The sequence below is a fragment of the Microbispora hainanensis genome, assembly GCF_006874475.1.
Taxonomy (GTDB): domain Bacteria; phylum Actinomycetota; class Actinomycetes; order Streptosporangiales; family Streptosporangiaceae; genus Microbispora; species Microbispora hainanensis.
Genome location: NZ_VIRM01000019.1, coordinates 1 through 57,159 on the forward strand (window position 1 = coordinate 1; position 57,159 = coordinate 57,159).

The 57,159-nt window shown below is 70.8% G+C and carries 51 protein-coding genes and 1 pseudogene (1 of these 52 only partly in view); 21 read left to right on the forward strand and 31 right to left on the reverse strand.

Features of this window, described 5'->3' with window-relative positions:
• The first annotated feature begins 770 nt into the window (after positions 1-770).
• A complete protein-coding gene (locus FLX08_RS17150; RefSeq protein WP_167530462.1) occupies positions 771-1,169 on the forward strand; it encodes an HNH endonuclease signature motif containing protein in 399 nt (132 codons plus the stop codon).
• 151 nt (positions 1,170-1,320) lie between these two features.
• Here FLX08_RS17150 and rraA read toward each other — a convergent pair.
• The 5 genes and pseudogenes from rraA to mshB all read right to left on the reverse strand — a co-directional run bounded on the left by rraA (position 1,321) and on the right by mshB (position 4,785).
• Positions 1,321-1,804 (reverse strand): annotated as a pseudogene (gene rraA / locus FLX08_RS17155) (ribonuclease E activity regulator RraA).
• A 29-nt stretch (positions 1,805-1,833) separates the two neighbouring features.
• Entirely contained in the window at positions 1,834-2,682 is an 849-nt protein-coding gene (locus FLX08_RS17160; RefSeq protein ID WP_244312699.1) for an MBL fold metallo-hydrolase, read from the reverse strand.
• Between the two features lie 254 nt (positions 2,683-2,936).
• A complete protein-coding gene (locus FLX08_RS17165) occupies positions 2,937-3,374 on the reverse strand; it encodes a hypothetical protein (RefSeq protein WP_142619876.1) in 438 nt (145 codons plus the stop codon).
• Between the two features lie 48 nt (positions 3,375-3,422).
• Entirely contained in the window at positions 3,423-3,857 is a 435-nt protein-coding gene (locus FLX08_RS17170) for a DUF6113 family protein (protein WP_142619877.1), read from the reverse strand.
• 22 nt (positions 3,858-3,879) lie between these two features.
• Complete coding sequence (mshB, locus tag FLX08_RS17175; protein WP_142619878.1) at positions 3,880-4,785, reverse strand: N-acetyl-1-D-myo-inositol-2-amino-2-deoxy-alpha-D-glucopyranoside deacetylase; 906 nt, start codon at positions 4,783-4,785, stop codon at positions 3,880-3,882.
• Positions 4,786-4,827: 42 nt separating this feature from the next.
• Between mshB and FLX08_RS17180 the strand changes: the two genes are divergently transcribed.
• The gene (locus tag FLX08_RS17180; RefSeq protein WP_142619879.1) at positions 4,828-6,939 is read left to right on the forward strand and encodes a prolyl oligopeptidase family serine peptidase; all 2,112 of its coding nucleotides are present in this window, start codon (positions 4,828-4,830) and stop codon (positions 6,937-6,939) included.
• 5 nt (positions 6,940-6,944) lie between these two features.
• Here the strand turns inward: FLX08_RS17180 and FLX08_RS17185 are convergent, their stop codons facing one another.
• Together FLX08_RS17185 and FLX08_RS17190 are read right to left on the reverse strand one after the other, a co-directional pair.
• Positions 6,945-8,693 carry an ABC transporter ATP-binding protein gene (locus FLX08_RS17185; RefSeq protein WP_142619880.1) on the reverse strand — a complete coding sequence of 583 codons (1,749 nt, stop codon included), beginning with the start codon at positions 8,691-8,693 and terminating at the stop codon, positions 6,945-6,947.
• Between the two features lie 2 nt (positions 8,694-8,695).
• On the reverse strand, positions 8,696-10,399 hold the full coding sequence (locus FLX08_RS17190; RefSeq protein ID WP_142619881.1) for an ABC transporter ATP-binding protein: 1,704 nt from the start codon (positions 10,397-10,399) through the stop codon (positions 8,696-8,698).
• 112 nt (positions 10,400-10,511) lie between these two features.
• On the opposite strand from FLX08_RS17190, the gene FLX08_RS17195 reads away from it, so the two are divergent.
• Positions 10,512-10,745 carry a hypothetical protein gene (locus FLX08_RS17195; protein WP_030507490.1) on the forward strand — a complete coding sequence of 78 codons (234 nt, stop codon included), beginning with the start codon at positions 10,512-10,514 and terminating at the stop codon, positions 10,743-10,745.
• A complete protein-coding gene (locus FLX08_RS17200) occupies positions 10,746-11,303 on the forward strand; it encodes a Clp protease N-terminal domain-containing protein (RefSeq protein WP_142619882.1) in 558 nt (185 codons plus the stop codon).
• A gap of 29 nt (positions 11,304-11,332) precedes the next feature.
• Here FLX08_RS17200 and FLX08_RS17205 read toward each other — a convergent pair whose 3' ends face one another.
• From FLX08_RS17205 to FLX08_RS17225, 5 genes are all read right to left on the reverse strand, one after another.
• Entirely contained in the window at positions 11,333-11,755 is a 423-nt protein-coding gene (locus FLX08_RS17205) for an STAS domain-containing protein (protein ID WP_142619883.1), read from the reverse strand.
• 105 nt (positions 11,756-11,860) lie between these two features.
• Positions 11,861-12,280, reverse strand: a complete 420-nt coding sequence (locus FLX08_RS17210) for an STAS domain-containing protein (RefSeq protein WP_142619884.1) — start codon at positions 12,278-12,280, stop codon at positions 11,861-11,863.
• A 113-nt stretch (positions 12,281-12,393) separates the two neighbouring features.
• A complete protein-coding gene (locus FLX08_RS17215) occupies positions 12,394-13,134 on the reverse strand; it encodes a succinate dehydrogenase/fumarate reductase iron-sulfur subunit (protein WP_142619885.1) in 741 nt (246 codons plus the stop codon).
• Positions 13,131-15,053: a fumarate reductase/succinate dehydrogenase flavoprotein subunit gene (locus FLX08_RS17220; protein ID WP_142619969.1), complete on the reverse strand. Its 1,923-nt coding sequence runs from the start codon at positions 15,051-15,053 to the stop codon at positions 13,131-13,133. Before FLX08_RS17220 ends, FLX08_RS17215 begins: the two co-directional genes overlap by 4 nt.
• 56 nt (positions 15,054-15,109) lie before the next feature.
• A complete protein-coding gene (locus FLX08_RS17225) occupies positions 15,110-15,889 on the reverse strand; it encodes a succinate dehydrogenase cytochrome b subunit (protein WP_244312700.1) in 780 nt (259 codons plus the stop codon).
• A 199-nt stretch (positions 15,890-16,088) separates the two neighbouring features.
• Here FLX08_RS17225 and FLX08_RS17230 point away from each other — a divergent pair, with 199 nt between their 5' ends.
• The 7 genes from FLX08_RS17230 to FLX08_RS17260 all read left to right on the forward strand — a co-directional run bounded on the left by FLX08_RS17230 (position 16,089) and on the right by FLX08_RS17260 (position 23,865).
• Complete coding sequence (locus FLX08_RS17230) at positions 16,089-17,015, forward strand: LysR family transcriptional regulator (RefSeq protein WP_142619886.1); 927 nt, start codon at positions 16,089-16,091, stop codon at positions 17,013-17,015.
• Positions 17,016-17,116: 101 nt separating this feature from the next.
• Positions 17,117-18,268, forward strand: a complete 1,152-nt coding sequence (locus FLX08_RS17235) for a PP2C family protein-serine/threonine phosphatase (protein ID WP_142619887.1) — start codon at positions 17,117-17,119, stop codon at positions 18,266-18,268.
• Positions 18,265-19,836 (forward strand): sensor histidine kinase, encoded by a 1,572-nt coding sequence (locus tag FLX08_RS17240; RefSeq protein WP_142619888.1) that lies wholly within the window; start codon positions 18,265-18,267, stop codon positions 19,834-19,836. The genes FLX08_RS17235 and FLX08_RS17240 overlap by 4 nt, the downstream gene beginning before the upstream one ends.
• A complete protein-coding gene (locus FLX08_RS17245; RefSeq protein ID WP_142619889.1) occupies positions 19,829-20,266 on the forward strand; it encodes a response regulator in 438 nt (145 codons plus the stop codon). The genes FLX08_RS17240 and FLX08_RS17245 overlap by 8 nt, the downstream gene beginning before the upstream one ends.
• Before the next feature lie 147 nt (positions 20,267-20,413).
• Complete coding sequence (locus FLX08_RS17250) at positions 20,414-21,217, forward strand: hypothetical protein (RefSeq protein WP_142619890.1); 804 nt, start codon at positions 20,414-20,416, stop codon at positions 21,215-21,217.
• Positions 21,218-21,226: 9 nt separating this feature from the next.
• Positions 21,227-23,113 (forward strand): fumarate reductase/succinate dehydrogenase flavoprotein subunit, encoded by a 1,887-nt coding sequence (locus FLX08_RS17255; RefSeq protein WP_142619891.1) that lies wholly within the window; start codon positions 21,227-21,229, stop codon positions 23,111-23,113.
• A complete protein-coding gene (locus tag FLX08_RS17260) occupies positions 23,113-23,865 on the forward strand; it encodes a succinate dehydrogenase/fumarate reductase iron-sulfur subunit (protein WP_142619892.1) in 753 nt (250 codons plus the stop codon). Before FLX08_RS17255 ends, FLX08_RS17260 begins: the two co-directional genes overlap by 1 nt.
• Before the next feature lie 156 nt (positions 23,866-24,021).
• Here FLX08_RS17260 and FLX08_RS17265 read toward each other — a convergent pair whose 3' ends face one another.
• From FLX08_RS17265 to FLX08_RS17320, 12 genes are all read right to left on the reverse strand, one after another.
• Complete coding sequence (locus FLX08_RS17265; RefSeq protein ID WP_142619893.1) at positions 24,022-25,011, reverse strand: hypothetical protein; 990 nt, start codon at positions 25,009-25,011, stop codon at positions 24,022-24,024.
• 93 nt (positions 25,012-25,104) lie between these two features.
• On the reverse strand, positions 25,105-25,506 hold the full coding sequence (locus FLX08_RS17270) for a (deoxy)nucleoside triphosphate pyrophosphohydrolase (protein ID WP_142619894.1): 402 nt from the start codon (positions 25,504-25,506) through the stop codon (positions 25,105-25,107).
• A complete protein-coding gene (locus tag FLX08_RS17275; protein ID WP_244312701.1) occupies positions 25,503-26,651 on the reverse strand; it encodes a C40 family peptidase in 1,149 nt (382 codons plus the stop codon). Before FLX08_RS17275 ends, FLX08_RS17270 begins: the two co-directional genes overlap by 4 nt.
• Positions 26,648-27,295 (reverse strand): hypothetical protein, encoded by a 648-nt coding sequence (locus FLX08_RS17280; protein ID WP_142619895.1) that lies wholly within the window; start codon positions 27,293-27,295, stop codon positions 26,648-26,650. Before FLX08_RS17280 ends, FLX08_RS17275 begins: the two co-directional genes overlap by 4 nt.
• Before the next feature lie 19 nt (positions 27,296-27,314).
• Positions 27,315-29,873, reverse strand: coding sequence for a type IV secretion system protein (locus FLX08_RS17285; protein ID WP_244312702.1), 2,559 nt, complete (start codon positions 29,871-29,873; stop codon positions 27,315-27,317).
• A complete protein-coding gene (locus FLX08_RS17290; protein ID WP_142619896.1) occupies positions 29,870-32,347 on the reverse strand; it encodes an ATP-binding protein in 2,478 nt (825 codons plus the stop codon). Before FLX08_RS17290 ends, FLX08_RS17285 begins: the two co-directional genes overlap by 4 nt.
• A 30-nt stretch (positions 32,348-32,377) precedes the next feature.
• Entirely contained in the window at positions 32,378-34,957 is a 2,580-nt protein-coding gene (locus tag FLX08_RS17295; protein ID WP_167530463.1) for a TcpE family conjugal transfer membrane protein, read from the reverse strand.
• A gap of 22 nt (positions 34,958-34,979) precedes the next feature.
• Positions 34,980-35,252, reverse strand: coding sequence for a hypothetical protein (locus FLX08_RS17300; RefSeq protein ID WP_244312715.1), 273 nt, complete (start codon positions 35,250-35,252; stop codon positions 34,980-34,982).
• Between the two features lie 65 nt (positions 35,253-35,317).
• Positions 35,318-36,328: a conjugal transfer protein gene (locus FLX08_RS17305; protein ID WP_142619899.1), complete on the reverse strand. Its 1,011-nt coding sequence runs from the start codon at positions 36,326-36,328 to the stop codon at positions 35,318-35,320.
• A gap of 353 nt (positions 36,329-36,681) precedes the next feature.
• On the reverse strand, positions 36,682-37,464 hold the full coding sequence (locus FLX08_RS17310; protein WP_142619900.1) for an ATP synthase F0 subunit B: 783 nt from the start codon (positions 37,462-37,464) through the stop codon (positions 36,682-36,684).
• Between the two features lie 312 nt (positions 37,465-37,776).
• Positions 37,777-38,700, reverse strand: a complete 924-nt coding sequence (locus FLX08_RS17315) for a hypothetical protein (RefSeq protein WP_142619901.1) — start codon at positions 38,698-38,700, stop codon at positions 37,777-37,779.
• Positions 38,693-39,190 (reverse strand): RNA polymerase sigma factor, encoded by a 498-nt coding sequence (locus FLX08_RS17320; RefSeq protein ID WP_142619902.1) that lies wholly within the window; start codon positions 39,188-39,190, stop codon positions 38,693-38,695. The genes FLX08_RS17315 and FLX08_RS17320 overlap by 8 nt, the downstream gene beginning before the upstream one ends.
• 72 nt (positions 39,191-39,262) lie before the next feature.
• On the opposite strand from FLX08_RS17320, the gene FLX08_RS17325 reads away from it, so the two are divergent.
• The gene (locus FLX08_RS17325; RefSeq protein WP_142619903.1) at positions 39,263-39,739 is read left to right on the forward strand and encodes a GNAT family N-acetyltransferase; all 477 of its coding nucleotides are present in this window, start codon (positions 39,263-39,265) and stop codon (positions 39,737-39,739) included.
• A 388-nt stretch (positions 39,740-40,127) separates the two neighbouring features.
• Complete coding sequence (locus tag FLX08_RS17330) at positions 40,128-42,497, forward strand: RICIN domain-containing protein (RefSeq protein WP_142619904.1); 2,370 nt, start codon at positions 40,128-40,130, stop codon at positions 42,495-42,497.
• A 44-nt stretch (positions 42,498-42,541) separates the two neighbouring features.
• On the opposite strand, the gene ychF is transcribed toward FLX08_RS17330, so the two are convergent.
• Positions 42,542-43,630, reverse strand: a complete 1,089-nt coding sequence (ychF, locus tag FLX08_RS17335; protein ID WP_142619905.1) for a redox-regulated ATPase YchF — start codon at positions 43,628-43,630, stop codon at positions 42,542-42,544.
• Positions 43,631-43,730: 100 nt separating this feature from the next.
• Between ychF and FLX08_RS17340 the strand changes: the two genes are divergently transcribed.
• Both FLX08_RS17340 and FLX08_RS17345 read left to right on the forward strand, forming a co-directional pair.
• Positions 43,731-45,053, forward strand: a complete 1,323-nt coding sequence (locus FLX08_RS17340; protein WP_244312703.1) for a DNA recombination protein RmuC — start codon at positions 43,731-43,733, stop codon at positions 45,051-45,053.
• 10 nt (positions 45,054-45,063) lie between these two features.
• On the forward strand, positions 45,064-45,558 hold the full coding sequence (locus tag FLX08_RS17345) for a DUF6542 domain-containing protein (RefSeq protein WP_142619906.1): 495 nt from the start codon (positions 45,064-45,066) through the stop codon (positions 45,556-45,558).
• Positions 45,559-45,610: 52 nt separating this feature from the next.
• Here FLX08_RS17345 and FLX08_RS17350 read toward each other — a convergent pair whose 3' ends face one another.
• Positions 45,611-46,576 carry a 4-hydroxy-3-methylbut-2-enyl diphosphate reductase gene (locus tag FLX08_RS17350; protein WP_142619907.1) on the reverse strand — a complete coding sequence of 322 codons (966 nt, stop codon included), beginning with the start codon at positions 46,574-46,576 and terminating at the stop codon, positions 45,611-45,613.
• 89 nt (positions 46,577-46,665) lie between these two features.
• On the opposite strand from FLX08_RS17350, the gene FLX08_RS17355 reads away from it, so the two are divergent.
• Together FLX08_RS17355 and xseA are read left to right on the forward strand one after the other, a co-directional pair.
• Positions 46,666-47,805: a DUF8129 domain-containing protein gene (locus FLX08_RS17355; protein ID WP_142619908.1), complete on the forward strand. Its 1,140-nt coding sequence runs from the start codon at positions 46,666-46,668 to the stop codon at positions 47,803-47,805.
• Between the two features lie 127 nt (positions 47,806-47,932).
• Positions 47,933-49,138 carry an exodeoxyribonuclease VII large subunit gene (xseA, locus tag FLX08_RS17360; protein ID WP_142619909.1) on the forward strand — a complete coding sequence of 402 codons (1,206 nt, stop codon included), beginning with the start codon at positions 47,933-47,935 and terminating at the stop codon, positions 49,136-49,138.
• Between the two features lie 21 nt (positions 49,139-49,159).
• On the opposite strand, the gene asnB is transcribed toward xseA, so the two are convergent.
• Entirely contained in the window at positions 49,160-51,001 is a 1,842-nt protein-coding gene (gene asnB, locus FLX08_RS17365; protein ID WP_142619910.1) for an asparagine synthase (glutamine-hydrolyzing), read from the reverse strand.
• A gap of 134 nt (positions 51,002-51,135) precedes the next feature.
• Between asnB and FLX08_RS17370 the strand changes: the two genes are divergently transcribed.
• Positions 51,136-51,411: an exodeoxyribonuclease VII small subunit gene (locus tag FLX08_RS17370; protein ID WP_142619911.1), complete on the forward strand. Its 276-nt coding sequence runs from the start codon at positions 51,136-51,138 to the stop codon at positions 51,409-51,411.
• 13 nt (positions 51,412-51,424) lie between these two features.
• Here the strand turns inward: FLX08_RS17370 and FLX08_RS17375 are convergent, their stop codons facing one another.
• Complete coding sequence (locus tag FLX08_RS17375) at positions 51,425-51,850, reverse strand: FAD-dependent oxidoreductase (RefSeq protein ID WP_244312704.1); 426 nt, start codon at positions 51,848-51,850, stop codon at positions 51,425-51,427.
• 48 nt (positions 51,851-51,898) lie between these two features.
• On the opposite strand from FLX08_RS17375, the gene FLX08_RS41400 reads away from it, so the two are divergent.
• Complete coding sequence (locus FLX08_RS41400) at positions 51,899-52,192, forward strand: hypothetical protein (RefSeq protein WP_208761511.1); 294 nt, start codon at positions 51,899-51,901, stop codon at positions 52,190-52,192.
• On the opposite strand, the gene FLX08_RS17385 is transcribed toward FLX08_RS41400, so the two are convergent.
• Together FLX08_RS17385 and FLX08_RS17390 are read right to left on the reverse strand one after the other, a co-directional pair.
• Positions 52,181-52,741 carry a DUF4245 domain-containing protein gene (locus FLX08_RS17385; protein WP_142619913.1) on the reverse strand — a complete coding sequence of 187 codons (561 nt, stop codon included), beginning with the start codon at positions 52,739-52,741 and terminating at the stop codon, positions 52,181-52,183. The two genes, FLX08_RS41400 and FLX08_RS17385, sit on opposite strands and share 12 nt — an antisense overlap.
• A gap of 46 nt (positions 52,742-52,787) precedes the next feature.
• Positions 52,788-53,381 (reverse strand): TetR/AcrR family transcriptional regulator, encoded by a 594-nt coding sequence (locus tag FLX08_RS17390; RefSeq protein ID WP_142619914.1) that lies wholly within the window; start codon positions 53,379-53,381, stop codon positions 52,788-52,790.
• 147 nt (positions 53,382-53,528) lie between these two features.
• Here FLX08_RS17390 and glpX point away from each other — a divergent pair, with 147 nt between their 5' ends.
• Complete coding sequence (gene glpX / locus FLX08_RS17395) at positions 53,529-54,557, forward strand: class II fructose-bisphosphatase (protein WP_142619915.1); 1,029 nt, start codon at positions 53,529-53,531, stop codon at positions 54,555-54,557.
• Here the strand turns inward: glpX and FLX08_RS17400 are convergent.
• Positions 54,554-55,201: a DUF1707 SHOCT-like domain-containing protein gene (locus FLX08_RS17400; RefSeq protein WP_244312705.1), complete on the reverse strand. Its 648-nt coding sequence runs from the start codon at positions 55,199-55,201 to the stop codon at positions 54,554-54,556. The genes glpX and FLX08_RS17400 overlap by 4 nt on opposite strands.
• 107 nt (positions 55,202-55,308) lie before the next feature.
• Here FLX08_RS17400 and FLX08_RS17405 point away from each other — a divergent pair, with 107 nt between their 5' ends.
• On the forward strand, positions 55,309-57,159 hold the 5' portion of the coding sequence (locus tag FLX08_RS17405; RefSeq protein WP_244312706.1) for a LuxR C-terminal-related transcriptional regulator. It continues 537 nt past the right edge of the window; 1,851 of the gene's 2,388 nt are visible here — the first part of the coding sequence; its start codon is at positions 55,309-55,311; its stop codon lies beyond the right edge, outside the window.

Consider the following 57,159-nt stretch of genomic DNA (forward strand, 5'->3'; position numbering starts at 1 on the left):
CGGCCGAGGCCGAGGCCGACCCCGCCACTGCCCCCGCCACTGCCCCCGCCACTGCCCCTGCCGCCGACTCCGCCATCGACCCTGCCTCTGGCTCTGGCGACGCCGCGACCGGACTTCGCGATGAGGAGTCTCGCGGCTGCGGAGTCGGTGAGCGCGAGGCCCCTAAGCGACGGCCTAGCGAGTGCGCGCCGGACGACACCGCGAGCACCAGTTCCGCCGACTACGACGAGAGCCCGCCCGCCAAGGACGGAGACGGCGACCACGCTGCGGCCCCGTCTGGAGCAACCCACGGCACGCGGCGCGCGTCGGCATGGCCCGCCGACGCTGGCCGGCGTTCGCGCACGGCCCCTTCGGACACGGCGTCTTCGGGCGCACCGCTATCGCAGGTAGCGCCTTCGGATGCAGCGCTTTCGGAGGCGGCACAGCCGGATCCTCCACCCGAGGACGCCTCCCCAGGTCACACCCACGCCGGGCCTCGGCCTGCGGGGGAATGCCGGCATGGCCAGGGCACGTGCCGGTGCGACGGCGAGGCGCGCTGCTCGCGTGCGACGCAGGCACCGGGAACGTCGGGCACACCGGAAGCCGGGCGAGGGACACCGGGAGCGGCGCAAGGAGCATCGCAGGGTGCGTCACCGGGGGCAGCTCCGGGAGCGTCGGCAGGCACGCCGCTCGGGGCTCCGCTGGGGACGTCACTAGGACCAGCGTTGGGGGCGTCGCTGGGGGCGTCACTGGGACCAGCGTTGGGGGCGTCGTTGGGGATGGTGCCGGGATTGTTGCTGGCGACCGGGCAGGTGCTGCCCGTCTCCAGCGTGCACCGCCTCGCCCGCACCTCCACCCTCGTGCGGATCGTGATGAACGCCGACGGGCAGGTCCTCGACATGGGCCGCAAGGTCCGCCTGGCCACTCCGGCGCAGCGGCGGGCGGTGTTCGCCCGGTATGCCACCTGCTGGATCGACGGCTGCCCCCTGCCCGCGACCATGTGCCAGATCGACCACGCCGACAACTGGAGCACCGGCGGCCTGACCGACCTGAAGCTCCTCGGACCGGCCTGCCAGTTCCACAACCGCGACCGCTACCAGCGCCCCGAGCGCTACACCCGCCGCAAAGAAGGCAAAGACCGCTGGGCCTTCACCTACCACCGGATCGGGAGCAGGCGGCTGCGCGAGTGAGGGAGGCACGACGCGCGGACAGGCCCGGGCGACTGCGGGAGTGAGGCGGGAGGCACAGTGGGCACCCCGCAGGCAGGCCCGCGCAACGCGGGCAAGCCGGGCGACGCGCAGACAGGGCCGGGCGGCGGCGCGAGTAGCCGCCCGGGGAAGCTCAGGTGTGGAGGCGGTGGTCGCTGACCAGGATGCCGTCCTCGTCGCTGTAGAGCCATGCACCCGGGGCGAAGGTCACGTCGCCGAAGCTCACGGGGACGTCGACCTCTCCCAGACCGGTCTTGGCGCTCTTGCGCGGATTGGTGCCGAGCGCCTTGATGCCGAGGTCGAGGCCGGCCAGGGCGGCCGTGTCCCGTACAGCGCCGTTGATCACTACGCCCGCCCAGCCGTTCTCCGCCGCGGAGGCGGCGATCATGTCGCCGAGCAGTGCTGTGCGCAGCGATCCGCCGCCGTCGGCCACCAGCACCCGGCCATCAGCGGGTGTCGCGAGCACCTGTTTGACGAGCGCGTTGTCCTCCAGGCAGCGGATTGTGGAGATCCGGCCGGAGAATCGCGCGCGTGAGCCGTACGAGCGGAACTGGGTGACACAACTGCGCAGCGCGTCACCGTGGGCGTCGTAAAAGATCAGCGGTCGCGAAGCTCATGGCGCATTGTTCCCCAGGCAACCGTTCCGTCAGGGCAGCGTACGGCTCTCGCCGACGGCGAGGTCCCACAGGTCGGCGGGATCGAGGCCGCGTGACTCCCATACCGCGCGGGCCTCGCGCACGGGCTCCAGCAGCGGCTCGCCCGACAGCACGAACGTGCCCCAGTGCATGGTGGCCATCCGCCGCGCGCCGACGTCGAGGCAGCCCTGCACGGCCTCGGCGGGATCGACGTGGGAGACCTTCATGAACCAGCGCGGCTCGTAGGCGCCGACCGGCATGAGGGCGAGGTCGATGCCCGGGTAACGCTCGCCGATCTGGGCGAACCGCTCCCCGTACGCCGTGTCGCCGGCGAAGTAGACCCGATGCTCGGGGGAGGTGAGCACCCACCCACCCCACAGGGTGCGGCAGGTGTCCCAGAGGGTACGGCGGCTCCAGTGGTGCGCCGGGACGAAGTCGAAGGTCACGTCGCCGAGGCGGGCCGACTCCCACCAGTCCAGTTCGGTCACGTTGCGGAACCCGCGCCGCCGGAACCAGCCGCCGAGCTTGGCGGGCGCGAAGACGGCCGTGTCCCGTGGGAGGCGGCGGATCGTCGGCGCGTCCAGGTGGTCGTAGTGGTTGTGGCTGATCACGACCGCGTCGATCGTGGGCAGGTCGGACCAGGCGACGCCGGGAGGAGTGAGCCGCTGGCGCACGCCGGGGATCTTGCGGGACCACACCGGGTCGGTCAGCACGGTGAGCCCGCCGATCTGGAGGACGAACGTCGCGTGGCCGACCCAGGTCGCCACGGTCTCGGTCGCGGCGGCGCGGGGCAGGCCGACGCGGTGGACGGGAATCTGGTCGCTGTCACCGATGTCGGGCCGCAGCTGGCCGTGCCACATGACGCTGGTGACCTCGCGGAAGTCCGGAAGAGGGGCGGTCAGCCTGTCGGCGAAACCGGACGGCCACCGGCGGGGCCCGGCCGGGCGAACAACCGGCGCCTTCGGAACGGGAGAAACGGAGATTTCTGGAACCTCAGGGCTTTCCGGATGAATCGTCTGCGACATGGGGAACTCCCTTCCGTTCTCCATGATCCCCGCAGAGCCGAAAGTATTCCTCCTACGACCGGTCGATAACGGCCGACTTCGCTCCGTCCTCAGGAGGAACGGGACCTCCTCCACCGTCTCGTCCACCAGGGATGCACCCGGGGATAACCGCCGTCGTCCAGGCCGGCCATCCGCTCGAAGAGATTCCACGAGGCCGGATGACCGCAGACGGCGTACGAGACGGCCGAGGCGAGCACGTACAGCACGAGCATGGGCAGGCCGACGCAGAACGCGTACTGGGTGGCGTGGCGGGACTCGTGGTCGAGCAGGCAGCCGGTGAGATAGCCCTCGCCATGCTTGGTCAGGACGACGTTGCCCACCGTGAACGCCCCGGCGACGGGGAACGGGATGCGGTAGCCGTGCGCGTAGACGAGGCCCCGCTCTCCCCTGCGGGTGCCGGCTCCGCCGATCCGCGCGATCAGCAGCCCGAGGGGCGTGGAGAGGTTGACGTAATTGATGACCTGCCTGACCCGGTGCGACCGCCGCATGTCCTCAGCATCGGCGACCGGTCCCGCCCGGACAAGCTGCTGGACAAGCTACGGGCGGCCGTACGCCTTCAGCAGCCACGAACCGGTGGAGCGGGTGACGACCACGGCCGCCGCGACGGCGGCGGCGCCGCCGTAGAGGTACCAGTAGCCGGCCGAGTTGCCCGCGATGGCGAGGTCGCCGGCCCGCTGCGGCGTGGCCAGCAGGAACGACGCGAGGAGCCAGCCGATGGCGGGGACGAGCGCGCCCAGCTTGCCGCCCATCAGCCTGCCCATCGCGTACGGCACGGCGAACAGGGCGGCCAGCCAGCCGATCGCGGCGACGGGCACCTCCCCGGCGTACCACGCGTGCTGGAAGCCCCCGACGACACCGAGCACCACACCCAGCAGGAAGAGCACGCCGTACGCCGCACCCGTCACGACCCCGGCCAGCGGGCCGGGGACGTTCTCGGCGGGTTCGACGCCGATATGCGTCTCCTGGGTCATACCGCCCAACTTATCCGATACCTCAGCCGATGCCGGTGAACAGGTCGATCTCGCGGTTGTACGGCTCGCCGAGGCCGCCGACCTCGGGCGGAGCGCCGATGCCGGGCTTGCCGGGGACCCCCGCCCGCAGGATGAAGTGTTCGACCCCGAGGACCTGCTGGCCGACGTTGTTCGACAGCGCGAACCACGGCGCGTCCACGGCGATCTGCGTCGCGTGCGCCCGCATCGCGTCGAGCTTGGCCTCCACGTAGGGCCGGGCGTCGATCTCCGTCGTCACGTGGTCGTCGGCGCACCCCGGCATGTCGTCGATCGACTCCGGCACCCAGAAGTCGATGTCGGCCTCGCGCATGGTCTCGATGGTCCGCCGCAGCACCGATCTCGGCATGGCGGTGAGGTAGAACTTGGCGATCCGCCACGGCTCCCCGCCGGGGAACGCGGGGTCGGCGGCCAGTTCGAAGGCCCGCCAGGAGACGCGGTGCGCCTGGATGTGGTCGGGATGGCCGTAGAAGCCGTTCTCGTCGTAGGTGACGAGGACCTGGGGCCTGACGTCGCGGATCACCTTGACCAGCTCGCCCGCGGCCTCGTCGAGGTCGGCCCGCCAGAAGCAGCCGGGGCGGTCGTTGGTCGCCGCGCCCATCATGCCCGAGTCGCGCCAGCGGCCGGCCCCACCGAGGAACCGGTGATCGGTGACGCCGAGCGCCTTGCACGCGGCGGCCAGCTCGCCGATGCGGTGCTGACCGAGGGTGTCGTCCCTGTCGGCCGCGACGTGCGCGAGCTCCGGGGGGATGACCTCGCCTTCCTCGCCCAGCGTGCAGGTCACGAGCGTCACGTGCGCGCCCTCGGCGGCGTACTTGGCCATGGTCGCGCCGGTGCCGATCGTCTCGTCGTCGGGGTGGGCGTGCACGAGCAGCAAGCGACGGTCAATCATGCCTCCGAGGGTAGTGCCCTCGTACTGGCAGTATGAGGAGCTATGACGGAGAGCTTCCCGCGGTTGCATGCCAGGACCCGGCGGTTCACCCTCGGGGTGCCGCGCAACTTCACGATCTCCCCTGACGGCGGTCGGGTGATCTTCCTCAGGACGAGGTCGGGCACCGATCCGGTGACCTGCCTGTGGGAGCTGGACGTCGCGTCCGGAGCCGAGCGGCTCGTCGTCGATCCCCTCGCCCTCGGCGCCGCCGACGAGGACCTCCCGCCGGAGGAGCGCGCCCGCCGCGAGCGGTCGCGGGAATCGGCGGGCGGCGTGGTGGCGTACGCCACGGACCAGGAGGTACGGCAGGCCGTCTTCGCGCTGTCGGGCGACCTCTACCTCGCCGACCTCGCCTCGGGCGAGGCGCGGCGGCTCCCGGCGGCCGGGCCGGTCATCGACCCCCGGATCGACCCCACCGGCGCGCGGGTCGCGTACGTCACGGGCGGCGCCCTGCACGTGCTGGAGATCAACACTGGCCCTGAAACCGGCCCTGAAACCGACGCCGAAACCGGCCCTGAAACCGACGCTGACACCTCGCTGGCCGAGCCGGAAAACAACCTGATCACCTACGGCCTCGCGGAGTTCATCGCGGCCGAGGAGATGAACCGGATGCGCGGCTACTGGTGGTCGCCCTCCGGCGACCGCCTGCTCGTGGCCCGCGTGGACGAGTCGCCGGTGGCCCTGTGGCACATCGCCGACCCGGCCAACCCCGACCGGCCGCCAGTCCAGCAGCGCTACCCCGCCGCCGGCACGGCCAACGCCGAGGTCACGCTGCACGTCATCGGCCTGGACGGCGCGCGTACGGCGGTGCCGTTCGAGCAGGAGTATCTGGTGACGGCGGTCTGGGACGCGCACGGCCTCGCGATCGTCACGCTCTCGCGGGACCAGCGGACCATGCGCCTGCTGTCGGCCGACCCGGACACGGGCGAGACGACGCTCCTGCGCGAGGACACCGACCCGGCCTGGGTGGACATCGTCCCCGGCGTCCCGGCCCGCCTGTCGGACGGCACGCTCGTGTGGGTGGCCGACTCGGACGGCGGCCACCGCCTCGTGGTCGGCGGCAAGCCGGTCACGCCGCCGTCCCTGCAGGTCCGGGCGGTGCTGGACGTGGACGGCGACACCGTGCTCTTCTCCGCGAGCGGCGAGCCGACCGAGATCCACCTGTGGACCTACACGGCGGGCACGCTCAGCCCGGTGACCACCGAGCCGGGCGTCCACTCCGGCCGCCGGGCGGGCGGCGTGACGCTCGTCGCCCGGCAGAGCCTCGACACCGAGGGCACGACGGTGACCGTGGGGCCAGGATCAGGGGGTGCGGCTTCTATTAGATCTTTGGCCGAGCGCCCGGGCCTGGAGCCGCGCGTGTCGCTCGTCCGGGCGGGCGAGCGGGAGCTGTCCACGGCGGTCCTGCTGCCCTCGTGGCACGTGCCCGGCTCGGGTCCGCTGCCCGTCCTGATGGACCCGTACGGCGGCCCGCACGCCCAGCGGGTGCTGTCGGCCCGGCGGATGTTCCTGGAGTCCCAGTGGTGGGCCGAGCAGGGCTTCGCGGTGATCGTGGCCGAGGGGCGGGGCACGCCGGGACGCGGCCCGGCCTTCGAGCGGGAGATACTGCACGACTTCACGATGTCGCTGCAGGACCAGGTGGACGCCCTCCAGGGCGTGGCGGCCCTGCACCCGGGCGACCTCGACCTGTCGCGAGTGGCTATCCGGGGCTGGTCGTTCGGCGGCTACCTCTCCGCGCTGGCCGTGCTGCGCCGCCCCGATGTGTTCCACGCCGCCGTCGCGGGGGCGCCGGTCACCGACTGGCGGCTGTACGACACCTGCTACACCGAGCGCTACCTCGGCCACCCCGACGAGGGGCACTACGAGAGGTCGTCCCTCCTCGGCGATGCCGAGAAGCTGGAGCGCCCGCTGCTGCTGATCCACGGCCTGGCCGACGACAACGTGGTCGCCGCGCACACGCTGCGGCTGTCGTCGGCCCTGCTCGCGGCCGGCCGCCCGCACACCGTGCTCCCGCTGTCGGGCGTCACCCACATGACGCCGCAGGAGGTCGTCGCGGAGAACCTGCTGCTCCTGCAGCTCGACTTCCTCAGGAAGTCGCTGAGCATCACCGGCTGACGTGACTACCGGGCGGTGCCGTGCCAGCTGTCCCACAGCGCGGCATAGGCGCCGCCCGCCGCCACCAGCTCGTCATGGGACCCCAGCTCGCTGACCCGGCCGTCCTCCACCACGGCCACCCGGTCGGCGTCGTGCGCCGTGTACAGCCGGTGCGCGATGGCGATCACCGTACGGCCGTCGAGCACGGCCGCGAGCGACCGCTCCAGGTGGCGGGCGGCCCGCGGGTCGATCAGCGAGGTGGCCTCGTCCAGCACGAGCGTGTGCGGGTCGGCCAGCACCAGCCGGGCGAGCGCGAGCTGCTGGGCCTGCGCCGGGGAGATCGCCGTGCGGCCGGAGCCGACGGCCGAGTCCAGGCCCTCCGGCAGCGCGGCCACCCACTCCCAGGCGTCCACGGCCTCCAGCGCGCGGCGCATCTCGGCGTCGGAGGCGTCGGGCCTGGCGATCAGGAGGTTGTCGCGCAGCGTGCCCCGGAACACGTGGTGCTCCTGGGTGACCAGGGCGACGTGCCCGCGCAGCTCGGCGAGCGGCAGCTCGGCCAGCGGCACCCCACCGACCGTGACCGACCCGCTCGCCGGCGCGTGCACCCCGGCGATGAGGCGGCCCAGCGTCGACTTGCCCGCCCCCGACGGCCCGACCATGGCCAGGCGCTCCCCTGGGCGTACGTCGAGGTCGATGCCGTGCAGCACGTCGTGGCCCTCGCGGTAGGCGTATCGCACGCCGCTGACCTTCAGCTCCTCCCCCACCGGCCGGGCGTCGCCCGCGACGCGGTCGTCGGGCACGTTGGCCACGCCCAGCAGCCGGGCCATCGAGGCCCCGCCGACCTGGAGCTCGTCCACCCACGACAGCAGCCGGTCGAGCGGGTCGATGAGCTGCTGCACGTAGAGCGTGGCGGTCGTCACCTGGGCCACGGTCACCCAGCCCTCGATGGACAGCAGCCCGCCGATGAGCAGGGTCGCCACGACCGGGACGACGTAGCCGAACTCGACCGCCGGGAACCACACCATGCGCAGGCCCAGGGTGTAGCGCTCGGCGGCGAACGACCGGGCGATGTCCCGGTCCGTACGGGCGCGGCGGCGGGCCTCCAGACCCAGCGCCTCGATCGTGCGCGCGCCCTCGACGGTCTCGGCCAGGCCCTCGGTCATGTCGGCATACGCCGCGTTCTCCCGCAGGTAGCCGTCTCTGGCGCGGTTGAGGTACCACCGGGTGGCGCCCCACAGCAGCGGCACGGCGACCAGCGACGGCACCGCCATCACCGGCCCGACGAGGATCACCGCGCCGACGACGAAGGCGCCGGTCACGACCGCGATCAGGGTCTCGGGCACGGCGTGCCGCACGCTCCGCGACAGCGCGTCCACGTCCCGGGACGTACGCGTGATGAGGTCGCCTGAGCCGGCCCGCTCGACGGTCGAGAGCGGCAGCGCGAGCACCCGGCCGACGAAGTCCTCCCTCAGCTCGGCCAGCACCTTCTCGCCCAGCCGCGACGAGGCGTACACCGCGAACCTGACCAGCACGGCCTGCGCCGCCACGAAGACGGCGATGGCCAGGGCGACGGTGTCCACGTGCAGGTCGGCGCGGCCCTTGGCCAGCCCGTCCACGAGGTCGCCGAGCATGCGGGGCGCGACGAGCCCGGCGATCGCCGCGAGCGCGTGCAGAGCGAGCGCGAGGCCGAGCTCGCGCGGATATTTCAGCGTCAGCCGCCGCGCGTAGGCGCGCACCTGCGCCCGGTCGGCGACCGGCAGGATCTCGCGGGCCATGCTCAGCCTTCCCCTCTGGTGACGGTCGCGCGGTAGCCGGGCGCGCCGTCGAGCAGCTCCCGGTGGGTGCCCTGGGCCCGCACCACGCCGTCCTCGACGTACAGCACGTGGTCGGCCCGGTCGAGCACGAGCGGGCTGGTAGTGCAGACCAGGGTCGTCCGGCCCGCCCGCGCCTTGCCCAGCCGTCCGGCGACGCGTGCCTCCGTGTGCGCGTCGACGGCGCTGGTGGGCTCGACCAGGATCAGGATCTCCGCATCGGCGAGCAGCGCCCGGGTCAGCCGCAGCCGCTGCTGCTGACCGCCGGAGAACTCGCGGCCCGACTCGGCCACGTGCGCGTCCAGGCCCTCGGGCAGCGCCGCCACGATGTCCTCGGCGCACGAGGCGTACAGCGCCTGGCGGACGTCCTCGTCGGTGGCCGTGCCCCGCACGTCGAGCTCGTCGCGCAGCCGTCCGGTGAACAGTCGCGCGCCGTTGTCGGCCACCAGGATGTGCCGCCTGAGCTCGGCGATCGGCAGCTCCGCCAGCGGCGTGCCGCCGAGCGTGACGTCGCCGGGGGCGAACCTGCCCAGGCGGTCGGCGATGGCGATGGCGTCCTCCGGCGTGGCCGCCGCGAGCGCGGTGAGCCGGCCGGGCCGGACCTCGACGCCCGACTCTCCGTCGCGCAGCGTGCCCGGCAGCGCGTGCGGGTCTCCGGAACGGCGGTCGCCGCCGGTGATCTCGGGCTCCAGCGACAGGATGCGGCAGACGCGGCGCGCCGCCACGTGCCCCTTGGTCAGCTTGTCGGCGGCCTCGGTGAGCGTGCGCAGCGGCGCGATCAGGAAGACCGCGTATCCGTAGAACGCGACGAGCTGACCGGGAGTGATGCGGCCCTCCAGCGCGAAGTGCGCGCCGAGCCAGGTCACGCACGCGATCAGCACGCCGGGCAGCAGGACCTGGGCGCCCTCCAGCAGGGACTCCACCGAGGCCACCCGCACGCCCGCCTGCCGTACGCGCTGCGACTCCTCGCGGTAGCGGGCGGCGAAGACCTGCTCGCCGCCGATGCCGCGCAGCACCCGCAGGCCGGCCACGATGTCGGCGGCCCGGGTGGCCAGGTCGCCCTGCAGGTCGCGCTGCGCGTGCTGGCGCCGGTGCAGCGGCTTGAGCAGGGGACCCACCGCGGCCGCCATGAGCGGCACTCCGATCAGCACGACCAGGCCGAGCGGCACCGAGGTGGCGATGAGGATCACGGTCACCGCGACGACGGCGACGGCCGCACCGGTGCCTCGCAGGAGGATGTCCATGGCGTTGCCGATGTGCGCGATGTCGGAGTTGCCCACGCTGACGACCTCGCCCGTCGAGAGGCGTTTCGGCAGCGTCGCCCCGAGCCGGGTCGCCTGCCGTACGGTCACCTGCACGGTGCGGTAGGCGGCCGACAGCCAGGTCACGACGGCGAAGCGGTGGCGCATGACCCCCGCGACCGCCTGGAGCACGCCGAGACCGAGCACCACCGCCGACCACCTGATCAGCGTGTCCGCGTCCCGCTGGGCCATCGCGTCGACCGCCTTGCCCAGGGCCGCCGGCACGAGCGCCTGCCCCAGCCACCACAGCACCGCCAGGCCGACTCCGGCCAGCATCGTAGAGCCCTGGCCGCGGGCCACCCACCACAGGTAGCGCAGCGGCCCGCGGGCGTCTGGAATGCCGGGATCGGCCACAGGAAGAGTGCGCATGGTCGTTCCAGGCTCGCAAACACGCAGGTCGAGGGGCAAACCGTTTTCCCCGCACACACCGGTTCGTCAACCAAGGTTGACATCCGGCCATCTGTCAACCTATGTTGACGACATGAGCGATACGGCACAACTGGCGAGCGACGCCGGCAGCCGCGACCCGGCCGTCGGCCTGCGGGCCGTACGGGCCCTGCGGCTCCTGGTGGAACGGCTCGAAGCGCTGCAGGTGGAGAACGCCCGCAACGCCGGGTGGTCCTGGCAGGACATCGCGCTCCTGCTCGGGGTGTCCCGGCAGGCGGTGCACAAGAAGTACGCGGGCGGGCGAGGACTGCTGAGACGGGAGAAGTAGATGCTGGAAAGGTTCACCAACGACGCCCGGCAGGTCGTCGTACACGCCGAGGAGCAGGCCAGGGAGCTCAGGCACGGGCAGGTGGGCACCGAGCACCTGCTGCTCGGCCTGCTGAGCCGTCCGGAGACGCTGTCGGCCCGGCTCCTCGCGGCCCGCGGGATCACCCACGAGCGGGTGCGGACGGAGGTCGTGCGGATCCTCGGCGACGCCACGGGCGGGGACATCGACGCCGAGGCCCTGGAGTCGATCGGAATCGACCTGTCGGCCGTCCGGGAGAAGATCGAGGAGGTCTTCGGCGTCGGGGCCCTCGACCGGGAGCCGCGCCGCGATCGCCGGGGGGCTCTCCTCAGCGGGCGCCGGGCCCCGTTCAGCCCGCGGGCCAAGAAGACGCTCGAACTCGCGCTGCGCGAGGCCATCGCGCTCAAGAGCAGGGACATCCGCGACGGGCACGTCCTCCTCGGCGTCATCCGCGAGGGCGAGGGCCTGGGCGTACGGATCCTGACCGGCGCCGGGGTCGACCTGTCCGAGCTGCGGACGGAGGTCAGGAGCGCGCTCTGACCTGCTTCAGCCGCGCCATTCAGCCGCTGTCAGCCGTCCAGCGCCGCCACGGCGTCCTCGACGGTCTCGTGGATGGGGAACGCGGCGTGGAGCCCGGTCACCGTGAGAATCCGCAGGAAAACGCCCCGGACTCCGGCGAGCTTCAGGAACCCGCCCGCCTCCACGGCGTGGTCGTGCGTCTCCAGCAGCAGCCTCAGGCCCATGGAGTCGCAGAAGGTCAGCTCGGAGGCGTCCACGACCAGCCGGACGGCGCCCTCGTCCGGCAGCGTGCCGAACGACGTGCCGAACGACGTGCCGGACGACGTGCCGGACGACTCGCCGGACGACTCGTCGAACAACTTGCCGAACACGGTGCGCAGCCGCTCGCCGGAGATCACGTCCAGCTCGCCGGTCAGGGTGACGAGAGTGTGCGTCGCCTCATGGCGCACCGTGACGCCAAGTCTCGTCGTCATCGCCTGCCCTCGTCGCGGAAGACCCTCCTCATGGAGGATCTGCACAGAAGATCTACACAGAAGTTACACCTCCGGCCACCCTCGAAGGCAGGGGGAGGCAGGCGCTCAACGGCCGCCGGCGATCTCGTACAACCCGCCGGTATCGGAGTCAGAGCCTCCGTCCGTCGCCTGGGCGAGCGCCTCCGCGACCGTCGGGTGCTGCTCGAACACGTTGCGCAGGCCGGTGATCGTCAGCACCCGGCGCAGCACGCCCTGCACGCCGCTCAGTATGAACCGGACGTTCAGGGCCTGGCCGCGCTGCAACGCGGAGATCAGCTCGCTGAGCCCGCGCGAATCGCAGAACCCCAGTTCGGCCACGTCGAGCACGATGACGGACGTCCCGGGCGACTTCCAGAGCCCATCCAGCTCGTCATGGAGCAGGTGAACGGTGCCGGCGTCGAGGTCGCCTTCCACCCGCACGACGACGGCCGCGCCGTGGACTGCGGACGCGACCTTCAAGGTGGAACGTGGACCGGTCACGGACATGCTCACTCCCTCGCCTGCGGAGACACGGCAGGCGTGTTACGCCAACACAAAGCACACGTTACCCAGGAGGTGAGGTCATTATGTTCCGGCCGACCGGCCCACGTCCTCTTCCGCTACTTGGAAGCCGCCTTGAGGTAGTCGGCGTTCATCCGGGCGATCGTGTCGAACGGGATGCCCTTCGGGCACACCGCCGTGCACTCGCCGGTGTTGGTGCAGCCGCCGAAGCCCTCGGCGTCCATCTGCTCGACCATCGCCCGGGCGCGCGACTCGCGCTCCGGCTGGCCCTGCGGCAGCAGGCTCAGGTGAGTGATCTTCGCCGCGGTGAACAGCGACGCCGAGCCGTTCGGGCAGGCCGCGACGCAGGCGCCACAGCCGATGCAGGTCGCGGCGTCGAACGCGGCGTCGGCGTCGGCCTTGGGCACCGGGACGGAGTGCGCCTCCGGGGCGGACCCGGTGGGCACGGAGACGAAGCCGCCCGCCTGGATGATCCGGTCGAACGCCGACCTGTCCACGACGAGGTCCTTGACCACCGGGAACGCCGCGGCCCGCCACGGCTCGATCGTGATGGTGTCGCCGTCCTTGAAGTGCCGCATGTGCAGCTGGCAGGTCGTGGTGAGCTTCTGCTCGCCGTGCGCGACGCCGTTGATGACCATGCCGCACATGCCGCAGATGCCCTCGCGGCAGTCGTGGTCGAAGGCGACCGGGTCGTCGCCCTCCAGGATCAGCCGCTCGTTGAGGACGTCGAGCATCTCCAGGAACGACATGTCAGGCGAGACGTCGTCGACCCGGTAGGTCACCATCCGTCCCTTGTCCGACGAGCCGTTCTGCCGCCAGATCTTGAGGGTCAGGTTCACTTGTAGCTCCGCTGGGTCATCTTGACGTACTCGTAGTTCAGCTCTTCCTTGTGCAGGACCGGACCCTCGGGCGTCCACTCCCACGCCGCGACGTAGGCGAAGTTCTCGTCGTCGCGCAGCGCCTCGCCGTCCGCGTCCTGCGACTCGGCCCGGAAGTGACCGCCGCACGACTCCGTGCGGTGCAGCGCGTCGATGCACATGAGCTCGGCGAGCTCGAAGAAGTCGGCCACCCGGCCGGCGCGTTCGAGCGCCTGGTTGAGCCCCTCGGCGTCGCCCGGCACCTTGACGTTGTTCCAGAACTCCTCGCGCAGCTCGGGAATGCGCTCGAGCGCCTTGCGCAGCGACTCCTCGGTGCGCTCCATGCCGCAGTAGTCCCACATGATGCGGCCGAGCTCGCGGTGGAAGGAGTCGGCGGTGCGGTTGCCGTTGACGGACAGCAGCTTGTCGATCTTGTCCTGGACGGCCTTCCTGGCCTCCGCGACGTCGTCCTCCTCGACCGGCCCGAACGAGGTGGCCCCGGCGAGGTAGTCGCCGATCGTCGTCGGCAGCACGAAGTAGCCGTCCGCCAGGCCCTGCATGAGGGCCGAGGCGCCCAGGCGGTTCGCGCCGTGGTCGGAGAAGTTGGCCTCGCCGATCACGAACAGCCCGGGGATCGTGGACTGCAGGTCGTAGTCCACCCACAGCCCGCCCATCGTGTAGTGGACGGCCGGGTAGATGCGCATCGGCACCTCGTACGGGTTCTCGCCCGTGATGCGCTCGTACATCTCGAAGAGGTTGCCGTACTTCTTCTCGACGGCCTCGCGGCCCATCCGCCTGATGGCGTCGGCGAAGTCGAGGTAGACGCCGAGCCCGCCGGGGCCGACGCCGCGGCCCTCGTCGCAGACGTTCTTGGCGGCGCGGCTGGCGATGTCACGCGGCACGAGGTTGCCGAACGCCGGGTAGATGCGCTCCAGGTAGTAGTCGCGCTCGTCCTCGGGGATGTCACCCGGCGCGCGGTTGTCGCCCTTGCGCTTGGGCACCCAGACGCGGCCGTCGTTGCGCAGCGACTCCGACATCAGCGTCAGCTTCGACTGGTGGTCGCCGCTTTGGGGGATGCAGGTCGGGTGGATCTGCGTGTAGCAGGGGTTGCCGAAGTACGCGCCCTTCTTGTGCGCCCGCCAGATCGCCGTGGTGTTGCAGCCCTTGGCGTTGGTGGACAGGTAGAACACGTTGCCGTAGCCGCCGCTGGCGAGCACGACCGCGTCGGCAAGGTGGGTCTCGATCTCACCGGTGACCATGTCGCGGACCACGACGCCCCGGGCCCGGCCGCCGCTGACGATGAGCTCCAGCATCTCGTGGCGGGTGAAGACCTCCACGTTCCCCGCCGCGACCTGCCGCTCCAGGGCCTGGTAGGCGCCGAGCAGGAGCTGCTGGCCCGTCTGGCCCCGGGCGTAGAAGGTGCGCGACACCTGGGTGCCGCCGAACGACCGGGTGTCGAGCAGGCCGCCGTACTCGCGGGCGAACGGCACGCCCTGCGCCACGGCCTGGTCGATGATGTTCACGCTGACCTGGGCGAGGCGATAGACGTTCGACTCGCGGGCGCGGTAGTCGCCGCCCTTCACGGTGTCGTAGAACAGCCGGTAGATGCTGTCGCCGTCGCCGCGGTAGTTCTTGGCGGCGTTGATGCCGCCCTGCGCCGCGATGGAGTGGGCCCGCCGGGGCGAGTCCTGGTAGCAGAACGACTTGACCTTGTAGCCGAGCTCGCCGAGCGTGGCCGCGGCCGAGCCCCCGGCCAGGCCGGTGCCGACGACGATGACGGTCAGCTTGCGCTTGTTGACCGGGTTGACCAGCTTGGCCTGGAAGCGGCGCGTGTCCCAGCGGTCCTCGATGGGACCATCCGGCGCCTTGGTGTCCTGGATGGGCTCGCCCACCCGATACATCCCGGGGAGGCTCACGGTCTCCTCCTCCTGCTGCTGCTGCGCGCGGCGACGGAACTTCACTTGACCACTCCGATCAGAATGCAGACGGGCGCGGAGACGAACCCGATCACCAGCACCGCCGAGACCGCGACTGCGGTCGTCTGCAGCGTGCTGCGGACGCGGGGACGGCGGGTCAGGCCGAGCGTCTGGAACGCGCTCCACAGGCCGTGGCGCAGGTGGAAGCCGACCATCACCATGGCGACCAGGTAGAACAGCGCCACCCACCAGCGGTCGGGCTGGAAGCCGGCGATCATGCGGGCGTACGGCGTGGCGTCGCCGCCCTCGGGGTTCACCGTGCCGAAGGTCATGTCCAGCAGGTGCCAGATCACGAACAGCACGATGATCACGCCGCCATACCGCATGGTGTGCGTGGCATACCCGTTGGCCTGCGACTTCCGCTTGGCCGCGTACTTCACGGGCCGCGCCTTGGCCGCCCGGCGGGCGAGCGACACCGCCGCCCACATGTGCAGCACGACGCAGACCACGAGCACGATCTCGGTGATCGTCAGCACCGTCCGGTTCGGCAGCGCCGGCGAGCCCACGGTGCGCAACCATTCGGCATAGTGGTTGAAGGAGTCGGCACCCAAGAAGATCTTGAGGTTGCCCAGCATGTGGGCGATCAGGAAGAGCACGAGAACGGCGCCCGTGACGGCCATGACGGCCTTCCTGCCGGCCGAGGTGCCGAGCAGGCCACGACGGGCGGGTGTGCGGGGGGAACTATGCGTGGGGACCGGCGCGGTCGCCGAACCGCGATCCGCGGAAGCGGAGTCCACATTGTGGTCAACAGTGGCAGTCACGGCTCCACACGCTAGGTTTGCGCTGTTCAGACGTCCAAGTCATGGCAGGTCTGGTTTCGATAGCCCGGGGCTATGTGCTCTGCCCCACCCCGTTTCCCAGAGTCGAAGGTCCCGGGGATGTGCGACGAAATTCACACCCGGGGGCTACCCGTGGGGGCGCATGAAGCCGACTTTCGCGATAGCCCTAGGCTATTGAGGTGTGCAGCTCCAGCAACTGGCCTATTTCACGGCCGTGGCCGAGACGCGGCACTTCACCCAGGCCGCGGAGCGGATGCGGGTCGCCCAGCCGTCGCTGAGCAAGCAGATCAAGAGCCTGGAGACCGAGCTGGGCGCGCCTCTGTTCAGCCGGGCCCGGGGCAACGTCACGCTCACCGCGGCGGGTGAGGCGCTGCTCCCGCTCGCGCGCCGCATGCTCGCCGACGCCGAGACCGCCCGGCGCGAGGTCGCCGAGCTGGCCGGGCTGCGACGGGGACGGGTGCGCCTCGGCGCGACCCCGTCGCTGTGCGCCGGGCTGCTGGCCGACGTGCTGGCCCGCTTCCACCGCGACTACCCCGGCGTGGAGCTGAAGGTCGAGGAGGGCGGGTCGCGCGACCTCGTCCGCGACCTCGCCCGGGGCCAGCTCGATCTGGCGCTGATCATCCTGCCGCTGCAGAGCAGCGACCCCTCCCTGGTGACCCAGGAGATCCTGAGCGAGAACCTCGTCGTCGCCTCCACCTCGCCCCGGGGGCGCAGGCCGTACATGCGGATCGAGGACCTGCGCGGACGGCCCATGGTCATGTTCCGCCGGGGCTACGACGTGCGCGAGGCGACGCTGGCGGCCTGCCGGCAGGCGGGGTTCGAGCCGCGCTTCGCCGTGGAGGGCGGGGAGATGGACGCGGTGCTGCGGTTCGTCGAGGCGGGGCTGGGCATCGCGGTGGTGCCCTCGATGGTGCTGGAGAACCGGCCGAGGCTGACGGGCACCCCGTTGCTGCCCGGGCTGCGCCGTACGGTCGCCCTCGCGCACCGCAAGGACGTGGAGCCGACCCGGGCCGCGCAGGCCTTCCGCGCCACGCTGTTGTCGTTCCTCGGCGAGGCCGCGCGTGATGGAACCCTTCCTCAGGGAATAGAGGCGCTCGTTGACGTTTGAGCCCTGACCTCCCCGACCTCCCTGACCGAGCGGTTTCCAGACGATAGGTTTGTGCGAACGATGCTGCACGACGATGCTGCCGACGCTGACGAGAGGCGTTCGTGACCCCCCTCTCCCCTGATCTGCCCGATCCGCTCACCCTCCTGCTGATCGAGGACGACGCCGGCGACGCGTTTCTCGTCGAGGAGCTGCTGGCGGGCGCCGAGAGGCCGCCGAAGATCACCTGGGCGCGGACCCTCGCCGAGGGGCGGGCGCGGCTCACCGACGACGTGCAGTGCGTGCTCGTCGACCTCTCCCTTCCCGACGCGTCGGGGCTGGAGGCGCTGCAGCAGGTCCTCGCCATGGCCACGGACACGGCGGTGCTCGTCCTCACCGGGCTCGGGGACGCGCACGTCGGCATCGAGGCGGTCGCCGCCGGGGCACAGGACTTCCTCGTCAAGCAGGACGTGGACGCCCGGCTGCTCATCCGCGCCATCCGCTACGCGATCGAGCGCAAGCGCGCCGACCTCGCCATGCGCGAGCTTCTGCAGGAACGCATCGTCAGCAAGGAGAACTCCCGGCTCGAACGCGGCCTGCTGCCCGTCCCCCTGCTCGACCCCGCGCTCCTGCACCACCAGGCCCGATATCTTCCCGGGCGTGCGGGCGGGCTGCTGGCGGGCGACTTCTGGGACACGGTGCAGACGCCCGACGGCGCGGTGCACGTGCTGATCGGCGACGTGTGCGGGCACGGGCCCGACGAGGCCGCCCTCGGCACGGCGCTGCGCATCGCCTGGCGCACGCTCGTGCTGGCCGGGCAGACCGGCAACGACGTGCTGCGCACGCTCGACACGCTGCTGCGGCACGAGCGCAAGTCGCCGGAGATCTTCACCACGATGTGCACCGCGGCCATCGCCCCCGACCTGACCACCGCCCGCCTGCACGTGATCGGGCACCCGCCGCCGCTGCTGCTGCGCGACGGCGAGCTCGGCGTGGTCACCGAGACGCCGTCGGGCCCGCCGCTCGGGATCTTCCCGGGCATCGAGTGGACGTCCATCGACGTCACGCTGGGCGACCGGTGGTCGCTGCTGCTCTACACCGACGGCCTGATCGAGGCCACGGTCGGCGAGAACCGGGACCTGCTCGGCACCGAGGGGCTCGCCAACCTGATCCGCGCCCAGGCGGGGATCGACCTCGACCGCATCATCGCCAGCCTCGACGGCGCCATGCACGACGACGTCGCGGCCGTCCTCGTGTCGCGGGGTGACGGCGAGTGAGCTCCCCGGCCCCGCTGCCTCCGCTCACGCCGTACGCCCGGGGCTCGCGCCTGCCCGTCGGCCGATGGTTCGTGCTCGCCGGAGCCGGCGTCCTGGCCGTCTTCGTGGTCGCGATCGCCGCCATCCTGCTCGCGCTGTCCACGACCCACGAGGCCCGGGAGACCCTGGTCGACGCGGTGGACCCCGCCGCCCTGCAGACGCTGCGCGTCGCCCGCGCGGTGCAGGCCCAGGAGGGCGCGATCCGCGGATACGGGCTCACCGGCGAGCAGCAGTATCTCGACGCCTACCGCCAGGGGGTCGCCGAGGAGCGCGCGGCGACCGGCGAGATCGCCAGGCTCGCCCCCCGATTGCCCGAGGGATACGGCGTGCGCCGCCAGATCCGCGCGATCGACGACGCCACGACCGCCTGGCGGCGCGACTACGCCGAGCCCGTGGTCACGCGGACCCTCAAAAGCGGCCCCGGCTCGCTCACCGACCTGGCCAGGAACAACCTCCAGCGCTTCTCCGCGGTCAGGAGCGCGCTCGACACACAGCAGGCCCTGCTCGGGCGGCTGCACGACGTCGCCAGAGACCGGCTCTATTCCGGCTGGAACACCATCTATATCGCGGTCGCGGCGCTGGCCGGCGCGATGGTGCTGGCGATCGTGTTCTGCGCGCTGATCGTGCGCCGCGCCGTCACGGGCCCGATCGCGCGGCTGACCCGGCAGGTCCGGGCGGTGGCGGCGGGCGACTTCGACCACGAGCTCGGGGTCGAGCGCCCGGCCGAGCTGTGGGAGCTGTCGGGCCACGTCGACGGCATGCGCCGCCGGATCATGACCGAGTGGCGGTCGGCCGCCGAGGCCCGCCGGCAGCTCGCCGAGCAGGCCGAGGAGCTCAGGCGCTCCAACCGCGAGCTGGAGCAGTTCGCCTACGTCGCCAGCCACGACCTGCAGGAGCCGCTGCGCAAGGTGGCGAGCTTCACCCAGATGCTGGAGCAGCGCTACGCCGACCGGCTCGACGACCGCGCCCGGCAGTACATCGCCTTCGCCGTCGACGGCGCGCGCCGCATGCAGCTGCTGATCAACGACCTGCTCGACTTCTCGCGCGTGGGGCGGGTCGGCGGCGAACGTGCGGAGATGGACGCCGGCGACGCGCTGGCCGGCGCCCTGCGCAACCTCGACGCCCGGCTGTCGGAGACCGGCGCGACGGTCACCCACGACGACCTGCCCACGGTCGTCGGCAACCGCACGCTGCTGACCCAGCTGTTCCAGAACCTCGTCAGCAACGCGCTCAAGTTCCGCTCCGAGGAGCCTCCCCGCGTCCACGTCGGCGTACGGCGGGACGGCGACATGTGGGAGTTCGGCTGCTCGGACAACGGAATCGGCGTCGAGCCGAAATACGCCGACCGCATTTTCCTGATCTTCCAGCGGCTGCACCCGAGGGACGTCTATCCCGGGACGGGCATCGGACTGGCCCTGTGCCGAAAAATCGTCGAATATCATGGCGGCCGGATCTGGCTGGACACGAACGAGGGCGCCGGAGCCACGTTCCGCTGGACCCTGCCGGCCATAGGAGATCCCGATGACTGAATTCCGCCCGATCGAGGTTCTCCTGGTCGAGGACGACCCGGGCGACGTCCTGCTCTGCCAGGAGGCGTTCTCCTACAACAAGGTCGGCAACAACCTCCACGTGGTCAACGACGGCGAGCAGGCGCTGGCCTTCCTGCGCGGCGAGGGGCCGTACGGCTCGGCGCCCCGGCCCGACCTCGTGCTGCTCGACCTCAACCTGCCCCGCGTGAACGGCTTCGAGGTGCTGGAGGAGGTCAAGAAGGACCCCTCGTTGCGCACCATCCCCGTTGTGATCCTCACCACATCGGAGGCCGAGCAGGATATTCTGCGGGGATACAACCTGCACGCCAACGCGTACATCACCAAACCGGTGGATTTCGACCAGTTCACCCGGGTAGTACGGCAGATCGATGAATTCTTCGTGACCGTGGTCAAGCTGCCGGGGAAGTGACCGAGATCACATGGAGGAGGAGTGACGCTCCTCACACTTCATGATGTGCTCGTCGTAATGTGTGCCCCACCAAATACGCGCACGGCCTGAGCAGTACGGCGCGGTCGCTCCGGCGTGCGCGGAGTCAGTGAGGGTGGAAGGTCTCCGATGACCCAGACAACGGCCGAGAGCGCGACAAGGAAACAACGCGCGCAGATCAGGGTGCGCACTCTTCGCACCGACCGATGGTGGCTGGCTCCGGCGCTCACGTTCGCCGGGCTCTTCTTGTTCTTGATTTATGGCTTCTGGGCGATGTTCGACCTGAGCGTGCTGGCCGGGCCGTACATCGCCCCCTTCTCGTCGCCCTGTCTGGCGGCGGCGACATGCCCCGAAGGGGCCCGATTGTTCGGGTTCGCCCCGTTCGGCGACTGGTACACCCTGCCGCCGGGACTGCTGATCCTCGCCTTCCCCGGCGGGTTCCGGCTCACCTGCTACTACTACCGCAAGTCGTACTACCGCTCCTGGTGGCTCTCGCCGCCGGCCTGCGCCGTGGCCGAGCCGCACCGCAAGTACACCGGCGAGACGCGCCTGCCGCTGATCCTGCAGAACAGCCACCGCTACTTCTTCTACGTGGCCGTGGTCATCGGTCTGATCCTGACGTACGACGCGGTGCTGTCGTTCCGCGACGAGAACGGCAACTGGGGACACATCGGCCTCGGCTCGATCATCCTCGTGGTGAACGCCATCCTGGTCCTTTGCTACACGTTCGGCTGCCACTCGTGCCGGCACATCACCGCCGGGCGCCTGAACCACTTCTCGAAGCACCCGCTGCGCTACAAGATGTGGACCCTGATCTCCAAGCTCAACGCCAGGCACCAGCAGTTCGCCTGGGCGTCCATGGCCTCGATCGTGATCGCCGACCTGTACGTCCGGCTCATGGCCAAGGGCGTCATCAACTTCCCGTTCGCATAAGGATTTCAAGTGGAGCGTCACGAATACGACGTCGTCGTCATCGGAGCCGGTGGAGCGGGCCTCCGCGCGGCGATCGAGGCGCGGCAGCAGGGCAAGCGGACGGCGATCGTCTGCAAGTCGTTGTTCGGCAAGGCCCACACGGTCATGGCCGAGGGCGGCGCCGCGGCCGCGATGGGCAACGTCAACCCGAACGACAACTGGATGGTGCACTTCCGCGACACCATGCGCGGAGGCAAGTTCCTCAACAACTGGCGCATGGCGGAGCTGCACGCCAAGGAGGCCCCGGACCGCGTCTGGGAGCTGGAGGCCTGGGGCGCGCTGTTCGACCGCACCAAAGACGGCAAGATCAGCCAGCGCAACTTCGGCGGCCACGAATACCCGCGCCTCGCCCACGTCGGCGACCGCACCGGCCTGGAGCTGATCCGCACCCTCCAGCAGCGCGTCGTCGCCCTGCAGCAGGAGGACGAGAAGCTGCACGGCGACCCCGAGGCGTACATCAAGGTCTTCGCCGAGTGCACGATCACCCGGCTGCTGAAGGACGGGGACTCCATCTCCGGGGCCTTCGGCTACTGGCGTGAGACGGGCGACTTCATCGTCTTCGACGCCCCCGCCGTGGTGCTGGCCACCGGCGGCATCGGCAAGTCGTACGTCGTCACGTCGAACTCCTGGGAGTACACCGGTGACGGTCACGCGCTGGCCCTGCTCGCCGGCGCGAAGCTCATCAACATGGAGTTCATCCAGTTCCACCCGACGGGCATGGTCTGGCCCCCGTCGGTGCGCGGCATCCTGGTGACCGAGTCGGTGCGCGGCGACGGCGGCGTCCTGCGCAACTCCGAGGGCCGCCGCTTCATGTTCGACTACATCCCGGACGTGTTCAAGGACAAGTACGCCACGACCGAGGAGGAGGCGGACCGCTGGTATGACGACCAGGCCAACAACCGGCGTCCGCCGGAGCTGCTGCCCCGTGACGAGGTGGCCAGGGCGATCAACGCCGAGGTGAAGGCCGGACGCGGGTCACCGCAGGGCGGCGTGTTCCTCGACGTGTCCACCCGCCTGCCCGCCGCCGAGATCATCCGGCGGCTGCCGTCGATGCACCACCAGTTCAAGGAGCTGGCGGACGTCGACATCACCAAGGAGCCCATGCAGGTCGGCCCGACCTGCCACTACATCATGGGCGGCGTCGAGGTGGACGCCGACACCGGCGCGGCGTCGGTCCCCGGCCTGTTCGCGGCCGGCGAGGTCTCCGGCGGCATGCACGGCTCCAACCGGCTCGGCGGCAACTCGCTGTCCGACCTGCTGGTGTTCGGCCGCCGGGCCGGCGCGGGAGCCGCGGCGTACGTGGACGGGCTGGCCAAGCGGCCGGCCGTGACCGGGATCGAGGAGGCCAAGGCCGAGGCCCTGGCCCCGCTCGAGCGGACCGGCGGAGAGAACCCGTACGAGGTCCACCACGAACTGCAGCGCACGATGAACGACCTGGTCGGCATCATCCGCAAGTCGGAGGAGATCAGCGAGGCCCTCCAGGTCATCGAGAAGCTCAAGGAGCGGGCCAAGAACACCGCCTCCTCGGGCAGCCGGATCTACAACCCCGGCTGGCACCTCGCGATCGACCTGCGCAACATGCTGCTGGTCAGCGAGTGCGTGGCGAAGGCCGCGCTGCTGCGGGAGGAGAGCCGCGGCGGTCACACCCGCGACGACCACCCCGGCATGTCGGCCGAGTGGCGGCGCAAGCTGCTGGTCTGCTCCGTGAAGCCGGACGGCACGTCCATCACGGTCGAGGAGAAGGTCCAGCCGTCCATGCGGGGCGACCTCATCAGCCTGTTCGATCGCTCCGAGCTGGAGAAGTACCTCACCGAGGAAGAGCTGGCGGAATACGACGCCGCGGTCAAGGAGTCGTGATGGGATACAAGGCGAAGTTCCGCATCTGGCGTGGTGAGGGCGGCGAGGGCCGCCTGGAGGACTTCACGGTCGAGGTGAACGAGGGCGAGGTCGTCCTCGACGTCATCCACCGGCTCCAGGCCACGCAGGCCCCCGACCTCGCGGTCCGCTGGAACTGCAAGGCCGGCAAGTGCGGGTCGTGCTCCATGGAGATCAACGGCAAGCCGCGGCTGGGCTGCATGACCCGGATGTCCACCTTCGAGGAGAGCGAGACCATCACGGTCACGCCGATGCGGACGTTCCCGGTCATCAAGGACCTGGTCTGCGACGTGTCGTTCAACTACCAGAAAGCCCGCGAGATCCCGTCGTTCACGCCGCCCGCCGACGTGAAGCCGGGCGAGTATCGCATGCAGCAGGTCGACGTCGAGCGCTCGCAGGAGTTCCGCAAGTGCATCGAGTGCTTCATGTGCCAGAACGTCTGCCACGTGATCCGCGACCATGAGGAGAACAAGGCGAACTTCGCCGGCCCGCGCTACCTCATGCGGATCGCCGAGCTCGACATGCACCCGTACGACGTGGCGGACCGCAAGGAGTCGGCGCAGGACGAGCACGGCCTGGGCTACTGCAACATCACCAAGTGTTGCACCGAGGTCTGCCCCGAGCACATCAAGATCACGGACAACGCGCTGATCCCGATGAAGGAGCGCGTGGTCGACCGGAAGTACGACCCGCTGGTCTGGCTGGGCTCGAAGATCTTCAAGCGGCAGCGCTGAGATCCTGCAAGAAAGGCGCCGATCGGTCCGCCCGATCGGCGCCTTTCTGTTTTGGTCAGCCCTGTTTGGTCGGCCCTGTTTGGTCGGCGCTGTTTTGGTCGGCGTTGTTTTGGTCGGCGTTGTTCGGTCAGCGCTGTTTTGGTCGGCGCTGTTCGGTCAGCGCTGGTTGTTCGGATCCTCGCCCTCGCCGACCGCCTGACTCCAGGGGTCGGGCTGTGCCTGCTGCTGGGCCTGCATGTGGGCCTGCTGCTGCGCCTGCATCTGGGCGGGGTCGGCCACCGGATATCCGTACGGCTGGGGGTAGCCGTACTGCACCGGGTAGCCGTAGGGCTGCTGCGGATAGCCCACGGTGTAGGGCTGGACGGGCACGAAGCCCACCATCGGGGCGTAACCGGGGGTGGCCGCCGCCGGGTAGGCGACTGCCGCCGCCTCGGAAGCCGGCGTCCGTGCCGCGGCCGGGCCTCCCCGCCGTACGGCGGCGGCGTGCGCCATCCTGCGCAGCCGGCCCTCGAAGATCAGCCAGGCGATCAGCGCGATGCCCACGAGCACCCCGGCGGGGATGGCGAGCCGGTGGGCCAGCGTGGGCTTGTCATACTCGGGCGTCGCGTTGCGGATCTCGATCGGCACCGTCTGGGGATCGGGCTGCTCGAACGACACCCCGCCCGGGGTGGGGCTCTGCTGCGCCGTGTCCGGCGTCGGCTCGGCCGACGCGGGGGGCAGGCTGACCTCCCCGTTCTGCTCCGGCGTGGGGCTGGGATTCGTGAGAGGGTTGTCGGTCAGCGTCGGGATCGACTGCGTGGCGTTCTGCCCGGTGTTCTGCTCGGTCGTGGACGCGGGGGGAGCGGTCGTCGTCGTGACCGGCTTGGGCGACTTGCTCTTGCTCGGCGACGGCGTCGGCGTGATAGTGACGGTCTTGGTAACCACGGGCTCGGCCGTGGAGCTCCCGCTGGGCGAGGACCCGATCGGCGGCGTCTGGGTGACGGTCACCGTGACGACGGCGCACTGGGGGTCCGTGGTGGGATCACACGGCTCCACCGGCTCGGCGTTGGCGCCGATCATCGGGCCCACGGCCAGAACCGCCAGCGTGGCGATGGCCACGGACGCGGCAGCCGACGACGCGGCTCTCAGGTACACGCGTCCGATCACCGCTCGCCTCCTGTCGGCCCTGCTATGAGGTCAGAACCGATTGTAGATTGGTAAAAGCAGGAGCAAAGCCCGATCTTGCGAACGATTCGGCGACTATCCGCCGTGTTTCGGCAGCAGTTTCTCGATCGCGGCGACGACCGGCAGATCCGCGGGAAGCCAGGGGACGTCGTAGAGCTCGTGCGGCTCCAGCCAGCGCAGCGCGAGGTGTTCCAGCGGGCGGGGCTCACCCGTGACGACGGTGGCGAGCCACACGCGCATCACCCAGTCGCCGTGCAGGGGCCAGTCGCCGCCCACGCGGCGTCCGAGGGCGACCTGGACCCCGAGCTCCTCGGCGCACTCGCGCACCAGCGCCGCGTGCTCGTCCTCCCCCGGGTCGACCTTGCCGCCGGGAAACTCCCAGCCGCCGCGCAGCGCGGGCGGCGCGGACCGCTGGGCGGCCAGGAGGCGGCCGCCCTCGACGATCGCGGCTCCGACGACGAGACGCGGGCCCGTCATGTCTGGGCCCGCTTGAGCTGCTCGGTGACGGTCTCGTTCGCCAGCGGCCGGGTGAACCCGACGATGTTGGGCCGGTCGCGGTACGTCGAGACCTTGATGGGCCCGCACAGCGTGCACCGCGCCTCGATCATCTTGCCGGGCGACACGACCATGCCGACATGCCCGGGATTGTCCTCAGAGGTGCCGGGACCGGCGTTGAAGAAGACGAGGTCGCCGGGCTGCTCCTCGCCCGCCTCGATCTTCACGCCGAAGGGCCACTGGCCGAAGGTCGTGCGGGGAATGGTCAGACCCGCGTTGCGGTAGGCCATGTAGATGATCCCCGAGCAGTCGAAGGCGTCCGGTCCCGTGCCGCCCCACCGGTACGGCTTGCCCCGCTGCGCGAGAGCGTACTCGAGGATCTTGCGGACGACGTCGTCGGGGGCGCTGTCGACGAAGCCGGAGTCGCAGGCCGGGTCGGCGTCGGGCGGCAGGCCGATCTCCCCGGTCGCCGCGTAGCGCTTGGCGATCTCCAGCACCTGGTCGACGTACCAGGTGGCCCGGTTGTAGACGAAGATCGCCCTCCTGAGGTCGTCGGGCGCGCCGTTGCGCTTGAGCATCTTGGCCGCGCCGAGGATGGCATCCGCCGGGTCGTAGACGTCGCCGTAGCCGTCGCCGTCGCCGTCGGAGGCGTAGCCGTTGATCCCCGGCTCGATCTTCATCCTCGGCTGGCCGCCCCAGGTGCTGATGAGGAACTGCATCGGCCCCGCGGCCCCCGCGTAGTTGGTGCCGCTGCGCACCCCCGGCAACGTCGAGCGGCCGTGGTTCGTCTCCCGCTTGCCGATGGCGGCCAGGACGTTCCACTGCACGCCGATCTGCTTGCCGAACTTCTTGTAGAGCTCCAGGTAGTCGGCCGGGATGTCGCCCTGGGCGGTCTGCGAGACGTCGGCGGCGGCGCCCTCCCCCGTGGCCGCCTGCGCGCAGTTCTCCGCCGCGCCGCCGCCGAAGAGGATCGACGGGCTGGGGGTCATCAGGATGATCGAGCCGAACAACGTGGCCGGGACGATCACGATGAGGGCCACGGCGATCGTCCGCCAGTCCCGCCCCGCCGACGCGAGCCTGCGTACGACGCGCGTCGAGGCGGGAGTCATGCGCGGCGGAGCGGTCACGGCGTGCTGTCCCCGTCCTGACCGGCGTCGGCCAGTTGCAGGTCGTAAACCCGCCAGTCGGTCCCCGCCTTGATCACGGTCACGGCGAAGCGCTCGGGCACGTCCTTCTGGCCGTTCTTGTCCGTCACGTGACGGACCGAGTCGACGACGAACACCACCTGGTCGGCCGTCATGTCGCGGATCGTCGTCACCTTCGCCGATCCCTTGGAGTTCACCTGGTCGGTCTTGTTCTGCTCCACCACGGCGGGGTCGGTGACGGTCCTAGTGAGCTGGCCGCCGAACTCGTCGGTCGCGAACCGCTTCAGCCGGTCGGCCCGCGCCGCCGGCTCCTCTCCGGGAGAGAAGGTGCCGTACGCCTCGGTGAAGCGGCGCGCCAGGTCGGCCGCCGCGCCGATCTCCTCCTTCGACAGCGGCAGGTACGCGTACACGTCGAAGGCGCCGGGGGTCGTGGCCACCGGGCTGGGCTCGCGGGCCGCGGCCGTCGCCCGCGAGGTGACGACGACCGACTGCTCCCTCGTCTGCTCGTCACCAGAGGAGGAGTCGGACGGCCCGCTCATCGTGAGGTAGACGCCGACGGCGGCGAGCACCACGACGGCCGCCGCGAAGGCGAGGCCCTTCCCCCGATCACTGTTTCGGCTTCTCATGACAGCGCGGAGGTTCCCGTCAGTCGCCGGAGTCGCGGTCGGCGGGCTTGGCCCAGAACGGGGCGGGCGCGTCGCCGTCGCGGCGCGTGCTCTCTCCCCTGCTCGGCAGCCAGAGCGGGGGCGGCTCGGCCGAACGGGGACGGCTGGACGACCCGCCGAAGATGCCACCCGACGAACCACCGGACGAACCCGAGTCGCGCGGGGCGGGCCGGGCCCGGCCGCCGTCGCTGCGGCGGGACGACCCGCCGAAGATGCCGCCCGAAGAACCGCCGGACGAACCACCCGACGAACCGCCGGACGAACCACCCGACGACCGGTTCGAGGACCTGCCAGACGAACCGCGCGAACCACCGCCGAAGAACCCGCCCGAGCCGCCGCCGGACGACCGGGTGGACGACGGCCGGGAGGCCCAGCCGCCACCGGACCTGCCGCCGAACCAGCCGCCACCGGACCCACCGGACGACCCGCCGCTCGATCCGCCGCTCAGGCGGCCGCGGGACGGTGCGGGCTGTGCTGTGGATGACCCAGTGGATGACCCAGTGGATGACGCTGCGGACGGAGCGGGCGCGGGGGACACGCCGGTGATCCGCTGCGGCGGGCTTCCCGCCGACGCCGCAGACACAGCCTGGGCCGCCTGTGCCGCCTGTGCCGCAGGGCGCGGGCCTGACGGCATGGACGCCCGTACGGCCCCGGCGGGGCGCACCCCCGACAGGTTGAGCGGCGGGGCCGTTCCCGGACGCGAGGCGGTGACCCCTGCCTTGCGGCGGCCGGCCCCCTGCGCGTCGGTGTCGAGCGGCGCGGGTTGCGCCCCCGCACGCGCTCCCGCCTGGGCGGGGACGTTGCCCGCCCCCTCCTCGCCGCGTACGCGGCCCTGCGCCACGCCCGTCGCGGCGGCCGCCGCCGTGCCCGCACCGGTCGCCATCGCGACCGCGCCCATGACCGGCTCGGCCTTGCGCAGCCCCCATCGGGCCGCCCGGGCCGCCGCGACCGGCGGCAGCGCGTTGGCCGCCCGCGAGAGGGTCGGCGCGGTCGCGGCCTCGCCGAGCATCCGGGTGGTGATCGTGTGCCCGTCCATGGAGGCGAACAGGTGCTGGAACGGCCGTCTGTAGAAGAAGACCGCGATCGTCAGCAGCGCCATGAACAGGATCTGCATGCCCCAGGGCAGGCTGGTCGAGATGATCAGCGCGTAGCCGTACACGAGGACGCCCAGCACCAGGGCCAGCACCGCCTGACGCAGCAGGGTGCCGACCAGCATCTCCACCCAGCGCATGGCGATGATGCGGCCGGAGCCCGGATGCACGCCGATCAACAGGAAGACCGGCCCGAGCATCAGCAACAACAGGAAGCCGACCTTCAGCACGAGCAGCGACACCGCGACGAGGAAGATGAGCAGACCGGCGACCATCGCCGCGATGAACGCGCCGATCGCGATGCCCAGGCGGCTGGTCCAGTCCTTGCCCTGGAACAGGAAGTACGCCGGGGTGCTCTGCATGGGCTTGGCGACCTCCTCCTCGAACCGCTGCTGGTGCGAGTCGGAGGCCGGCGTCTGGTCGGCGGCCTGCTCGGCGGCGTCGATCGCCTGGAGGTTGAGCAGCTTGGCGCCCAGGCCCTTCACGAGACCGGAGTCGGGGTCGGCCGTGCCGAACTCGCCCATCAGCCACGGCTTGCAGACCAGGACCGACCACAGCGCGTCGGCGTTCTGCTCGACGCCGGGCGTGCCCTGGCGGCCGTAGCCGCCCGCCGTCGGGGCGCTCGGCACCTCGCCCGGCGCGGTCTCCTTCATCGGCAGGCACGACGCGCCGCCCGCCCCGGGCAGCCCGGAGAACGCCGAGTTAACGATCTCGCCGGTCTTGTCCGTCACGGTCTTCCCGAGGCTGGTGAAGTCGCCCGGGCGGCTGAAGAACCAGATGGCGACCGTGACCGCGAGCACCATCCAGATGACGCCCTCGGTGGTCGTCGTAGCGCGCTTGCGGATCAGGCCGTACCACGCCAGCCAGATCGCGCCGAGGATGACGATCGGCCGCAGGTAGGGCCAGTACATCGCGTTGGCGAGGTTGGTGACGATCTCGTCGGCGACGTCCTTGATGGGCTGCAGCGGGCCCTCGGTCGCCGCCGCCTGGTAGGTGCTGATCGTCAGCCGGTCGACGGCCTTGGCCCACGAGAAGACCGTGTTGGCCCACGCGTTGCCGAGCACGGCCGTGACGTCGGAGCACCCGAGGTCGTAGGTGTGCCAGAACTGGCCGGCCATGCCGTAGCGCTCGTAGTTGGTCTGCGGCTCCTTCGGCGCCTGCCCGGTGTTCTGGCCAGAGTTCTGGCCGGCGTTCTGACCGGCCGCCGCGTCGTCGGTCGCCGGCGGCTGGACCAGCCCGTCGACGCCGCCGCCCACGATCTCCGGGGCGAGGGCGGGCGACAGGTCACAGGGCCCGACCGCGCTCGCCGTACCGGCGGGAAAAATCAGCGGAAGCGTCACGAACGCCGCGAAGGCGACGAAAAGCAGGGCCAGGGTCCGGCGGACCCGCCTGCCGCGTCTGCCGCCCTCCCGGGTGCGACCCCTGGGACCGTTCCTGCGCACGCTCACGATCGCACCTCCTGCGCGACCCCCGACCGACCGGAGCCCCCGTCAAGAAGATCATGCACGTTCTCGTTGGGTTTGTCGTGTGTCGGATTGGTGTCAAGCCAGCGCAGCAGCTCTTCCGAGATAAGGTCCACCCCGATACGGCCGGCCCGGCCGTCCAGATCCCGGAAGACGCACTCCCCGTTGCCCAGGGAGCGCAGCACCGCCTTGTGCTCCTCCGACGGGTCGACGCCCAGGAGCTCCATCACGTGCTCGACCTCCACGCGTTCCGTCGAACGGAACGCGAAGACCGACGACAGACAGTTGGTCACCTGCTCGTTGAGCAGGTCACCGGCGTTCTGCGAGACCAGGACGAGCGCCGTGTTGCGTGAGCGGCCCATCCGGGAGACCTCCGGCACGAGCTTGGCGCCCTCGGGAGTGGACGTGATCGCCCACGCCTCGTCGAGGAAGATCGCCTTCGGCGTGCGCCGGTCGAGCCCGTTCATCAGCCGGCGCGCGAACTGCGACACCAGATAGAGCAGCGCGACCGACAGCCGCTGCTCGTAGGAGTAGTCGTCCCTTACCGTCATCGCGTCGGGCAGCGTGAGGCCGCCGAGCGTGAACACGGTCGTCCAGCCCTCGGTGTCGATCTGCTCGCCGCCCGAGGCGTCGAAGCACAGCCGGGCCAGGTGCATCTCCGACATCGACCGCAGCACGGCGCCGAGGTTCTTCGACGCCGGGTCGGTGGAGTGCTCCAGGTGGTCCACGACCTTGCCCAGCGAGGGGTCGGGCTCGTTGGAGACCGCGGCGACCGCCTGGATCATGGCGGACTCGCGCTCCTCCGACATCCTCGGCAGCAGCAGCCGCAGGGTCTCGGTCGCCATCGTCTTCTTCGTCGCGATGTCGTCGCCGAACGAGAACGGGTCGAGCAGGCCCGGCGCGGCCGACCCCAGCGGAATGACCCTGGCCTTGCGGCCCCGGCCGCGCAGCAGCCGTACGAGCGACTCGGCGTCGCCCTTGGGGTCGATGACCGCGATCGTGACGCCGCGCAGCGCCATCTGGTAGATCAGCAGCAGCGCGAGCGTGGTCTTGCCGCCGCCCGGCTCACCGGTGATCGCGATGGCGGTCGGGCGGTTGCGCGCCGCCGCGACGAGCGGGTCGAAGTGCACGATGCTGCGCGCCCGTCCCAGCGTCTCCCCGACGTACGGCCCGATCCAGCCGGCGTTCGACTCGTCCACCCGGTCGCCGAGCTCGACGGTCGCGGTGGCCATGCCGCCCGCGATCGTGCGCAGCGGCTGCCGCTGGGCGTACGCGTTGACCCGCAGCCGCTCGCCGGGAAGGGCCTCGCAGAACAGCGAGAACTGGTCGCCGGTGGAGTTGACGACGTCGATGCCGATGTCGCGGTAGTGCTCCACGACGGCCTCGACCCGCTGGACGCACATCTCCTCGGTCGGCGCGCTGACGCTCAGCCGGTGCCAGCCGTACACGAACGGCAGTCGTTCCTTGGTGATGCCGTGCTCCAGCATGCGGGCGGCGTCGATCTGCTCGGCCAGCGCGAGCGGCGCCTCCGCGCCCGCCTCGCGGATGTGGATGTCCATGTCGCGGGCGTGGGCCAGCTTGCGCGCCACGTCCTTGCTCGCCCTGACCGGGGGGATCAGCCGCATCCGGCTGGAGACCTCCACCGGGAACGGCAACTGGTCGGCGAAGTGCAGCCACGGCTCGCCGTCGGGGAACGGCATGAGGTCGGGGAACCGGGCGAACGACAGGTGCGCGGTGTAGGAGTCTCCGGCCGGCTGCTCGATCCGCAGCAGCGACCTGCCGTTGTGGATCTGCCCCTCGACCAGCGACTCGATCTCGCCCTTGCCCCACCTGCGGCGCGGCGTGGCCGAGGGGGACGGCTCGCCGAGGCCGCCCGCCGCCGCGTGCTGGAACAGCCAGGCGATCTCCGTGGAGGTGGCGTGGCGGGCGTAGAGCGCGCTGGAGGCCAAGGCCCGGCCGAGCCGCTCGGCGGCCTCGGTCCACCGGGTGATCTCCTTGTCCGGCACGTGGTCGTCCTCGATGCCGAGCGCCTTCTCGCTGCGCTGGTAGAAGCCGAAGAGCTGGGCCAGCACGCCGGTGCCGAGCTGCGCGCCGCGCGGCCCGAGCCGTACGCCGAGGTAGACCTCCTTGCTCCAGAAGTCCTTGGCCCAGACGTGGCGGTACATCTCCTCCAGGTACTCCCGCCAGCCCGGGCCCTCGTCCGAGGTCGAGTTGAGCGCCATCGCCCACTCCGCCGCCGGGTAGGCCCGGTGCGCGATCCGCAGGTGCACCTCGGCGTCGGACATCCTGATCGCGGCCAGCGCGATCGTGATGTTGGTGGCCAGCGCCTCGCGCTCCTCGGGGGTGAGGAACTCGTAGCTCACCGTCGGCAGCCGGAAGTAGGCCCAGGCCGCCGAGTCGGTGAGAAGAACCCGGTCGTCGAAGTAACGCACCGCGAGGCGACTGCGCGCCCTGCTCATCGACCTCTCACCAGCTTCCTCGCTCGCCCCTCATCTGGCCACCTCCTGCTTGGCCTGGACAGCCGCCAGGCCGCTCACGATCACACCCGCAAGCGCAACGTACGCCCTGCGGCCGCCCATTCGGAGGTGATTGACGTCGACCGGTCCCGGCCGCCCGGGAGCCAGTTCGTCCTCCCACGGCACCCGGACGATCGCCCGGCAGCGGCCGCTGGCCACCGCCTCGGCCTGCTCCACGTCGGGGAGGCTGCGGCGGCTCACGCCGTTGATCACCATCACGGCGCGTCGCCGCAGGTCGGAGCAGCCGTGCCCGTCGAGCCACTCGTAGGTCATCGCCACCGCCTCGGAGGCGTCCTCGCTCGCGGGGGCGACCAGCACGAGCTGGTCGGCGTACGGCAGGAGCCGGGCCGCCAGCGCGGCCGCGGGGTCGATCACGGTAAGCCGGTAGTGCCGGTCGAGCGCGGCGAGCGTCCTGCGCCAGTCGGCCAGGAACGCGCGTTCGGCCAGGCGCTGCGTGACCCGGTCGTCGGTGTCCGCCCCGACGACCTCCAGTCCCGATTCACAGCGCGTCGTGTACGCCCGCATGCCGAGGTAGCCGTTCACCTCTTCCGAGCTCTCGATGAGCGAGCTCAGCGTCTCGGGTGACTCTGCGGCGATCCTCGTGGTGAGCGTGTCCTCTCCGGTGTTCGCGTCGAGCGCGAGCACACGGTCATCGCGATAGCGGGCCAGTGTGTGGCCCAGCATTAACGCCGTGGTCGTCTGCCCGGCGCCGCCCGTGCAGCCGAGCACCATGATCCGCCTGCTCGTGGTGAGCGGGATGCGGGTCCTGGCCTCGTCGACCTCCATGCCGTCCGTACGGCTGCCGCCCACGACGACCTGCGCCAGGCGCCGCCAGCCGCCGGAGGTGTCACGGCCGACGACGGCCTCGACGCGGCGCAGCCGCGGCGGCTCCTCGTGCGCCGGCCTGCCGGGGGTGGGCGTCCCGGGGGTGGGCAGCGACGGCCGGGCGGGCCCGGCCGGGCCCGCGGCGCGCGGACCCACGGGCACGGCCCGGATCGACACTCCCGCCGAACCCGCAGTGCCTACAGCGCCCACAGGGCCCACAGCGCCCGCAACGCCCTCGTACGGCCTGGACCCCGTGTGGTGGGCCGCCTCCCGCGCGGGCGTGTCCTGCGTCTCCGGTCGGGAAGCAGTGGAGGCGTCGGAGACGCCGGCCGCCGGCTCCAGGGGCTCAGTGGGCTCCATGGGCACTCGGGACGCCGCGGCCGCGGGGGGCGCCACCTCCGAGGCCGCGTGGACCACGGGCGCCTCGCTCGCCGGCTCGCCGGCTGCATCGGCTGCATCTGCTGGCACCCGGGGCGGCCGCACGAGCCGCGGCGGACGGCCCTTCCGATGCTGGGCAAGGGCCTCGGCGTCGTGCACGCGCGCGTCGCGTGGACGCTCCTCGTGCACGGGCTCCACCGCGACCGGCTCGGACTCGGGCGCGGGCTCCGGCTCCGGCTCTGGTTCGGGCTTCGGCTCGGTGAAGGGGGCCGCACCGGACGGCCGTACCGCACGGGGCTCGGGACCCTGTTCGGGGCGTTCGGGGCGTTCGGAGCGGGGCTCGAGATGGGGCTCGGGGCGGGGCTCGGCCGAGGCGGCGAGCCTGCGCAGGCGGCGCAGCGTCTCGGTGCCGATGGGCGGGGCGGCAGGCGCCTCCGCCTCCGGTGCCTCAGTGGGCACGGCGGGCGCGGCGGCGGCCGGGAGCGCCTGCTCCACCGGTCCCTGCACAGCGCCCTGCACAGCGCCCTGCACAGCGCCCTGCACGGAGTCCTGCACAGCGCCCGGCACACGGCCCGGCACACGGCCCGGCTCGTGGCTCTCTTCGCGGCTCTCGGGAAGCTCCTGGGGCTCGCGTTCCCGCTCCGGCTCCGCCGGCGGCAGGGGCGGGGGCACGGACGACATAGGCGGCGCGGGCGGCTCCGTGAGGTAGACGACGCGATCACCGGCGGCAGCGGCCCGGGAGGCGGCACCGCTTCGGGGCAGGAGGGCGGGAGGTGCGTCCGCGACCGGCGCGGCGGCGGCAGCCGCGGCCGCCACGGCCGGGCGTACGACACGTGACGGATCCACCTGATGCGCGCCCACTCGTGCGGCGGCCCCCAAGGCCGGCCGTACGCCGCTCCTGGAGACCTTCGGGACGGGCACCTTGACCGAGACCGCGCGGCGCGCCTTGCGCTCCGCCCTGCCCTGCTCCATCGCGACCGGCGGCGTGGTCCGCCAGACACGTGCCGTCAGCGCGACCTCGTCCGGCTCGTCGAACGGGGCCATACGGCACCACGTGCGGGGCTCGCTCATGTAGCGGAGCTGCGACTGGAGCAGCTCGGTGAGGCGCTTGCTCTCGATGACGGGACGGGTGGACAGCCAGGTGAGCACACCCGGAGGAACGAGGTAGATGACGTGCCAGGGGGCCGCGAACGGCAGTCCGATCAGGTAGAGGAAGACCGACCACGGCACGGAGACACCCACGAACACACCGATCCAGACGACCGGAAGCGGCATCGGCAGCCGTAGGTCGTACAGCTTGTACAGCCGCTTCTCAATACGCCAGATATTGGTATATGTGGGCAGATCCACCCCGAACCTCCTCTCCGCCCGATCACTTGATGCCAAGTGCGCCCGCGATCGCCTTCGCCGTCACCTCGATGATGTTGGGAACGTAGAAGATCACGCCGATCGCGATCGCCAGGATGATGAACTGGACGAACCTGGTGATCTCTCGGGTGAAGAGGAAGAAGATCGCCACGACGGAGACGACCGCGAGGAAGAGCGGAGCGAAGAACCTCCGGAGGAAGTCGGCGAGACCTTCGGTGTTGATGCCCGCCGTCGGCGCCGGTGACGGCGCGGCGAGATCAAGGAAGTGGTCCGCGATGGTCTTCAGTATCAACTCTCGCCCTCCCGGGGGGATGGATCAGCGATGTCTTTGCCGGGCATGCGCTACCCCACGGACCGGTTCGCACCCTGGATGTCCCTGACGAACCACTTGCCGCCCTGCTTTTCGATGGTCAGCTGATAGGCCTGTTCGAGACCGGCCGGCTGTGCCGCCGGGTCCTGCGACGGGCTCGCCACCGCCGCCGACTGTCCTGACGCGACCGCCCACACGACCACGGCCGTGACCTTCCTGCTGTCGGAACCGCCCGGCGGGACCAGCACGTCCTTCAGCTCGGCGAGGGTGAACTCGCCGTTGAACCCGTTGACGGTCACCCCGCTCGCCACGTAGCGCTGGAGGTCGACCTGGTTGCCCGCGGCGTACGCCTTGAAGAAGCCTTCGAGCTGGGGACGCAGTTCGGCCTCGGTGGCGGAGTCGCGGTCGGGGTCCGGGAGCTGCGGCAGGCCCGCCGGGCCGGGCGCGGGCAGCAGAGCGGGCTGGGCCGAGACCACGAACCGGCCGTTGTCGTAGTAGACCGGCACGGACAGCAGACCGCGGGTGCCCCCCGTCTGGTAGGTCACGGTCACCCGCGCGTTGTGCTCGTCGATCACGTCGATGCCGGTGAACTGGAAGGCCCCCGCCGACATGCGTCCGTAGCCGTTCCAGCCGAACTGCTCGTCGGCGCCCTCCGGCAGGAACGACCTCAGCCGTTCCGCGCGCTGCTGGGGATTGGCCGCGTCGTAGTTGAGGTAGACCGCCGCGAACTGGTTGGCGAAGGCCGCCGCCTGCGTCGCCGGGAATCCGGACGTGGCCGAGCCGGTGGGGGCCACGCCGGCCGAATCGTCCTGCGTCAGCCGTTCGAACGGAGCGCGCACGCCGTTGACCACGATCACGATGATCAGCGCCCAGAGGATGACCCGCCCGGTCCAGACGAGCCAGCGGCCTCCACCACCGCTCCAGCCTCTGCGACGGGGGACCGTGCCGTGCGCCGCGCTCGCCGCCTCGAAACCTTCCAGTGGGTACGGGTCAGGGTCGCCAGCGATCCGCGGATCCTGCTGGACGTCTGACCTGCGAGCCATCACGCCTCCGCTCGCGCCGATCCCTCCGGCTGGCGCGGTTTCCTCTTGCTCTCGATCCGGTTAACCGCATTGAAGTATTCACCCTAGCGGCCTCGCCAATTCTTCCAGGTAAGCCACGCCCATGGTGCAAGCATCGCCGCGACCGAGCAAACCAGGTCTACATCCCTGGAGAGACGCCCCACACCTATCCACTCCGCGGAAAAGCACGTTACGCCTGGCCAGCGGGGACATCGATTACCTAACCGCCACCTATTGCTGTCTTCGCAGCTCGCAGGCATAACGAAACCGTCCATACGCGCCACGACGGCCCCGCCCGAGCGGGACCGTCGTGCCTCTGAGCTACGCCCGCACCCTCACTGGCACGCCTCAGAGGAGGACGCGGAGGACGACTGCGACTCGGTCGACGCCGGCGGGATGGCCGCAGGCGGAACGCTCTCCGGATTCGAGATCTCGGGCGGGACGTTCTCCGGCGTAATGCCCATGGCGCTGCCCGGCGCGCTCTCCGGGGCGCTCCCTGGGACGCTCTCAGGGGCGCTCTCCGGCAGCGAGGAGGTCTGCGACTCGCTCGCGGACGACTGCGCCGGTGATTGGGCCGGTGATTGGGCCGGTGATTGGGCCTGAGATTCGGCCTGAGACTCGGCCAGCGATTGGGCCTGCTCCGACAACTGCTGCTGGGCGCGCTGGGACATCTCCTCGATGCGCTGCTGCGCGCACGCCGCCTCCTGCATGATCCGCTGCTTGGCGCTGCTCGCCTCGTCCCTGATGCTCTGGCGGGCCTCCTCCGCCATCTCCTCCATCGATGCCGCGCTCATGCCCGGCAGCGCCTGGCTCCGCAGGCTCGCACCGCTGTACCAGCCGGCGGACCACTGCGCCGGGAGCTCCGCGACCGTCATCATCGGCATGCCGAGCTGCATCGTCTCGGGCATGGACTCGGACATCAGCATCGGCTCGCCGACGCTGGTGGTGTACGACGTCGCCCGCATCGATCCGCCGGGCTCGCTCGCCTGCGGCGCCCACGCCGACCACGGGGCGCCCGTCGCCGCGGAGGCGGCGCCGCCGAGCAGCGCGACTCCGGCGGCCGCGAGCGTCGAGACGAAAATCGCCGCGAGAGCCGGCTGTCTGGATTTCCGATGCATGGTCCCCTCCTTGGGTCCGATCGGGCCTCGCCAGGTCAGGCCGCCTGGGCTTTTCCCGGTGCCCGAAATCGGCCGGCATCCCCTTCCGCTGTGCCGGATTACGGCAGCGAAGAGATTTGTCACGAAAAGGGATTCAAACGGCGACTACGCGCCAAACGGCCTCATCTCGATGCTTCAACGAAGCTCACGAATGCGTCTAGGGCAGTTGGCCCAAGCGTTTCCGCTGGCCATGGAGGATCTGACCAGAGGGAGAGGTGTGGCAGGTGATGACGCTCACCACCATGACCACCCCTTTTGCCCGACCCGGCCGTCTCAAGGCCGTTCGAGATCGTAGGCCACATCCGCCACGCGAACCGTCCGGACCAGCGGATCCTCGATGATCTTCCGCAGCTCGCCGATCGTCACCGACGAGTCCACGTAGGCGTAGGCCAGGCCGTCGTCCGCGGCCTTGCGCAGCCGCGCCAGGCTGAGATCGAAGTCGTGCAGGTTGCCGTCGTCGTAGTCCTTGAGGATGCCGGCCCAGCGCCGGAAGTTCGCGAGGTCGGACCTGAGCGGTTCATCGTCCTCTCCCGGCATCGGGACCCGGTCCCATGTCGTCGTCCCTCCCCAGGTGATGGGGATCGACCCGGGTCGCCGCTCGAAAACCACCTTGTCGGCGTACGACTTGTACCTCCGGGTGAAGGCGGCCAGCTCATCGATGGTGAGCGGCGTGACGAACTCGACAACCGCCAGCGCGTTGAGCCCCTCGGGGAGCCTGGCCAGGACCTTGCGGCTGTCCTCCTTGGGCTGGTTGCCCGTCCCCACGTTCATCAGCGCGAGGTTCAGCGTGGTGCCGGCGCTCGCGCCGAGCGGCAGCCTGCCCACATGGCCGAAGAAGTCCTGGGTGACCACGTGCTCGGCGCCGCCGTATCCCTCGGCGAAACCTCCGACGGCCCGCATGGGCCTCGCGGCCACGGTGAACGACATCGACAGCGGCGTGGTGGCACCCCAGTTGCGGACCTCGATGTCGTAGCTCGGGTTGTAGATCTTGAAGGCGGTGCCCAGCACGTCGGTCATGCGCTGCTCCCTGTCGCCGCGCCGCTGGATCAGGCCGGAGCCCACCGTCGCCGCCAGGACGAGGACGAGCAGTGCCGCCAGCACGGTGATCGCAGTGCGGGCGATACCCCGCCGTACGGCCCGGCGGGCCGCGCTGGGATCGAAGTCGGGCATGGGCGGCAGCAGAGCGTCGTCAGTCATGAGGGCCTCCGTAAAGATCGGCGAAGGCCGCCCTGGCACGCCACACGGCCGTCTTGACGGCGGCGTGCTTCCTGCCGGTCATCGCGGCCACCTCGACCAGCGAGAAGCCCTCGAAATAGACCAGGGTGAGCAGCCTGCGGTGCTCCTCGGCCAGCCGGTCCAGGACGTCGCGTACGGCCAGCGACTCGACGTGCAGCGGAGGCACGCCGAGCTCGTCGGGGTGGGGCAGGTCCAGCTCGCGGCGGTGACGCCGCACGTGGTCGACGAGAACGTTGCGAGCGATGACGAGCAGCCATGCCGCCGGGTTCCCGCCGCGCCAGCCGAGCAGGGCCCTGGTCGCCTTGACGAACGTCTCCTGGGCCAGGTCCTCGGCGAGGTGGGGATCGCGGGTGCGGCGCAACAGGAACCCGCACACGAGCGCCCAGTGCTCGCGGTACAGCTCCTCGATGATGATGCCCCCCGCGTCTTCGTGTCTGTCACAACAGACCAGACGCGATCGGGCGGGGAATGGTCACCCGCAAAATCTCTTGCCGTCCGCCGGGCCGGCAGGAAGGGTGCGGAGGTGGCCCTATCGCAGCAGGAGCACCCGGTGCGGCAGGCGAGGCCGTCCGACGCCGCTGTCGTCGCCGAGTTGCTGGACGCCTTCAACCGCGAGTTCGACACGCCGACACCGGGCACGGACGTGCTCACGGAACGCCTCCGCCGGCTGCTCGCCGGAGATGACCTCGTCGCCCTTCTCACCGGCGAACCGGCCGTCGGCGTCGCGGTTCTGACCTTCCGGCCCGACGTCTGGCATGACGGCCCGTCCGTCGTCCTCGACGAGCTGTACGTGCGGCCCGGCATGCGCGGGCAGCGGTTCGGACACGCCCTGCTGGAGGAGGCGTGCCGCCTCTCACGGGATCGCGGCGCGGAGATCCTCGCGATCAACGTCGACGGTGAGGACACCGACGCGCGCCGCTTCTACGAGGCGCACGGCTTCGCCCACATCGAGCCCGGAGCGGCCGAGCCGATGTTCTCCTACTACCGCGACCTCGCCTGAGCACGGTCTGAGCGCACGTCTGACCACGTCTGACCACGTCTGAGCACGTCTGAGCAGCACAAACATTCTATGGCTCGCGTTCCAACATTCTCTGCCATAACCGAGCGCGACCGAACGTACGCGCACGCCTGAAACGTTCATCGCGGGCGACGGCCGTCAGCCGCGTTTCCGCTGCACGCCAGTTCAGCCAGATTCACACGCCAACTTTCCCGCCTGACCGCGCCTTGACATGCCCCAACCGCTCTGACAATTTCAAACGGCTTCCAACAGAAAGCGATCCGGCAGGGTCGGTGGACCGCCCGTCACCCATCCCCCACACGGACAGCCCCGGAGGTCCGGCATGCGCAAACGTCGACCAGTCGGCGACAGGAAATGGATCCGCATCATCATGGCGGCGGTCACAGCGGCCGTGACCGGCGCCGGCGCGGTGGTGATGACCGCGCCGGCGGCCGAGGCGGCCACGACGACCATCACGCTGAACGGCGGCTCGACGGGTCGCACGTTCGACGGGGTGGGGGCGATCAGCGGCGGCGGCGGCAACTCGCGGCTGCTCATCGACTACCCGGAGACGCAGCGCTCCCAGATCCTGGACTACCTGTTCAAGCCCGGGTACGGCGCGGCGGTGCAGTTGCTGAAACTGGAGATCGGCGGTGACGCCAACTCCACCGACGGCTCCGAACCCAGCATCGAGCACACCCGCGGTGACATCAACTGCAACGTCGGCTACGAGTTCTGGCTGGGCGAGCAGGCGGTGGCGCGCAACCCGAACATCAAGCTGATCGCGCTGCCGTGGACCGCGCCCGGCTGGATCGGCGGCGGGAACTTCTGGTCCCAGGACATGATCGACTACGACATCTCCTGGCTCAACTGCGCCAAGCAGCACGGCCTGACGATCAGCTACATCGGCGGATGGAACGAGCGCGGGCACAACAAGACCTGGTACAAGAACCTCCGGTCGGCCCTCGACTCCAACGGCTACGGCAACGTGCAGATCGTCGGCGACGACAGCTTCGGCCTGTCCACCGCGGACGACATGCTGAGCGACCCCGCGTTCAAGGCCGCGGTCGGCGTGGTCGGGGCGCACTACCTGTGCGGCTACCTGAGCGACGCCACCTCGTGTCCGTCCAGCGCGAACGCCGTGGCCACCGGCAAGCCGATCTGGAACAGCGAGTTCGGGTCGCAGGACTACATCAGCGGCTCGGCCCCCTACATCCGCAGCATCACGCGGGGATACCTCGACGGCCAGATGACGGGCTTCGTCAACTGGCCGCTGGTGGCCGCGCTCTATCCGAACCTGCCCTTCAACACCACCGCCCTGGCGGTCGCCAACTCGCCGTGGTCGGGCTCCTATCAGGTGGGCCGCAGTCTGTGGGCGAACGCCCAGGTCGCCCAGTTCACCCAGCCGGGCTGGCGCTTCCTCACCGGCTCCGCGAGCGGATACCTCGGCGGGAACCGGAGCAACGGCAGCTACATCTCCCTGAAGTCCACGAACAACACCGACTACTCGACCATCTACGAGACCAGCACGTCGACGACCACGCAGACCGTGAACGTCAACGTGACAGGCGGGCTGAGCACCGGGACCGTGCACGTGTGGTCCACCGACCTCGGGTCGAACAACCCCGCCGACTGGTTCGTCAGGCAGCCGGACATCGTCCCCAGCAACGGCTCCTACTCGCTCACCATGCAGCCGAACCGGATCTACTCGGTGACCACGACCACCGGCCAGGGCAAGGGCACGGCGACCGGACCGGCGAGCGCGCCGCTGGCGCTGCCGTACTCCGACGACTTCGACGCCTACGCCTCCCGCACCGAGGCCAGGTACTTCTCCGACATGCAGGGATCCTTCGAGGTCCGGCCCTGCGCCGGCGGCCGGGCCGGTCAGTGCCTGCAGCAGGTGACACCTATGCGGCCGATCGAATGGCAGGACGACAGTGACGCCTTCGGCCTGGTCGGAGACCCGTCCTGGAGCAACTACAAGGTCAGCGTGGACGTCAACTTCCAGCAGGCCGGCACCATCACGCTGCTCGGGCGGGCGAACACGCAGTCACGCCCGCAGAGCCACCAGGCGGCCTACCAGTTGCGGCTGAACAGCTCCGGCGCCTGGTCGATCGCCAAGAGCACCACGTCCGGCACGGTGAGCACCCTCGCCTCGGGCTCCCGGAGCTCGCTCGGGACCAACACCTGGCACACGATCTCGCTCGGCTTCTCGGGCAACCAGATCAGCGCCGCCCTCGACGGCGCCGCGCTCGGCTCGGTGACGGACAACTCCTACTTCAGCGGACAGGTCGGGCTCGGAGTGGTCGGATACCAGACCGACATGTTCGACAACCTCTCCGTCACCGAGACCAGCGGCGGAAACGGCAACACCGGCGTCGGTCCCATCAGGGGCCAGGCCTCCGGCCGCTGCGTCGACGTCCCCAACCAGTCCCAGGCCAACGGCACCCAGGTCGCGCTCTGGGACTGCAACAGCGGCGCCAACCAGACCTGGACCCTCACGCCGTCCAAGCAGCTGATGGTCTACGGCACCAAGTGCCTGGACGCCTACGGACAGGGCACGGCGGACGGGACCCGGGTCGACATCTACGACTGCAACGGCGGCACCAACCAGCAGTGGACGCTCAACTCCGACGGCACGATCGTCGGAGTCGGCTCGAACAAGTGCCTGGACGCCTACGGCGGCGGCACCGCCAACGGCACGCAGCTGGTGATCTGGACGTGCAACGGCGGCGGGAACCAGAAGTGGTCCCGCAGCTGAGCCGGCGGTGACACCGGCCGGCGAGCACGGCGGACGGCGCCGGTTCAGACGTTGAAGCGGAACTCCACCACGTCGCCGTCGCGCATCACGTAGTCCTTGCCCTCGATGCGGGCCTTGCCCGCGGCCCGGGCCGCGGGCATCGAGCCGGCCTCCACCAGGTCGTCGAACGAGATGACCTCGGCCTTGATGAAACCGCGCTGGAAGTCGGTGTGGATGACTCCGGCGGCCTCGGGGGCGGTCGCGCCCTTGCGGATCGTCCAGGCCCTGGCCTCCTTGGGCCCGGCCGTCAGGTACGTCTGCAGGCCGAGCGTCTCGAAGCCGACCCGGGCGAGCTGGGCGAGGCCCGACTCCTCCTGGCCGACGGACTGCAGCAGCTCCAGCGCCTCGTCGTCGGGCAGCTCCACGAGCTCGGACTCGATCTTGGCGTCGAGGAACACGGCCTCCGCCGGCGCCACGAGCGCCGAGAGCTTGGCCCGCAGGTCGGTGTCGGTCAGCTCGTCGGCGTCGAGGTTGAACACGTACAGGAACGGCTTGGCCGTGAGGAGGTGGAGCTCGCGCAGGTCGGCGAGGTCGATCCCGGCCGCCTTGCCCCCGGCGTACAGGGTCGTGCCGGTGTCGAGCAGCTTCGCCGCGGCCTCGGCGGCCTCCAGGAGGACCTTGCGGTCCTTGTTGTTGCGCGCCTCCTTCTGCAGGCGGGGCAGCGCCTTCTCGATCGTCTGCAGGTCGGCGAGGATCAGCTCGGTATTGATCGTCTCGATGTCGCGCTCCGGCGCCACGTCGCCGTCCACATGGGTGACGTCGGGGTCGGAGAAGACGCGGATGACCTGGCAGATCGCGTCGGTCTCGCGGATGTTGGCAAGGAACTGGTTGCCCCTGCCCTGGCCCTCCGACGCGCCCTTCACCAGGCCCGCGATGTCGACGAACTCGACCTTGGCCGGGAGGATGCGCGCGGAGCCGTAGATCTCCGCCAGCTTGCCCAGACGGGAGTCCGGCACGCCGACGATGCCCACGTTCGGCTCGATCGTGGCGAACGGGTAGTTGGCCGCGAGGGCGTTCCCGCTCTTGGTCAGGGCGTTGAAAAGCGTGGACTTGCCGACGTTGGGCAGGCCGACGATGCCGATGCTCAGGCTCACGTACCACGAGTTTAGGGGCCTCGGGGGGTGCGGCTGACATCGACGGCCTCGTGGTCCTGCTCGACCCGCCCGCAGGCGCGCCTCCCTGTTTGGGACGCCAATGCCTGAAATCATCCAGACCGTGGATGTCGTGGCGCTCGCACTGGGACTGGTGATCGGCGTGGTGGTCGGCGCGGCCCTGGCCGGGATGCGGGCCGCGGGCCGGACCGCCCAGGCGGCCGCCAGGGTGGCCGAGGCCGAGGCGCGGACGCGGGCGGCCGAGGACAAGGTGGCCTACATGGAGAACCAGCTCACCGAGCGGTTCCAGGCCCTCTCCGCCCACGCTCTCGACGTGGCCAACCTGCGTTTCCTCGAACTCGCGGAGAACCGGCTCAACACCACCAGGGCCGAGGCGGCCGGGGACCTCGACCAGCGCAGGCAGGCGGTCGAGAACCTCGTCGCGCCGCTGCGGGAGACGCTCGCCAAGGTGGAGAGCCAGCTCAGGGAGAGCGAGTCGGGCTCGCGCGCCGCCCGCGCCGAGCTGAGCAAGCAGATGGAGTTCGTACGGGAGAGCTCCGATCGGCTCAAGGCCCAGACGGACGCGCTGGTGCGGGCGCTCCAGCGGCCGGAGGCCCGGGGGCGGTGGGGAGAGCTGCAGTTGCGCCGGGTCGCGGAGATCGCCGGAATGGCCCGCTTCTGCGATTTCGACGAGCAGGTGAGCGCCGTCACCCGTGACGGTGTGGTCCGGCCCGACATGGTCGTACGGCTCAGCGGTGGCAAGAACATCGTCGTGGACGCGAAGGTCTCGCTCGCGGCCTACCTGGAGGCGGCCGAGGCCGCCGACCCCGCGTTCGCCTCGGCCCGGCTGGACGCCCACGCGCGGCACGTACGCGAGCACGTGGACCGGTTAGCCGCCAAGTCCTACTGGCAGGCGTTCAACCCGTCGCCCGAGTTCGTGGTCCTGTTCATCCCCGGCGAGGCGTTCCTCGCGCCCGCTCTGGAGCGCGACCCGGGGCTGCTGGAGTATGCGATGCGCAGGCGCGTCCACATCGCCACTCCCACGACGCTCGTCACGATGCTCCGCACCGCGCAGTACGCCTGGCAGCAGACGGCCGTCAGCGAGAACGCCAAGGCCGTCTTCGATTTGGGCAAGGAACTGTACGAGCGGCTCGGCGGCCTCGGACGGCACGTGGACAACCTCGGCAAGGCGCTCACGCGAGCGGTCACCGCGTACAACCAGACGGTCGGCTCGCTGGAGAGCAGGGTCCTGGTCAGCGCGCGGAGGATGAACGACCTCGGTCTCGTGGACTACGCGCTCGACGCCCCGTCGGCGGTCGAGGAGGTCCCCCGGCCGGTCGCCATCCCCGAACTCGAAGGTGAAGAGCGGGTAAGCCCCCCTCCCCCGCATCGTCAGAACGGTAAATTGACGCGAGACTTGTCGTAAGGGGGGCCCGATGACAGGCACCGGTCGAGCGGGGCTGCGGCTGACCGCTCGGGGGGCGATCGTCATGCTCTTCGTGATCACTTTGGTGGGCATGCCGTTCCTGCCCGGACCCGTGTTCGTGGCCGGGTGCCTGGCGGCGGTCCTGTTGGTGCGTCCCCGCGACCTGCTGCCGCTGGTGGTGACGCCTCCGCTGGTCTTCTTCGCCGCGGCGCTGCTGGTGGAGCTCGTGCGGGCGCTCGGCTCCGCTTCGACGCTCCCGACGTTCGGGCTCGGGATGTTCACCGCGCTGTCGTCCGGCGCGCCGTGGCTGTTCCTCGGGTCCGCGCTGGCCCTGGGCGTCGCGTGGGTGCGGGGCCTGCCCGCCAATCTGCGCGAGTTGCGTGGCGCGCCCGAACCCGAGCCGGCACCGGCCTCCCGCTCACGCCGTGGCCGGGCTCGTACGTTCGACCCGGAGCCGGAGGGTTACTTCGAGCCCCGGGTGTACGGCCGGGCCGCCGACGAGTGAACCGGGTTTTGTGACTCGAGTTTTGCGAACCGGGTTTTGCGAACCGGGCCGATCAGACGGCGCGGAGATCCTTGCGCAGCTCGTGGGGCAGGGCGAACCGCATGCTCTCCTGCACCGACTCGACCTCCTCGACGTCGGTGAAGCCGTGGTCGGCCAGCTTGGCGAGCACGCCCCGCAGGAGGTCCTCCGGGACGGAGGCGCCGCTGGTCAGGCCGACCGTGCGCACGCCCTCCAGCCACTCGTCCCGTACGAACGAGGCGTCGTCGACGAGGTAGGACGCGGCGGCGCCGTAGTCCTTGGCGACCTCGACCAGCCGCTTCGAGTTGGAGGAGTTGGCCGAGCCGACGACGATGACCAGGTCGGACTCGGCGGCGATCTGCTTGACCGCGGCCTGCCTGTTGGAGGTGGCATAGCAGATGTCGTCGCTCGGCGGGTCGATGAGGTTGGGGAACCGCGTCCGCAGCCGCGCGACCGTCTCGGTGGTCTCGTCCACGGACAGGGTCGTCTGAGAGAGCCAGACCACCTTCTCCGGGTCCCGTACGGACACGCCCTCGACGCCGTCGAGCCCGTCCACGAGCTGGATGTGCTCGGGCGCCTCGCCGGCGGTGCCCTCGACCTCCTCGTGCCCCTCGTGCCCGATGAGCAGGATGTCGTAGTCCTTGGCCGCGAACCTCTTGGCCTCGTTGTGCACCTTGGTCACCAGAGGGCACGTCGCGTCGATGGTACGCAGACTGCGGCTCGCGGCCTCCTCGTGCACGGCGGGTGCGACACCGTGGGCGGAGAAGACGACGATGGCACCCTCGGGGACCTCCTCGGTCTCCTCCACGAAGACGGCGCCGCGCTCCTCCAGCGTCTTCACGACGTGGGTGTTGTGCACGATCTGCTTGCGTACGTAGATGGGCGCGCCATACTGCTCCAGCGCCCGCTCGACCGCCTGCACCGCTCGGTCGACACCCGCGCAGTAACCGCGGGGCTTGGCGACCAGGACACGACGGGTCGCTGAGGTCTGCACGTCCATGTTCCTATGCTATGTGGAACGCGAGCCACCTCTTGACCCTGGTCTTGCAAGACTGGGTGTACCAGATACGCATCTCCCCGGGAGCCGAAATGTCCGTCCTTAGAGCAATAACGACCGTTCTTCAGACCGCTCTGAACGGGGTCGGACAGGCGTTGCTGGCCGGCGACAAGATCAAGTCCAGTATCAAGGAGCGCTTCGCCGGTGGCGAGGCGCAGGACGGCGAGCGCCGCGAGACCGCCGAGACGCCGCGGGCCGAGGAGGGCACCGAGCAGGCCCCAGAGCAGGCCGCCGGGGAACGGCCCGCGCGCCGGGATCCCGTCATCTTCGCGCCCCGCCCGAGCAAGGCCGAGAAGACCGAGAAGGTTGAGGAGGCCGAGAAGGCCGAGGCCGGCAAGACCGACGCGGTGACGACCGAGGCACCGGTGGCACCTGCCGCTGAGAGCGCCCCCGCCGAGGCACCCACTGCGGCATCCACTGCGACAGAGGCGGCGTCTACCGAGGCGCCGGTCGCGGAGAGGGCCCCTGCCGAGGCGCCCGCCGCCGCTGAGGCGGCGCCCGCCGAGCCGCAGGCCGCCGAGACCGTCGAGCCGGAGCCCGTCGCGGCCGAGCCGGAGCCCGAGGCCGCCGCCCCTGCCGCCCCTGCCGCCCCTGCCGCGCCTGCCGCGGCGAAGAAGCCGCGCACCCGCCGGAAGCCCGCCGCCGAAACCGCGGAAACCCCCGCAACCGCCGCGACCGCTGAGGCCTCCGCGACGGCCGCGACCCAGGAGGAGGCCGCGCCCGCCGCCCCCGCCGCGCCGAAGAAGCCGCGCGCCCGCCGCAAGGCCACTGCCGAAACCCCCGAAGCCGCCGCGAGCAGCGCTGAGAGCGGCACCACGAGCACTGAGAGCGCCGAGAGCACCGAGAGCGCGGCCGCCGCGCCGAAGGCCACCAGGACGCGCAAGAAGCCCGCCACCACGGCGGCCGAGCCGGCTGAGCAGCCCACTGCACAGCCCACAGCGCAGCCCGTCAAGCAGCCCGAGGAGCAGCCTGCGGCGGAGACGGCCACCGAGGCGGCGGAGCCGATGCCGGGCTACGCGAACCTCTCCGTGGCGTCGCTCCGGGCGCGGATGCGCGGCAAGTCGGCCGAGCAGCTGCACGCGCTGCTGGACTACGAGCAGGCGCACCTGAACCGCCCCGAAGTGGTCCGGATGTTCCAGAACCGGCTGTCCAAGCTCCAGTCCGAGTCCTGATCCCGGGCCGCGCCCGCCCGGCCGTACGCCGGGCGGGCGGATGAGGCGTCCTCCGCCTGGTCGCCTGTGGATTGTCGGCGGGTGCCGCTAGCCTGCAGGTGCGAGCCGGTCCAGGCGAGGAGGGCACTTGAGCGCGAAGACGTCCCCTGAGGCGCCACTGCCGATCAGGTCGGTGCTGCAGATGGTCGCCCAGTGGATCGGCAAGCTGGGCACCGTCTGGGTCGAAGGGCAGATCACCGAGCTGACCGCCCGGGGCGGCACCGTCTTCCTGACACTGCGCGATCCCGTGGCCAACGTCTCGGCGCGGATCACCTGCGCCCGGGGCGTCTACGAGGCCAGCGTGCCGCGTCCCGTCGACGGCGCGCGCGTCGTGATGCACGTCAAGCCGGACTTCTGGGTCAACAAGGGCTCGTTCGCGTTCACGGCCCTGGAGATCCGCCCGGTCGGCATCGGCGAGCTGCTGGCCCGGCTCGAACGGCTCCGCCAGGTGCTGGCGGGCGAGGGCCTGTTCAACGTCGACAGGAAGAGGCGGCTGCCGTTCCTGCCGGGCACCGTCGGGCTCGTCTGTGGGCGCGACTCGGCGGCCGAGCGCGACGTCTTGGAGAACGCCCGCCGCCGCTGGCCCGCCGTGCGGTTCAAGGTGGAGCAGGTCGCCGTCCAGGGGTCGTACGCCGTGGGCGAGGTGACCGAGGCACTACGCAGGCTCGACGCCGACCGCGAGGTCGACGTGATCATCATCGCCAGGGGCGGCGGCTCTCTGGAAGACCTGCTGCCGTTCTCCGACGAGTCGCTGGTGCGGGCCGTGGCGGCCTGCCGTACGCCGGTGGTGAGCGCGATCGGCCACGAGCAGGACAGCCCCCTGCTCGATCTGGTCGCCGACGTGCGCGCCTCGACTCCGACGGACGCGGCCAAGAAGGTCGTGCCCGACGTGGGCGAACAGCTCACGCTCGTCCATCAGCTCAGAGACCGGGGCCGCCGGGTGCTGCGGGGCTGGGTCGAGCGCGAGATGTCCTGGCTCGAGTCCGTGCGCTCCCGGCCGTCGCTCGCCGATCCCGTCCGTGAGCTCGACCGGCGGGCCGAGCAGGTCGACGCGCTGCGCGAGCGGTCACGGCGCTGCCTTTCCTCGTCCCTGGACCGCTCGGCCGACTCGCTGGAACATCTCAGGGCCCGGTTGGTGGCCCTGTCCCCCGCCGCCACGCTGGAGCGGGGTTACGCCATCGCGCAGCGTCCTTCCGGAGAGGTCGTCCGCCTGGCCGGGGACGTGAAGCCGGGTGACGAGCTCACGATCCGCTTCTCGGACGACCGGGTGACGGTGACCGCCCAGGACGCGTAGCCGGGAGCCCCAAGGCGGCGGTCAGATCATGAGACGCACGTTGTACGCCTCAAGCCAGGAGTTGATCTGCAGGATGCCCTCCAGCGACGTCCGGGCGCCCTGCAGGCTGACCTCGCCCACGGGCTGGTCGAGGATCCTGCGCACCTTCGCCGCGTCCACCAGGCTCCCGATGGCCGGGTCGCCCTCGAGCACGCGGGCCACCTCGGCACGCAGCGCGCGCTCGTACGCCGGGTCCTGTGTGGAGGGGTAGGGCACCTTGCGGCGCTCGAGCACCGAGCGGGGCAGCACGTCGGCCGTCGCGGCGCGCAGCAGGCTCTTCTCGCGCCCGTCGAAGGTCTTCATCGACCAGGGGGCGTTGAAGACGTACTCGACCAGGCGGTGGTCGCAGAACGGCACCCGGACCTCCAGGCCGACGGCCATGCTCATGCGGTCCTTGCGGTCGAGCAGGATCTGCACGAACCGGGTCAGGTGCAGGTAGCTGACCTCGCGCATCCGCTTCTGCAGCCCGGTCTCCCCCGGCACCCGGGGCACCTCGGCCAGCGCCCGCTGGTAGCTGTCGGCGCGGTAGGCGGGCAGGTCGAGCTTGCGCAGCAGGTCCTCGTTCAGGAACTCTCCCCGGGTGGACAGCCCTGTCGGGCCCTGCATGGCGAGCCACGGGAAGGTGCCGGAGTTGACCGCCTCGGGATCGTGGAACCACCGGTAGCCGCCGAACACCTCGTCGGCGGACTCCCCCGACAGCGCCACCGTCGAGTGCTTCCTGATCGCCTTGAAGAGCAGGTAGAGCGAGGTGTCCATGTCGCCGATGCCGAGCGGGAGGTCCCGTGCCCGCAGGACGGCCGCGCGTACGGCGGGATCCATGAGATCGGCCGAGTCGAGCACGATGTCGGTGTGATCGGAGCCGACGTGCCGCACGACGTCGTGGACGTACGGGGTGTCCGGGGTGTCGCGCATGTCGTCGGCCTGGAAGTTCTCGCTGTAGCCGGCGAAGTCGACGGAGAACGACCGCACCGCGCCCCGGCCGGCCAGCGCGCGGGCCGCGAGCGCGGTGACCGCGCTGGAGTCGAGCCCGCCGGACAGCAGCGTGCACAGCGGGACGTCGGAGATGAGCTGCCGTTCGATGACGTCGTCGAGCAGCTCCCGCACGGTCCTGATGGTCGTCTGCAGGTCGTCGGTGTGCTCGCGACCTTCCAGCCGCCAGTAGCGGCGCTTGCTCAGGCCCTCGCGGCGCACCTTCACCACGTGGCCGGGCCGCACCTCGTACATCCCGCGGAAGACGGCGCACTCGGGCGTCTTGACGAAGGACAGGATCTCGCGCAGGCCGTCGGCGTCGACCACCCGCTCGGCGAGCGGGTTGGCCAGGATGGCCTTGGGCTCGGAGCCGAACAGCACGCCGTTCGGCGTCGGGTAGTAGTACAGGGGCTTGATCCCCATGCGGTCGCGCACGAGCAGCAGTTCATCGCGGCGGACGTCCCAGATGGCGAAGGCGTACATGCCGTTGAGCCGGGAGACGAAGTCCTCGCCCCATTCGAGGTACGCCTCCAGGACGACCTCGGTGTCGCTCTGGGTCCGGAAGCGGTGCCCGCGCTGGGTGAGCTCGGCGCGCAGTTCCCTGAAGTTGTAGACCTCGCCGCTGTAGGTGAGCGCGGCCACGACCTCACCGCCGGCGTCGGCGGTCATGGGCTGGCGCCCGCCCTCGATGTCGATGATGGCCAGTCGCCGGTGGCCGAACGCGGCGTGCGGAGCGAACCACATCCCTTCGGCGTCGGGCCCCCGGCACGCCATCGTGTCCGTCATGGCCTGCACGGTCTCCCGCTCGCGACGAAGGTCGCGCCCGTAGTCCACCCAGCCGCTGATTCCACACATGAGGATGACCCCCCGATCATCGCCCCCGAAGATGGTTAGTACCTCTAAGTAACGGACAATGTCTATGATTTATGCCCAAAACGGACAGACCTAAGAGGCCGCGGAGTGTCGGTGTCGGCCTCTAAGGTGGGGACGTGGCTGAGGACAAGCAGACCCCGCCGGACAAGCAGACCGCGCCGGAGAAGGCGACCCCGTCGTACGAGCAGGCCCGCGAGGAGCTGACCGAGGTGGTGCGCCGCCTGGAGACCGGCGGGCTCACGCTGGAGCAGTCGATCGAGCTGTGGGAGCGGGGAGAGCGGCTGGCGGCGATCTGCGAGGAGTGGCTGCAGGGCGCCCGCGCCAAGCTGGCCGCCGCGATGGCCCAGCGCCAGGAGCCCCAGCCGAACGGCCCCGGGGAGGCTCCCTTCTGACCCCGGCAGGCGGCTAGGCCTGCCAGAGGGCGGCGAGCTGCCGGGTGGCCGGCCGGGACGGCACGGCGCGCAGCAGCGTGTCGCGTAGCCAACCGGCGACGCCGGTCTGGGAGGTCAGCCGCGACTGCCGGGCCGCCGCCAGCATCATGCGATTGGCTCGGGGCCTGCGCTCGGCGTCGTAGCGCAGGAGCCGCCGGTCGACATCGGCCGGCTCGGCCCCGGCCAGATGGCGGATCAGCGCGGCGGCGTCCTCGAACGCCTGGCTGGCGCCCTGGCCGAGGTCGGGCGACATGGCGTGCGCGGCGTCGCCGAGAAGCGCGATCCTGCCCATCGCGAACGAGGGCAGGGGCTCGGCCAGGCGGGCGATCGGATCGACGTGGATGCCGGCGGGCGGGGTCGCCTCGATCAGTGCCGTGACGAGAGGGTGCCAGTCGGCCATCAGAGACAGCATCTGCCGGCGTGCCTCGACCGCGTCCGGCGGTGGGCCGTGCAGGACGGAGTCGGTGAACGAGTAGAGGCGGTCCGCGCCGACGTCAAGCGGCCCGGCACGCTGGCCGACCTGCTGACGGAGTCGTTGCTCACGGCGGCGACCACGCTGCGCACCCGCTATCTGGCGATCTTCGAACTGCAGCTGGAGTCCGCGCGCCGACCGGCGCTCGCGGCGGCTCTCGCGCGCCTACAGGACACGGCGGTGCTGATCACCGCCGGGCACCATGACGAACTCGGCCTCGACATTCCGCTGGAGAAGATCCCCGCCATGATCGAGCGCTCAGCCCGATGACGGCACCGATGACGGCACTGGGGAGGGCTTGGGCTGCGGGGCGAGGGTGCGGGCGAGGGCGGTCAGCTCCTCCCAGTCGGCCGTCCCCGTGACGACCACCGCGTGATCGGGGAAGACCCGGACCAGCGTCCGCTGGTTCTTGTCCTGGCGGAACCGCTCCTCCCAGGTCGCACCGTCGATCTGCCGGCTCCCGCCGGGCTTGTCGGTGCCGGCCATGCGGTTCACGAAGTCCGCGGACGGCCTCTCGTCGCTCTGGGCGAGCATGGCGTGCTGCCGCTTGGCGGTCGCGAACCCCAGCCGCCACGTCACGACGCCGTTCTTCTCGGTCAGCGACGTGCTGTTGGGCACCCAGTTGGGCGGCACCTGACCAGGGGCGACGACCTCGTACGACGCCGCGCGCGCCGCGTTGACCCGGTCGATCGAGAAGTCCACCCGGGGGATGTGCTCGGTGCGGCTCTGCGGCGTGACGAGCAGGAACGCTCCGACCGCGGCGAGGCAGACGAGGAGCGCGAACGCGTAGCCGTAGATGCCCTGGGTGAATCGTCCCACGTAAGGCGAGACTAGTCGGTGGGGTGAGCGGTGGCCGTATCGGCCGTCAGGGGTGCCGAATTTCGCCGATGATGCGAAGAGCGTCCTCGGCGATCCTCCGGGCGTGTTCCGGGTCTTCGGACAGGGTGACCTCCTGCACGACGGCCGCCAGGGCGCCGGTGACGACGACGACCAGGGCGTCCTCGTGCTCGAACAGCGCGGCGGTGCGCCTGGCCCACTGCCGGAGGCGGTCGCGCATGATGACCTCGAACCCGGGCGGCGCGTCGCCGCGGAGGAAGAGCGCGGCGAGATCGCGCTCGGCGAGGCAGCCCTCCAGGTAGGCCCGCGCGGCGGCGAGGAACTGGGGCATGGGGTCGGTCTCCCCGGCCGCCCGCGCCTCCTGCACGGCCTGCCGGGTGCGCTGGGTCTGCCGCTTCTGGAACTCCTCGAACAGCGTCAGGTAGAGGTCGGCCTTGCCGGAGAAGTGGTGATAGAGGCTGCCGACGCTGGCGCCTGCCCTGGCCACGACGTCGGTGACGCCCGCCTCGGCGAAGCCGCTCGTGATGAACGTCTCCTTCGCGGCGTCCAGGAGAGCTACCCGGGTCGCCGCGCCGCGCTCCGACGTGCGCATCGTCACTGGTCGTTCGGTGTCGCCGCTCATGCGGCGACGATATCCCCGACCCGTCCGTTCCGGTGGGCCGCGCCCGCAAATGGCCTCCTACCTGCCCCAACAGGTTCAGACCAATCGGACAAAGAACCGCTTCCCGAACTACGATCGCTGGAACGGCACCTACCTAAAAGGGGACCAATGGCTGATCACGTACCGGCCGCTCTCGCGACGGGGGAACGCGCACCCGACCGCAACCTGGCCCTGGAACTGGTCAGGGTGACCGAGGCCGCGGCCATGGCCGCCGCGCGCTGGGTGGGACGCGGCGACAAGAACGGAGCGGACGCCGCCGCGGTGAACGCCATGCGCCAGCTGATCAACACCGTCTCGATGAAGGGCGTCGTCGTGATCGGGGAGGGCGAGAAGGACAACGCCCCGATGCTGTTCAACGGCGAGGAGGTCGGCGACGGGACCGGCCCCGAGTGCGACGTCGCCGTGGACCCGATCGACGGCACCCGGCTGTGCGCGCTCGGCATGAACAACGCGATCTCCGTGATCGCGGTCAGCGAGCGCGGCTCCATGTACGACCCGTCGGCGGTCTTCTACATGGAGAAGCTCGTCACGGGCCCGCAGGCGGCCGAGCACGTGGACATCAACGCCCCGGTGGCCGACAACATCCGGGCCGTGGCCCGGGCCAAGGGCGCCAAGCCGTCCGACGTCACCGTGGTGATCCTCGACCGGCCCCGGCACGAGCGGATCGTCAAGGAGATCAGGGAGACCGGCGCCCGGATCCGCTTCATCACCGACGGCGACGTGGCCGGCGCGATCATGGCGGCGCGCAACGGCACCGGCGTCGACCTGATGCTCGGCATCGGCGGCACACCCGAGGGCATCATCGCGGCCTGCGCGCTCAAGTGCATGGGCGGCGTCATCCAGGGCAAGCTGTGGCCGCGCGACGAGGAGGAGCGTCTCAAGGCCCTCGACGCCGGGCTCGACCTCGACCAGGTGCTCACCACGGACGACCTCGTACGCTCCGACGACGTGTTCTTCGCCGCGACCGGCATCACGGACGGCGAGCTGATGCACGGCGTGCGGTTCCAGGGCGGCGCGGCGGTGACCCACTCCCTCGTCATGCGGGCACGGTCGGGCACGATCCGCAAGATCGAAAGCGAGCACCAGCTCTGGAAGCTCGGCGCCTACAGCGCCATCAACTTCGACACCGCCGTCTAACGACCGAACAGGCGGCGGCGGGGGCGCTTCGGCGAGCGGGCGACGACCCTGCCGCCGAAGACGAACCCGGCGAGCTCGATCACGGGCGCGTCCGGCGCGAAGTCGGTCGCGCCCGGCGGGAGCCGCACCTCGTTCCTGAGCGACCGGACGCGGGCGTCCGGGGCGGTCACGATCCGCACGCCCTCGGGGACCGTCAGGTTGACCGTGCCGGCCATGACGGCGAGCTGCACCACCACGTGCCGCGACTGGAGCAGCGCCTCGCACAGGTCCATCGTGACCGTGCCGCCGAGGGACGTCACCGGCACCTGGGAGGGCACGACCCACCGGCCGCCGCGGGTCTCCGTACGGAAGAAGGCGGTGACCGGGCGGCTGTCCATCCGGAACGGCTGGCTCTCGGGCGGCAGCAGGTCGACGGTCAGCTCGGCCAGCTCGCCCAGAGTCCGCGCGGCCCAGACACGCTCGATCCGTTCCTCGTGCTCCAGCGGCGTGAGCCGCCCGTCGGTAACGGCGTCCGAGAGCACCTCGACGATCCGCTCCCGGTCGGCGTCGGAGGCCCGCAGCAGGGAGGGGTCGGGCGTGTCCGGAGTGCGCTGCGAGAGGAAGGCGGAGATCCACTTCGCGGCTGAGGACTCGCTGCTGCTCACACCATCGAGAGTAAGCGGTCCGCGAAGGACGGTCACCATGCGACGCGACGCCGGGCGTCGCCCCCGGGAATTGACCGGGGACTTCGCGGCCGCTTAGCGTGAGGAGAGTGGTCGCGGGGGCGGTGACACGGCAGGTCGGCAACCTTCCGGCCGACCTGACGAGTTTCGTCGGCCGAAGGCGTGAGCTGGCCGAGATCAGGCGCCTGCTTTCCGTCTCACGCCTGGTGACCCTCACGGGCGTGGGCGGTGTGGGCAAGACCCGGCTGGCCCTGCGGGCCGCCGCCGAGCAGCGCCGCGCGTTCGACAGCGTCTGGCTGGTGGACCTCAGCACCGTCACCGATCCCGCGCTCGTGGCCGAGACGGTGGCGGCGACCATGGGCATACGGGACGAGTCGGCGGGCTGCCCGATGGACGCGCTGGAGCGGGTGCTCTCCTCGCAGCGGACCCTGCTCGTGCTGGACAACTGCGAACACCTGCGTGACGCCTGCGCCGTGCTCGCCGACCGGCTCCTGCGCGCGGCCCCCGAGCTGCGCATCCTCGCGACGAGCAGGCAGTCGCTCGGCATCATCGGCGAGCACCGGATGAAGATCTCGCCGCTGCCCGTCCCGGAGCCGGGCCGGCCGCTCAACCGCAGATCACTGGAGCTGTACGACGGGATCAGCCTGCTGACGGAACGGGCGGCGGCGGTCCAGCCCGGCTTCGCCGTCACCGAGGACAACCAGGCGGCCGTCGCCGAGCTGTGCCGCCAGCTCGACGGCATCCCCCTGGCCATCGAGCTCGCCGCCGTACGGCTGCGGGCCCTGTCGGTGAACGCGCTCGTCGAGCGCCTGCGCGACCGCTATCGTCTGCTCACCCGAGGCAGCAGTACGGCGGTGCCGCGTCAGCAGACCCTGCACGCGCTGGTCGACTGGAGCTTCCAGCTGCTGGCCCCGGCGGAGCGGACACTGTGGAGCCGCCTGTCGATCTTCCCCTCCCACTTCGACCTGGACGCCGTCGAGGCGGTGTGCACCGGCGGCGGCATCGAACGCGACGACGTGCTCGACCTGCTCGACGCGCTGCTGGACAAGTCGCTGCTCCTGCGCGAGGAGTACGAGGGCACGGTGCGCTACCGCATGCTCGACACCCTGCGCGAGTTCGGCCGCATGCGGCTCAGCGGGCCCGCGGAGCGCCGGGCGCTCCAGCGGCGGCACCGGGACCACTATTTCCTGCTGGCGCAGCAGGCGGCCGCCGAGTGGTTCGGCCCCGACCAGTCCTCCTGGCTCAGGCGGCTGAACCTGGAGCAGGCGAACATGCGCGCGGCGATGGACTTCTGCCTGCAGGAGCCCTGCGAGGCGGAGACCGGGCTGCGGATGGCGCTCTTCCTGGCCGAGCCCTGCTGGATGGGCAACGCGCACTACAACGAGGGCCGCCACTGGCTCGACCGCATGCTGCGGGCGGCGCCCGAGCCCACCGCCCTGCGGGCGCTGGCGCTGTGCGCCGAAGCGAAACTGGTGCTCACCCAGGGCGACACCGAGGAGGGCAGGCGCCTGCTGGCCGAGTGCAGCGCGCTCGCCGAACGTCTGGACGACCCGGAGGTGCGCGCTCAGACCTGCCTTGTCGCCGGGCTGGCGGAGCACTTGGCCGGCGACTACGCGAAGGCGGTGCCGCTGCTGGAACAGGCCGCGGCGCGGGAGGAAGCCGTCGGCAACCTGATCGGCCTGCTGATCGCCCTGATCACGCTGGCTGCGGGTGTCGGCTACCTCGGCGACCGGACCCGCGCCACGGAGCTGTTCGAGCGTGCCCTCGCCCTGACCGAGGCCCACGGCGAGCGCTCCGGCCGGGCCTGGGTGTTCACGATCTTCGCCATCCACCTGTGGCAGTGCGGGGACAACGCCCGCGCGCTGGAGATGGCGCGCGAGGGTCTCCTGCTCGGCCGCGACCTGGGCGACCGGACCAACATCGCCACGAGCCTCGGGGTC

What these genes read in the sequence shown, in the direction of transcription:
- FLX08_RS17160 (WP_244312699.1), bottom strand. Translation starts at nt 2,682, where the DNA reads ATGTGGCACGGCCAGCTGCGGCCCGACATCGGTGACAGCGACCAGATT.
- FLX08_RS17165 (WP_142619876.1), bottom strand. Translation starts at nt 3,374, where the DNA reads ATGCGGCGGTCGCACCGGGTCAGGCAGGTCATCAATTACGTCAACCTC.
- FLX08_RS17170 (WP_142619877.1), bottom strand. Translation starts at nt 3,857, where the DNA reads ATGACCCAGGAGACGCATATCGGCGTCGAACCCGCCGAGAACGTCCCC.
- mshB (WP_142619878.1), bottom strand. Translation starts at nt 4,785, where the DNA reads ATGATTGACCGTCGCTTGCTGCTCGTGCACGCCCACCCCGACGACGAG.
- FLX08_RS17180 (WP_142619879.1), top strand. Translation starts at nt 4,828, where the DNA reads ATGACGGAGAGCTTCCCGCGGTTGCATGCCAGGACCCGGCGGTTCACC.
- FLX08_RS17185 (WP_142619880.1), bottom strand. Translation starts at nt 8,693, where the DNA reads ATGGCCCGCGAGATCCTGCCGGTCGCCGACCGGGCGCAGGTGCGCGCC.
- FLX08_RS17190 (WP_142619881.1), bottom strand. Translation starts at nt 10,399, where the DNA reads ATGCGCACTCTTCCTGTGGCCGATCCCGGCATTCCAGACGCCCGCGGG.
- FLX08_RS17195 (WP_030507490.1), top strand. Translation starts at nt 10,512, where the DNA reads ATGAGCGATACGGCACAACTGGCGAGCGACGCCGGCAGCCGCGACCCG.
- FLX08_RS17200 (WP_142619882.1), top strand. Translation starts at nt 10,746, where the DNA reads ATGCTGGAAAGGTTCACCAACGACGCCCGGCAGGTCGTCGTACACGCC.
- FLX08_RS17205 (WP_142619883.1), bottom strand. Translation starts at nt 11,755, where the DNA reads ATGACGACGAGACTTGGCGTCACGGTGCGCCATGAGGCGACGCACACT.
- FLX08_RS17210 (WP_142619884.1), bottom strand. Translation starts at nt 12,280, where the DNA reads ATGTCCGTGACCGGTCCACGTTCCACCTTGAAGGTCGCGTCCGCAGTC.
- FLX08_RS17220 (WP_142619969.1), bottom strand. Translation starts at nt 15,053, where the DNA reads ATGTATCGGGTGGGCGAGCCCATCCAGGACACCAAGGCGCCGGATGGT.
- FLX08_RS17245 (WP_142619889.1), top strand. Translation starts at nt 19,829, where the DNA reads ATGACTGAATTCCGCCCGATCGAGGTTCTCCTGGTCGAGGACGACCCG.
- FLX08_RS17250 (WP_142619890.1), top strand. Translation starts at nt 20,414, where the DNA reads ATGACCCAGACAACGGCCGAGAGCGCGACAAGGAAACAACGCGCGCAG.
- FLX08_RS17260 (WP_142619892.1), top strand. Translation starts at nt 23,113, where the DNA reads ATGGGATACAAGGCGAAGTTCCGCATCTGGCGTGGTGAGGGCGGCGAG.
- FLX08_RS17270 (WP_142619894.1), bottom strand. Translation starts at nt 25,506, where the DNA reads ATGACGGGCCCGCGTCTCGTCGTCGGAGCCGCGATCGTCGAGGGCGGC.
- FLX08_RS17280 (WP_142619895.1), bottom strand. Translation starts at nt 27,295, where the DNA reads ATGAGAAGCCGAAACAGTGATCGGGGGAAGGGCCTCGCCTTCGCGGCG.
- FLX08_RS17290 (WP_142619896.1), bottom strand. Translation starts at nt 32,347, where the DNA reads ATGAGCAGGGCGCGCAGTCGCCTCGCGGTGCGTTACTTCGACGACCGG.
- FLX08_RS17305 (WP_142619899.1), bottom strand. Translation starts at nt 36,328, where the DNA reads ATGGCTCGCAGGTCAGACGTCCAGCAGGATCCGCGGATCGCTGGCGAC.
- FLX08_RS17310 (WP_142619900.1), bottom strand. Translation starts at nt 37,464, where the DNA reads ATGCATCGGAAATCCAGACAGCCGGCTCTCGCGGCGATTTTCGTCTCG.
- FLX08_RS17315 (WP_142619901.1), bottom strand. Translation starts at nt 38,700, where the DNA reads ATGACTGACGACGCTCTGCTGCCGCCCATGCCCGACTTCGATCCCAGC.
- FLX08_RS17330 (WP_142619904.1), top strand. Translation starts at nt 40,128, where the DNA reads ATGGCGGCGGTCACAGCGGCCGTGACCGGCGCCGGCGCGGTGGTGATG.
- FLX08_RS17340 (WP_244312703.1), top strand. Translation starts at nt 43,731, where the DNA reads ATGCCTGAAATCATCCAGACCGTGGATGTCGTGGCGCTCGCACTGGGA.
- FLX08_RS17345 (WP_142619906.1), top strand. Translation starts at nt 45,064, where the DNA reads ATGACAGGCACCGGTCGAGCGGGGCTGCGGCTGACCGCTCGGGGGGCG.
- FLX08_RS17350 (WP_142619907.1), bottom strand. Translation starts at nt 46,576, where the DNA reads ATGGACGTGCAGACCTCAGCGACCCGTCGTGTCCTGGTCGCCAAGCCC.
- FLX08_RS17355 (WP_142619908.1), top strand. Translation starts at nt 46,666, where the DNA reads ATGTCCGTCCTTAGAGCAATAACGACCGTTCTTCAGACCGCTCTGAAC.
- asnB (WP_142619910.1), bottom strand. Translation starts at nt 51,001, where the DNA reads ATGTGTGGAATCAGCGGCTGGGTGGACTACGGGCGCGACCTTCGTCGC.
- FLX08_RS17375 (WP_244312704.1), bottom strand. Translation starts at nt 51,850, where the DNA reads ATGGCCGACTGGCACCCTCTCGTCACGGCACTGATCGAGGCGACCCCG.
- FLX08_RS17390 (WP_142619914.1), bottom strand. Translation starts at nt 53,381, where the DNA reads ATGAGCGGCGACACCGAACGACCAGTGACGATGCGCACGTCGGAGCGC.
- glpX (WP_142619915.1), top strand. Translation starts at nt 53,529, where the DNA reads ATGGCTGATCACGTACCGGCCGCTCTCGCGACGGGGGAACGCGCACCC.